The sequence below is a fragment of the Thalassobaculum fulvum genome (genome assembly GCF_014652915.1).
GTDB classification, from domain to species: Bacteria; Pseudomonadota; Alphaproteobacteria; order Thalassobaculales; family Thalassobaculaceae; genus Thalassobaculum_A; species Thalassobaculum_A fulvum.
This window is the reverse complement of sequence record NZ_BMZS01000001.1, coordinates 282514-338723: the sequence shown is the minus strand read 5'-3', so window position 1 is coordinate 338723 and position 56210 is coordinate 282514. Positions and strand designations below refer to the sequence as shown.

The window sequence follows — 56210 nt, the reverse complement described above, 5'->3', positions numbered from 1 at the left end:
CGGATGCCGAAGTCGAGCAGCGCCCAGGGCGCGTGCTCGCGGCTCGAGCCGCAGCCGAAATTGTCCTCGGCCACCAGGATCTGGGCGCCCCGGTACTGCGGCCTGTTGAGGACGAAGTCCGGCTTCTCGTTGCCGTCGTCGTCGTAGCGCATCTCGGCGAACAGGTTCTTGCCGAGGCCGGTGCGCTTGATGGTCTTCAGGTACTGCTTCGGGATGATCATGTCGGTGTCGACGTTGATCATGTCGAGCGGGGCGGCGGTGCCGCGCAGCTGGTTGAACTTGTCCATCGTTTCCTCCCGGTCCCCGGTCGTTCAGTTCGTCAGCTCGCGGACGTCCGACAGCCGGCCGGTGACCGCCGCCGCCGCCGCCATCGCCGGGCTGACCAGGTGGGTGCGGCCGCCACGGCCCTGCCGGCCCTCGAAGTTGCGGTTCGAGGTCGAGGCGCAGCGTTCGCCCGGCTCCAGCTTGTCGGCGTTCATCGCCAGGCACATCGAGCAGCCCGGCTCGCGCCAGTCGAAGCCGGCCGCCGTCAGGATGTCGGCCAGGCCCTCGGCCTCGGCCTGCTCCTTCACCAGGCCGGAGCCCGGCACCACCATGGCGTGGACGCCGTCGGCGACCTTGCGGCCCTTGGCGACCGCCGCGGCCGCCCGGATGTCCTCGATCCGGCCGTTGGTGCACGAGCCGATGAACACCTTGTCGACCTTGACCTCGGCGATCGGGGTGTTGGGCTCGAGGCCCATGTACTTCAGGGCCCGCTCGATCGCCGCCTTCTTGTTGGGGTCGCTCTCGGCCGCCGGGTCCGGGGTCTTGCCGGTGACCGGCACCACGTCCTGCGGGCTGGTGCCCCAGGTGACCTGCGGGACGATGTCGGCGGCCTTCAGCACCACCTCCTTGTCGTAGGTGGCGCCGGGGTCGGACGGCAGGGTCTTCCAGTACGCCACGGCGGCGTCCCAGGCGGCCCCCTTCGGCGCCATCGGCCGGCCCTTCAGGTACTCGAAGGTGGTCTCGTCGGGCGCGATCATGCCGGCGCGCGCACCCGCCTCGATGGTCATGTTGCAGACCGTCATGCGGGCTTCCATCGACATGGCGCGGATCGCCTCGCCGGCATACTCGACCACGTGGCCGGTGCCGCCGGCGGTGCCGATCGCGCCGATGATCGCCAGGATCACGTCCTTCGAGGTCACCCCGGCCGGCAGCTCGCCGTCGACGGTGATGCGCATGTTCTTGGCCGGCGCCTGCACCAGGGTCTGGGTCGCCAGCACGTGCTCGACCTCGGAGGTGCCGATGCCGAAGGCCAGCGAGCCGAAGGCGCCGTGGGTGGCGGTGTGGCTGTCGCCGCACACGATGGTCATGCCCGGCAGGGTGAAGCCCTGCTCCGGTCCGATGATGTGGACGATGCCCTGGCGGACGTCCATGACCGGGAAGTACGGAACGCCGAAATCCTTGACGTTGTGCTCGAGGGTCTCGACCTGGATCCGGCTCTCCTCGTCGTCGATGCCCTTGGAGCGGTCGGTGGTCGGCACGTTGTGGTCGGCGACCGCCAGCGTGTTCTCGGGCCGGCGGACCTTGCGGCCGGCCTGCCGAAGGCCCTCGAAGGCCTGCGGGCTGGTGACCTCGTGCACCAGGTGCCGGTCGATGTAGATCAGGCAGGTCCCGTCCTCCTGGACGTCGACCAGGTGGGATTCCCAGATCTTGTCGAACAGGGTGCGAGGCTTGGCCATGGCTGCGTGTTCCCTCCTGCGAACCGGTCCGGCACCCCGTGCGGGCGCCGCCGGCCTCGTGTTCTCCGGAGGCCGGACATTACAAAGTTGCGTCGCCGGCGCAAACCACGAAACGCGCAAGGGGGTTTTGCGGGGCCTGACGGGCGCTTCGCGGACCGTCCGGGCCGGCTGAAAACGCAAACACCCCCGGACGTCGCCGTCCGGGGGTGCGGATTCCCGTACCGGATGCGGAGGCTTACGCCTCGGTGCCGGCCTCGGCAGCCTGGGCCTCGGCGGCCTGAGCCTCGGCAGCCTGAGCCTCGGCCCGGGCGGCGCGCTGCTCGGCCTGCTCGGCCAGGCGGGCGGCCCGCTGCTCGGCGGCGGCGACCCGATCCTCGGCCGCGGCCTTGCCGGCGGCGCCGGTGGTCTTCTCGGCGATACGGGCCGACTTGCCGGTCCGGCCGCGCAGGTAGTACAGCTTCGCGCGCCGCACCTTGCCGCGCCGGATCAGCTCGATGCCGGCGATCCGCGGCGAGTACAGCGGGAACACGCGCTCCACGCCCTCGCCGTAGGAGATCTTGCGGACCGTGAACGAGGAGTTCACGCCGTCGTTGCTGCGGGCGATGCACACGCCCTCGAACGCCTGGATGCGCTCGCGCGTGCCCTCGACGACCTTCACGTCGACCCGCACCGTGTCGCCCGGGCCGAAGACCGGGATCTGCTTGTCGGCCGAGAGGGCCGCGACCTGCTCGCTCTCGAGCTGCTCGATGATGTTCATGGCGTGGTCTCCGTATCCTCACCGTCGGCCGCGCCGGCGGCCTGTCCACACTTGGCCCGGTAGAGCGCCCACAGGTCGGGGCGCCGTTCCCGGGTGATCCGTTCCGCCTCCCCGCGCCGCCACGCCCTGACGTTTGCGTGGTGTCCGCTGGTCAGCACCTCGGGGACGGCCATGCCGTTCCACTCCCGAGGCTGGGTATAGAGGGGATACTCCAGCAGCCCCTCCTCGAAACTCTCCTCCGCGAGCGTCTCCGCCGCGCCGAGCACTCCCGGCAGCAGGCGGACCACCGCGTCCATCACCGCGATCGCCGCCGGCTCCCCGCCGGAGAGCACGAAGTCCCCGAGGCTCAGCTCCTCGAGGCCGCGGGCGACGATCACCCGTTCGTCCAGGCCCTCGTAGCGCCCGCACAGCAGCACCGCCCCCGGTTCCGCCGCCAGCGCCCTGGCCCGCGCCTGATCGAACCGCCGGCCGCGCGGGCTGAGGTAGATCCGCGGTCCAGGCTGATCCTCGATCGAGGCGAGCGCCGCATCGACGACATCCGGCCGCATGACCATACCGGATCCGCCACCGAACGGGGTGTCGTCGACGGAGCGGTGCTTATCGCGCGCGAACTCCCGGATGTCCAGCGCTTTCAGCGACCAGATGCCGGCCGACAGCGCCTTTCCGGCCAGCGACAGCCCGAGCGGACCCGGAAACATGTCCGGGAACAGCGTCAGCACGGTCGCGCGCCAGGTCGTCGTCTCGGCGGCGGTCATTCGCCCTCACTCCAGCAGCCCTTCCGGCGGCTGCACCACGATGCGGCCGCCGGCGATGTCGACCTCCGGCACCGCCGCCTCGGTGAACGGCAGCATCCGCGACTTGCCGTCGGCCCCGGCGAACTCGACCAGGTCGCCGGCCCCGAAGTCGTAGAGCGCCGTGACCCGGCCCAGTTCCTCGCCGCCGACCGTGACCACCCGCAGGCCGATCAGGTCGGCGTGGTAGAACTCGCCGTCCTCCGGCTCCGGCAGCGCCGAGCGGTCGACGTACAGCCGGGTGCCGCGCAGCGCCTCGGCGGCGTCCCGGTCGGCGATGCCCTCGACCCGAACGATCACCGTTTCCTTGTGGTGACCGGCGACCGCCAGGGTGAACCGGCGGCTGCCGCGCTCGTCCTCGACCGGGCCGTAGGCCGCCACGTCGTCCGGGTTCTCGGTGAAGGGCTTGACCTTCACCAGACCGCGGACGCCGTGCGCACCGGTTACCGCCCCGAGGCAGACACGCTCGGCCACCGCCGACTCCCGTCAGGCGCCGCGTCGACCCGGATCAGCCCTCGGCCGGCGCCTCGGCCGCCTTGGCGGCGGCTTCGGCGGCCTTCGCCGCGGCCTCGGCCTCGCGCTCGGCGCGCTTCTTGCCCGGAGCGGACTTCTTCGGCTGCTCGTTGTACTTGAACGGCTCCATCAGGCCGGCCTGGCCGAGCATCTTGTGCAGCCGGTCGGTCGGCCGGGCGCCGACGCTCAGCCAGTGCTGGATGCGCTCGGTCTTCAGGACGATGCGGTCGGCATGGTCCTTCGGCAGCATCGGGTTGTAGGTGCCGACCTTCTCGACGAAGCGGCCGTCGCGCGGGCTGGTCGCCTCGGCGACGACGATCCGGTAGAACGGGCGCTTCTTGGCGCCGCCACGGGCGAGGCGGATGCGGAGCGACATGGGCTGGTCCTTTCGTGTTCTGCAGTCGTGTCGTTGATCAATTCGGTTCAGAGGCGTTCGCCGGCGCGCCTACTTGCGCTTGCCGGGAAATCCGGGGGGCAGGCCGCCGAGGCCGGGCAGGCGCGGTCCACCGCCGCCGCCCAGTCCGGGAAAACCGCCGGGCAGCCGCGGCACGGCCCCGCCACCCGCAGCGCCGGCATCGCCGCCGGCCGGGGGAGCCGGCATCGCGCCGCCGCCGCCGAACAGCCCGGCGAGCGCGCCCTTGCCGCCCATCTTGCCGACCTGCTTCATCATCCGGGCCATGTCCTGGTGCTGCTTGAGCACCTTGTTGACGTCCTGGACCTGGGTGCCGGAGCCGGCGGCGATGCGCTTGCGGCGCGAGGCGTTCAGGATCTTCGGGTTGCGGCGCTCGGCGCGGGTCATCGACGAGATGATCGCCTCCTGGCGCTTCAGCATGCCCTCGTCGATGTTGGCGCCGGCCATCTGCTTCTTCAGCTTGCCGATGCCGGGGAGCATTCCCATGATGCCGCCGAGCCCGCCGAGCTGGCGCACCTGCTTGAGCTGGGCCGCCATGTCGTCGAGGGTGAAGGTGCCGCGCATCATGCGCTCGGCGGTCTTCTGCGCCTCCTCGGCGTCGATCGTCTCGGCCGCCTTCTCGACCAGGCTGACCACGTCGCCCATGCCGAGGATGCGGCCGGCCAGCCGCTCGGGGTGGAAGTCCTCGAGGTCGTCGACCTTCTCGCCGACGCCCAGCATCTTGATCGGCATGCCGGTGACGCCGCGCATCGACAGCGCCGCGCCGCCGCGGCTGTCGCCGTCGACCCGGGTCAGCACGATGCCGGTGATCCCGACCCGCTCGTGGAAGTTGGTGGCCGTGGTGACCGCGTCCTGGCCGGTCAGCGCGTCGGCGACCAGCAGCACCTCGTGCGGGTTGACCGCGTCCCTGACCGCCCGCGCCTCGGCCATCAGCCCCTCGTCGATCGAGGTGCGGCCGGCGGTGTCGAGCATGACCACGTCGAAGCCCTGGAGCTTGCCGGCGGTCATGGCCCGCTTGGCGATCGCCACCGGGGTCTCGCCCTGGACGATCGGCAGGGTCGCGACCCCGACCTGCTCGCCGAGGATGCGAAGCTGCTCGCGCGCCGCCGGGCGGGTGACGTCGAGCGACGCCATCAGCACCTTCTTGCGCTCGCGGTCCTTCAGGCGCCTGGCGATCTTGGCGGTGGTCGTGGTCTTGCCGCCGCCCTGCAGGCCGACCATCAGGATCGGCACCGGCGCCGGGGCATTCAGGCTGATCGACTGGCTGTCGGAGCCGAGCATGTCCACGAGCTCGTCGTGGACGATCTTGACGACCATCTGGCCCGGCGTGACCGAGCGCAGCACCTCGCGCCCGACCGCCCGCTCGCGGACCTTGTCGACGAACTGCTTGACCACGGGCAGGGCGACGTCGGCCTCGAGCAGGGCGACCCGCACCTCGCGCATGGCGGTCGCGACGTCGGCCTCGCTAAGCGCCCCGCGCTTGCGCAGCCGGTCGAAGACCGATCCCAGCCGTTCGCTCAGTCCCTCGAACACACCGTCACTCCAGACAAACCATTTCCCCAAACGGAAGCGCGCCCGTGCTCGAACCCTCGAGGACGGACGGAACCCGTGAAGGTCTCAGCAGACAGGGTCTCGCCGAGAGACCGGGTATATACGCGCCGAGGCCGGGAGGGTCAAGGCGAGGGGATCCTCAGTCCCGGTCGGGCGCGCCGAGCGGGAACAGGTGCCGATAGGGGCGGGCCTCGTCGACGGCCCGGGCGAAGGACGGCCGGGCCAACAGCCGCGACCGATAGGCACGCAGGGCCGGGAACCGATCGGCGATCGGCTGCACCCAGTCGGCGTAGAACAGCGCCGGGCCCGCCGCGCAGTCGGCGAGGCCGAACCGACCAGCCGCCGCCCATTCGCGGTCGGCCATCCGGGCATCGAGCCAGCCATAGGCGGTCTCCAGCAGGTCGCGCGCCTGCCGGACCCCGTACGGGTCCCTGCTGTCCTCCGGCCGGATGCTGTCGAAGACGATCGCCTGGACCGGCGACGAGACGTAGTTGTCGAACACCCGGTCCAGCATCCGCGCCTCCAGGGCGGCCTCCGGGTCGGCCGGGACCAGCCGTTTCGGTCCGCCATGCCGAAGATCCACGTGCTCGATGATGACGCTGGACTCCAGGATCGTCCGCTCGCCGTCGACCAGGACCGGGAACCGCCTGATCGGCCAGAGCTCGGCCAGCTCGGCCGACGCCGTCGGATCGGCGTCGCCGAGGAACCGGTACGTGAATTCGGTACCGGTCTCATACAGGGCGATCAGCACCTTCTGGCAGTACAGCGAGAACGGGTGCGCGTAGAGCGAGACGGTCATGGGGGGGGCTCCTCGGCGGCAGCGATCGGGCAGGCCGCAACGGACTATACGGTAATAATATGTTGATATCAACTTTTCTGATTTGCCTGAACCGGTGCGGATCTGCGTAGCGCATCAGACCGCCGCGCCCGAGGAACCGTCGGCGGCCGACTGCGTCGGCGGGCGGGCCGCGAACTCGCGGTCGCGCGCCAGCGAGGTCAGGCCGAAATCGTCGAGGATGGCGTAGAACGCCGGCACCACGAACAGCACCAGCAGGGTGGTGACGGTCAGCCCGAAGGCGATGCTGGTCACCAGCGGGATCAGGATCTGGGCCTGCAGGCTGGTCTCGAACAGCAGCGGCAGCAGGCCGGCGACGGTGGTCAGCGAGGTCAGCAGGATCGCCCGGAACCGGGCCTTCGCCGCCTTCGGGCCGGCCTGCTCGACCGTGGTGTCCCCGGGCGCGTGCTCGTTCTTGATGAAGTGCACCAGCAGGATCGAGTCGTTGACCACGATGCCGGACAGCGAGATCAGCCCGAGCAGGCTGGGGAGCGAGAAGTCGATGCCGAGCGCCAGGTGCCCGAACACGGCGCCGATCAGCGTGAACGGGATCAGGCTCATCACCACGACGGGCTCGACGTAGCTGCGGAACTGGAAGCTCAGCACCAGGAAGATCCCGATCAGCCCGAGCACCAGCGCCTTGGCCATCGAGGCGCCCGTCGTGCGGCCGTTGGCGACCTGGCCCTCGATCGACACCGACAGCCCGGGATAGCGCTGCTGCAGAGCCGGCACGAAGCCCTGCATGGTCTCGTTGACGATCTCGGCGGCGTTGGCGACCCGGGTGTCGACGTCGCCCTGGACGGTCACCGTCGGCCGCCGGTCGATCCGGATGATGCGGGCGTAGCCGCGGTCCCAGCGGGCGTTCGCGACCTCGGACAGCGGCACCAGCTTGCCGTCGGCGGTCGCGATCACCGCCTCGTCCAGGTCGGCCAGGCTGCGGCGGTCGGCGCCGGCCAGCCGGACGTCGATCTCGTAGGCTTCGACGCCGACCTGGATCTCGTCGGCCGTGGTGCCGAAGAACGCCGCGCGCAGCTGCTGGGCGACCGTCCTGGCGTCGAGGCCGAGCTGCCCGGCGCCCTCCTTCAGGGTCAGCACGATCTCCGGCTTGCCGGGGTCGAGGTCGTCGAGCAGGTCGCGGGTGCCCCGGTAGCCGGCCAGCCACGCCTCCAGCTCGCCGGCCGCGGCGTCGAGGTCCGCCAGGTCGTCGCCGGCCAGCCGGAACTCGACGGCCTTGCCGGCCGGGCCGCGGGCCGGCTCGGCGTAGGTGACCCGGACAGTGTCGAGCAGCGGCCCGACCTCCCGGCGCCAGCGGTCGACGACGCCGTCGTTGTCGACGCTGCGGATCTCCGACGACAGCAGGTCGACCGACACGGTCGCCAGGTTGGCGCCGGTGTCGTTGGTGTCGGCGTTCTCGTTGTAGGTGACCAGCACGTGGCGGATCAGCGGCCGGCCGTCCGGCTGCTCCGGGGTCAGGGCCGCGTCGACCCGGCCGGCGGCGTCGACCAGCCGGGCGACCATCGCCTCGGTGTCGGCGAGCCGGCTGCCGCGCGGCAGGGTGATGCGGGCCTCCAGGGTGTCGCCGTCGAGGTCCGGGAAGGCCTGGAACTTCAGCACCCCGCCGGCCAGCATCGCGACCGCCACCAGGAACAGCGCGAAGGCGATGCCGACGGTCAGGTAGCGGTGCGCCACGGCGCGCTCGGCGGTCGGCCCGACGACCCGGTCGCGCACCCGCTCCAGCCAGCGCTCGGCCGCGCGGCGGACCCGGCCCGGGCGGTCGGGCCCGCGGTCGTGGCCGAGGTGGTTGGGCAGGATCAGGAACGCCTCGACCAGCGAGACCGCCAGCACCAGCAGCATCACCACCGGCACCACCGACAGCAGCTGGCCGAGGTCGCCGCTGAGGAACGCCAGGTAGCCGAACACCGCCGCGGTGGTGATGAACGACGACACCACGCCCGGCAGCACCTGCATCGTGCCCTCGACCGCCGCCTGCAGGGCCGGGCGGCCCGCGTGGCGCTTCGCCTCGACGTTCTCGGCGATCACGATGGCGTCGTCCATGATGATGCCGATGACGATCAGCAGCCCGACCATGGTCAGCATGTTGATCGAGTAGCCGAGCACCGCCATCGCCGCGAGCCCGCCGAGGAACGACACCGGCAGCCCCATCGAGATCCAGAACGCGGTGCGCACCCCGAAGAACAGCCAGATCGCGGCCGCCACCAGCACGATGCCCTGCGCGGCGTTCTCGTACAGCATGACCAGCCGGTCGCGCACGATCGACGACCGGTCGCTGGTCAGCGCCAGGGTGACGCCCGGCGGCGCCCGACTACGCTCGGCCTCCAGGAACGCCTGCAGGCGGGCGATCACGTCCAGGCTGTCCTCCGACCAGGTCTTGGTGATCTCCAGCAGGGCCGCCGGCCGGCCGTTGAACTCGATGCGGACCTCGTCGTCCTGGAACCGGTCGGTGACGGTGGCGATGTCGCCGAGCCGGACCTGCCCGCCGCGCCCGCCCTCGACCACCACCAGGTCCCGGAGATCGTCGACCGAGGCGCGCTGGTCGTCGAACCGCACCGCCACCAGCCGGTCCGCGCTCTCGATGTCGCCGGCCGGCAGCTCGACGTTGCGCCGGCCCACCAGGTCGGCGATGTCGGAGACGCTGAGGCCGAGCGCGCGGGCCACCGCGTCGCGCACCTCGATGCGGATCTGGTGGTCGGAGAACCCGGTGACCGCGACGTTGGGAATCCCGCCCCAGCGCAGCATCCGGGCCTTGACCGCCTCTGCATAGGCCTTCAGGTCGGGCAGCCGGTCGGGCCCGGTGATCGCGACCGCGGCGACGAAGTCGGTCAGGCCGAGTTGCTTGACCGCCGGGGTCTCGACCTCGTCCGGGAAGCTGTCGATCGCGTCGATCTCGGTCTTGATGTCGAGGAAGAAGCGGTCGAAGTTCGCGCCCTCGGTCATCTCGAGGGTGGCGATCGCCAGCCCCTCGCGCGCCTCGCAGCGGACCTCCGCCATGTTGTCGACGGCCTCGACCGCGTCCTCGACCCGCTGGCAGACCGCGTCCGACACCTCGGCCGGCGACGCGCCCGGATAGGCGATCCGGGCCTGCACCTCGTTCGGGTCGATGCGCGGGAAGGTCTCGCGCCGTAGCGTCGGGGCGATCACCACCCCGGCCACGATGAAGGCCAGCATCAGCAGGTTGGCGGCCGTCGGGTGGCCGGTGAAGTAGCGGATCATCGGGTACCGCCGGGAGCCCGGCCGGCCGCCCGGCCGCGCAGGCTTTCGGCCGCCGCGGCATCCGGCACCGGCGCCAGCAGCCGGCCGCCGACCGCCGGCGACAGGTCGTCGAGCACCACCAGGTCGCCGGGCGCGAGGCCCTGGCCCACCACCACCAGGTCGCCGAAGGTGCGAAGCGCCGAGACCGCCCGGTGCTCCAGCCGGGACTCCGCCCCGACCACCGGCACCCGGCCGTCGCGGATCGCCGAGCGCGGCACCACGATGGCGTCCGGCACCGGGTCGGTGCGCAGTTCGACCTCGACGAACATGTCCTTGATCAGCGGCGGCCGCTGGCCGGCGCGGGCGCTGGCATAGGGCTCGTCGACCACCACGATCAGGCCGACGGTCCGGGTCGACGGATCGACCGTGTCGCTGATCCGCGCCACCCGGCCCGGCCATTCGATGTCGCGGTCGTCGAAGCGCAGCCGCACGGTGGCGGTCAGCCCGACCCGCTCGGCCAGGGCGGCGAGCCCGCCGAACGGGTCCCCGGCGGCATCGGCCCGGCCGAAGCCGAGCTCGGCGAACGGCTTCATGCGGGCCTGCGGGACCTGCACGTCGATCTCGGCGGTGTCGATCCCGTCGATCGTCGCCAGCACCTCGCCGACCCCGACGTACTGGGTCGCCTCGACCCTGACCTCGGCGACCCGGCCGTCGAACGGCGCCTCGATCGAGGTGCGATCGAGGTTCAGCAGGGCGGTCGCCAGGTCGGCCTCGTCGACCGCCTTGGCCAGTTCCTGGGTGCGGCGCCTGGTCGGCATCAGCTTGAGCTGGTTCTCCAGGTCCTGGACGGAGGCGCGCTGGCGGACCACGTCGAGCTCGCTCTGGTCGACCGAGGCCTGCGAGGTATTGCCGCGCCTCGCCAGGTCGCGCTGGCGCTGCAGGTCGCGCTCGGCCAGCGCCAGCGCCCGCTTCTCGATTTCCAGGCTGGTCTCGAGGTTGGCCTTGTCCAGGTCGAGCTCGTCCAGCCCGGCCTGGGCGGCGCTGATCGCGGCGTCGGCCTTGCCGACCGACAGCTGGTAGTCCTCGTCGGCGATCTTGACGAGCTCGGTGCCGGCCTGCACCCGCCGGCCACGCTCCAGCTCGGGCGCGACCCTGGCGATCCGGCCGGACACCTGGGCGACTGCCGACCAGCTCCGGCCCGGCGCGACCGAGCCGTAGCCGGTGACCCGCGGCACGAACGGCGTCGCGGCGACGTCCAGCACCCGCACCCGGGCGGCGGCCTCGTCCGCGGCGCCCCGCTCCGGGCCGCTCTTCGTCGCCACCACGGCGGCCAGCACCGCCGCCCCCAGCACCACCGGGGGCAGGATCAGCAGCTTGCGGAGAACCGGCATGCCTCGACTCCGGGATGTTCGCAACCGAGGCTACAGGAACACCCCGGCTCCCGCAGCCGCAAGCGTCGGGTCGGGCCGGCGTCCCCGACGGCCGCGGTCAGCGCATGCCGCGCTCGATCTCGGCGATGATCTCGTTGTTGCTGGCCCGCGCCATGCCGGGGATCAGCAGGGCGTCGACCGCCCACCACAGCACCGGCACCACCAGGATGACGTAGCCGATCAGCACCACCGACAGGACCGTGCCGACCACCCAGAGCACCAGCATCAGCACGCCGCTGAGCATGTAGCCGAGATAGAACCGGTGCAGGCCGAGCCAGCCCAGGAAGAACCACAGCAGATAGGCCACCAGCACCGATTTCCTGGCGGCCTCGAAGCGCATGATCCGGCCGGCCTCGCCCGGTCCGCTCGGTGCGTCGCTCATTGCGGGCTCCGGTGCACTGGGGCCGCCGTCAGGCGCGCTCGATGGCGGCGATGATCTCGTTGTTCTTCGCGCTGGTCATGCCCGGGATCAGGAACAGGTCGACCAGCAGCCAGACCGCCGGGACGAGCAGGATCACCGCGCCGATCGCCACCACCGACAGGACGACGCCGACGACCGTGAGCCCGAGCAGCGCCAGCGCGCTGGTCGTGCGGCCGAGATAGAACCGGTGGACACCGAAATAGCCGAGGAAGAACCACAGCAGGTACGCCACCAGCACCGACTTCCGGTTCGCCTCGAACCGCATCAGGCGGCCGGCCTCGTCCAGCCCGCCGGCCTTCGCCTCCGTACCCTCGGCCATGCCAGGATCCCTCCGCTGATCGCCCCGGTCGAGTCTACACCTCGACCGGGGCGTCGACCAGCGGTTGCAGGAAGCACGGCGGCCCCGACTCAGCCGGCGAAGTCGGCCTCGCTCATGCCGACCTCGAGGCCGGCCCGACGCATCTCGCCCCAGGTGTTGTCGTCGATCCAGATGCCGTTGGCGGTGCGCTCGGCCGTGGTCTCGCGCTCCGGATCGCCCGGGAACCGGACCTTGTCGAAGCCCTGGGCCGGCTTCGAGGACGAGACGTGCTCGACCAGCCTGTCGATCTCGTCGCGGAACGGGATGTCGGCGCCGAAGCCCGCCGGATCGATGACGATCATCAGCATGTTGTTGCAGATCGTCTCCTGGTCCATCAGCTCGTCGCGGGCGGTGCCGCCGCCGGTGATGCCGGCCGCCAGGATCTCGCAGATCATCGCCAGGCCGTAGCCCTTGTGCTGGCCGAAGCTCAGCATCGCGCCGTACGGCTCCTCGAAGATCACCTTCGGGTCGTCGGTCGGCACGCCGTCCGGGCCGATCAGGGCGTCGGACGGGGTCTTCTTGCCGGCGTAGTAGGCGACCCGGACCTTGCCCTGGGCGACCCGCGAGGTCGCCATGTCGAGCACGATCATCGGGTTCTTGTCGGTCGCCGGGATCGCGGTGCAGTACGGGTTGGTCGAGTAGCGCGCCTCGTAGCCGCCCCACGGCGCCACGTACGGCCGGTGGCCGGTGGTGTTGACGTAGTGGATCGAGATCAGCCCGGCCCGGGCGCACATCTCGCCCCAGGCGCCGATCCGGCCCATGTGGTGGGTGCGGCGCAGGCCGACGATCGCGGCGCCCTTCTCCTTGGCCCGGGCGATCGCCATCTCGGTCGCCTCGCGGCACACCGTCTGGCCATAGCCCATGTTGCCGTCGAGCAGCAGGTAGACGCCGTTGTCGGACACCACGGTCGGCCGGGCGCCCAGGTTCATGGTGCCGGCACGGGCGTGCTTCATGTAGCGCGGCGCGAGCCCGACGCCGTGGCTGTCGTGGCCCATCAGGTTGGCCTGGACCAGGTTCACCGCGACCGCCTCGGCCTCGGCCCGGTCGCTGCCGGCGCCCTGGATCATGCGCGTGACGATGTCGGTCAGGCGCTCGTGCCCGATGATCATCGGTGCTCCTCTCCCTTGGATGTGATTGTTCGCGGAAAGCGATTCGGCGTGGTTGCGCGGAAGCCTACACCGTCTCTATATCTGCCGTCATGAGCGGTTTGCCCTTCACCAAGATGCACGGCCTCGGCAACGACTTCGTCGTGGTCGACGGCCGGACCCGGCCGGCGGCACTGACGCCGGCGCAGTACCGTGCGGTCGGCGACCGGCGGCGCGGGGTGGGCTACGACCAGTTCCTGACCATCCTGCCGCCGAGGAACGGCGGCGTCGCCTACATGGCGATCCACAACCCCGATGGCTCCGAGGCCCAGGCCTGCGGCAACGGCACCCGCTGCGTCGCGTCGCTGCTGATGCGCGAGACCGGCCGCCGCGAGATCGCCCTCGAGACGGTCGCCGGCCGGCTGATCTGCACCGATGCCGGCGACGGCCGGGTCACCGTCGACATGGGCCCGGCCCGGCTGAACTGGGACGAGATCCCGCTCGCTGCCGCCGTCGACACCCTCTCCTTCACCGTCCCCGGGGCCGAGGCGTTCGGCCCGGCGACCTCGGTCAACATGGGCAACCCGCACGCCGTGTTCTTCGTGCCGGACGCCGAGGCGGTGGACCTGACCGGCGTCGGCCCGGGCATCGAGCACAACCCGCTGTTCCCGGAACGCGCCAACATCGAGTTCGCGACCGTGCTGGCGCCCGACCGCCTGCGCATGCGGGTGTGGGAGCGCGGCGCCGGCATCACCCAGGCCTGCGGCTCCGGCGCCTGCGCGACCCTGGTGGCGGCGGCCCGGCGCGGCCTCACCGAGCGGCGCGCCACCGTGGTGCTGGACGGCGGGGCGCTGGAGATCTTCTGGCGCGAGGACGGGCATGTCGAGATGACCGGGCCGGTGGCGACCAGCTTCGCCGGCACGCTCGATCCCGACCTGCTGGCCGGCTGACATTCCCGGTGGCGGCATGAGCCTGGTGGTGGTGGGTCGTCCCCGGCTGAAACCCGCCGACGCCGCCTGGATCACCGCGCTCCGCGACCGCCACGGCACCGAGCTGGCGGCGCCCGGGCTCGGGCCGCACGTCACCCTGGTGTTCCCGACCGACGCCACCGACACGACGACCGCGACCGGCCACCTGGCGATGGTCGCCGGCGAGACCCCGCCGCTCGACCTGGCGTTCCGCTGTGCGCTGGCGGTACCCGACCCGGAGTCCGGCGACAGCTTCGTGTACCTGGTGCCGGACGAGGGCTTCTCGAGCCTGGTGCGGCTGCACGACCGGCTGTATTCGGGCCCGTTCGCCGAGGCCCTGCGGCTCGACCTGCCCTACATCCCGCACGTCACGCTCGCCCGGATCGCCGAGGCCAAGCTGGCGCGGGCCCTGGCCGACGACCTGAACGGCCAGGAGCCGGAAATCCACGCCCGGCTGGAAACCGTCGAGCTGTTCCGGCTCGACGGCCGGGACCCGGCACGCCGGCTCGCCGAGATCGCCCTGCGCGGCTGACGGCCCTTGCATTCCCGCCCCCGCGCGGGCATCTACCGGCCATGACCCCCGCCGCCGACCACGATTCGCCCGCGCAGGCGCCCGGCACCAACCGGGTCGAGACCTTCGGCTGTCGGCTGAACGCCTACGAGTCCGAGGTGATCCGCGGGCACCTGGACGCCGCCGGCAAGTCCGGCGCCATCGTGGTCAACACCTGTGCCGTCACCGCCGAGGCCGAGCGCCAGGCCCGCCAGGCGATCCGCCGGCTGGTCCGCGAGAACCCGGGTGCGGAGATCGTGGTGACCGGCTGCGCCGCCCAGATCGACCCGGCCCGCTACGCCGCCATCGAGGGCGTGGCCCGGGTGATCGGCAACGAGGAGAAGATGCGGGCCGAGACCTGGGCTCAGGTCGATGCTCCAGCCATCCACGTCACCGACATCATGCAGGTGCGCGAGACCGCGGCCCACCTGGTCTCGGAGTTCGACGGCCGGGCCCGCGCCTTCGTGCAGGTCCAGCAGGGCTGCGACCACCGCTGCACCTTCTGCATCATCCCGTTCGGCCGCGGCAACAGCCGCTCGGTGCCAATCGGCGCGATCGTCGAGCAGGTCCGCACCCTGGTGGCCGCCGGCTACCGCGAGGTGGTGCTGACCGGGGTCGACGTCACCTCGTTCGGCGGCGACCTGCCGGGCCGGCCTACGCTCGGCCAGATGATCCGCCGGCTGCTGGCGCTGGTGCCGGAGCTGGAGCGGCTGCGGCTGTCCTCGGTCGACCCGGTGGAGATCGACGACGATCTGTTCCGGCTGATCGCCGACGAGGAACGGCTGATGCCGCACCTGCACCTGTCGCTGCAAGCCGGCGACGACATGGTGCTGAAGCGCATGAAGCGCCGGCACCTGCGCGACGACGTCGTCCGGCTGGTCGAGAAGGTCTGCGCCCTGCGCCCCGACACCGCCTTCGGCGCCGACGTGATCGCCGGCTTCCCGACCGAGAGCGACGCGATGTTCGAGAACACCGCCGCCCTGCTGGCCGGGCTCGGCATCCAGCACCTGCACGTGTTCCCGTACTCGCCGCGCCCCGGCACCCCGGCGGCCCGCATGCCGCAGGTCCCGGCCGACATCCGCAAGGCCCGGGCCGCCCGGCTGCGGGCGATCGGTGCCGCCAACCTGGACGCCTGGCTGGCCGGCCGGGTCGGGCTGCGGGACCGGGTGCTGATCGAGGCCGACGACGCCGGCCGCGGCGAGAGCTTCGCGCCGATCGCCCTGGAACCGGGCCATTCCGCGGAGCCCGGCGCCGTGGTTCCCGTCACCATCCTCGGCGTCGAGGCCGGCCGCCTGATCGGCCGTCCGCTGCTGCGCGCCGCCGCCTGAATGCCCGTCACGCCGGAGATCCCCGCATGAGCGCCGAGCCGACCACCCCCGAGAAGAAGGGCTGGTTCGCCCGGCTGCGCGAGGGCCTGTCGAAGTCGTCGCGCCGGCTGGTCGACGGCATTTCCGGGCTGTTCGTCAAGCGCCGGCTCGACGCCGCCACGCTCGAGGAACTCGAGGATCTGCTGATCACCGCCGACCTCGGGGTCGAGACGGCGGCGAAGCTGACCGCCAACCTGGCGCGCGAGAAGTTCGACAAGGAGGTCACCGGCGACGAGGTGCGCGCCGCCTTCGCCGCCGACATCGCCGAGATCCTGGCCCCGGTGGCGGTGCCGCTGGAGCCGCGCGAGGTCCCGAACAAGCCGTTCGTGGTGCTGATGGTCGGGGTCAACGGCTCCGGCAAGACCACCACCATCGGCAAGCTGGCCCGGCAGTGGACCGGCGCCGGCAAGAAGGTCGTGCTGGCCGCCGGCGACACCTTCCGGGCCGCCGCCATCGAGCAGCTGCGGGTCTGGGGCGAGCGCACCGGCTGCCCGGTGATCGAGAAACCGCACGGCTCCGACGCCGCCGCCCTGGCCTACGACGCGCTGGTCGAGGCCCGGGCCCGCGGCGCCGACGTGCTGCTGGTCGACACCGCCGGCCGCCTGCAGAACAAGGCGGCGCTGATGGACGAGCTGGCCAAGGTGATCCGGGTGCTGAAGAAGCAGGAGCCGGACGCCCCGCACGCCACCGTTCTGGTGCTCGACGGCACGGTCGGCCAGAACGCCCACCAGCAGGTCAAGGCGTTCCGCGAGATGGTCGACGTCACCGGCCTGATCGTCACCAAGCTGGACGGCTCGGCCCGTGGCGGCATCGTGGTGGCGCTGGCCCAGAGCCAGGGCCTGCCGGTGCACGCGGTCGGCGTCGGCGAGGGCGCCGACGATCTACGCCCGTTCGAGCCCCGGGCCTTCGCCCGCTCGTTGATGGGCATCGAGGAGTAGGGCGCCCTACGACGCCTCGTCCGGCGCCCTCAGCTCGACCCAGCGGACGTCGTGGGTCTCGGCGCCGCTGATCACCGCGCCGCCGGCTTCGGAACGCGCCTCGAACACGGTCAGGCCGATGATGTGGTCGGCCGGGCCGCCGGCCGGGCCCAGCGGAAGCGCGACGCGCAGGCCGCGGATCCGCAGGCCGCTGCTGGTCGGGTGCTCGCTGTCGACGAAATACGCCGCCGGGGTCTCGATCACCCGCCGCCAGCGCCCGATCACCTCGGCCGCCGAGCCGGCTTCCAGCAGGTCGCTCACCCGCTTGCCGGCGATCGACCCCTGGTAGCGCAGGTTGATCGCTTCGCCGGCCAGCCGGTAGACGAAGTCGGCCCCGCCGTCGACCACCCTGACGACGTAGACCCGCGACAGCGACCACCGGATGTCGACCGGGTCGATATCGGCGAAGGCCGGCATCAGGCGGCCGGCCGCCCGGTCGATCCAGTAGGCGACGAACCGGCGGAGGTCGTCGGGCGCCCCGGGCGGCACGAGATCGTCGGGCGAGCGCAGCATGTCAGCCCCCCGGTCCGGCGAACAGCCCCGGCCCGGCGCCGGCGGTCGGTCGCAGCGGGACCCAGCGGACATCGACGACGCCGGGCTCGGCGATCGACGAACGCCCGGGCACCGGCGCCTCGAACGCCGCCATGCCGATCAGATGGTCGACCGGTCCATCGGCCGGCCCGAGCGGCATCACCACGCGCCGGCCGTGCAACAGCAGCCCGTTGGTGGTCGGGTGACGGCTCTCGGTGTAGCAGGCCGCAGGCTCGCCGACCACGCGCCGCCAGCGGTCCAGTATGCCGGCGACCGAGCCCGCCCGGAACAGCCCGGCGACGCTCCTGCCGGCCACCGAGCCGCCGTGACGCTCGTTGATGCGCTCGCCGGCCAGCCGGTAGACGAAGTCGGCGCCGCCGTCGACGACCTGCACGACGAACAGCCGGGACAGCGCCCACGGCACCGCGACCGGGTCGAATTCGGCGAACGCCGGCATCGCCCGGCCGGCCGCCAGCGCGATCCAGTAGCCGACGAGCCGCCGCAGGTCGGCCGGCGCGGTTTCCGGGAGCAGCTGCTCCGGACGGCGGAATGCCCCGCTCACGGCCCTGGCTCCACCACCTGGCGGCCCGCTCAGAACATGGTCTCGACGACGCGGTCCGGCGGGGTGTGCCCGTCGGCGAACGACCGGATGTTGACGATCACGCGCTCGCCCATGTCCCGCCGGCCCTCGATCGTGGCCGATCCCATGTGCGGCAGCAGCACCGCGTTGTCGAGGGCCAGCAGCTCCGGGTTCACCTGCGGCTCGTGCTCGTAGACGTCGAGCCCGGCGCCGGCGATCCGCTTCTCGCGCAGCACCTCGACCAGGGCCGACTCGTCGATCACCTCGCCGCGCGCGGTGTTGACGATATAGGCGTGCGGCTGCATCAGGCCGAGCCGGCGGCGGTTCATCAGGTGGTAGGTCGCCGGGGTGTGCGGACAGTTGATCGACAGGATGTCCATGCGCCCGACCATCTGGTCCAGGTTGTCCCAGTAGGTCGCCTCCAGCTCCTCCTCCAGTTCCGGGTGCACCCGCCGGCGGTTGTGGTAGTGCACCGACAGCCCGAAGCCGCGGGCCCGGCGGGCGACCGCGGTGCCGATCCGGCCCATGCCGACGATCCCCAGCCGCTTGCCGTGGATCCGGTGGCCGAGCATCCCGGTCGGCGACCAGCCGGTCCAGGTGCCGGTGCGGATCAGCGCGCTGCCCTCCACGATCCGGCGCGGCACCGCCAGGATCAGCGCCATGGTCATGTCGGCGGTGTCCTCGGTCAGGACCCCGGGCGTGTTGGTGATGGTGATGTGCCGGGCCTTGGCGGCGCGCAGGTCGATGTGGTCGACCCCGGTGCCGAACGAGGCGATCAGCTTCAGCCGCTCGCCGGCCTGCTCGATCAGCGCCGCGTCGATCCGGTCGGTGACCGTCGGCACCAGCACGTCGGCCTCGCGCATCGCCGCCGCCAGCTGGTCCTGGGACATCGGCGCGTCGCACAGGTTCAGCCGGGTCTGGAACAGCTCCATCATCCGGGTTTCGACCGGATCCGGGAGCTTGCGGGTGACGATGACCAGCGGCTTGCTATGCGGCATGGACTCCTCCCGGGCCCCCGGCATTCCGTCGTCAGCGCCGGGGCCACGCCGACGTTCGTCGGTTCCGGCATCGGTTAGCAGGGCCGCGACCGGCTGTCACGCACCCCGTGCAGTCGGCCGTATATCGTAGGCGCGCCGCTTAACGGGCGCTATGGATAGCGGTATAAGCCTTCTGACGACAGGGATGACCACCGCACCGATGCGACGCGCCGCGCTCCTCGCCCTCCTCGCCCTGGCGGCCGCCTCCGGCCCGTTCGCCGGCGCCGCCCCGCGGCCGGCCCGGGCGGCCACGGTCGGCACCGAGACCGGGCTGCCGATCCCGCGCTACGTGACCCTGCGGGCCAGGGAGGTCAACGTCCGCGCCGGCCCCGGCGTGCGGTATCCGATCGACTGGGTGTACCAGCGCCCGAACCTGCCGGTCGAGGTGATCGCCGAGTTCGACACCTGGCGGAAGATCCGCGACCCGGACGGCACCGAGGGCTGGGTGCACCAGTCGATGCTGTCCGGCCGGCGCACCGTGGTGGTGATCGGCGGCGAGCACCTGCTGCGCCGCACCCCGGACACCGCGGCGCCGGCGGTGGCCCGGCTGGAAGCCGGGGTGATCGGCTGGCTCGACGGCTGCCGGAAGGACTGGTGCGAGATCGAGGTCGCCGGGCTCGACGGCTGGATCCACCGCAGCCACGTCTGGGGCGTGCGCGCCGACGAGGCCGGGAAGTAGCGAAGGGCACCCGCCCAAACGCGCCTCATCCCGGGCGCCGCGCAGCGGTGACCCGGGACCCAGGACCCGCCACGTAGGTCCCGGCTCCGGTCCGCCGTCGGCGGCCCGGTCCGGGATGAGGACGGCTGGCGTCAGTCGAAGTCCTTCGACAGCGCTTCGCGGACCGCCTCCGGCAGGATCGTCATGTGGGCGTAGCCCGGGTGCTTGAGGCCGAGCACGACCTCGGTGCCGGGCGCCGCGAACGCCTTGGCCTGCTCGTCGCTGAAGTTGAAGTGCAGGAACTGCACCGACGAGGCCTTGCCGTCGGCCGTCGTGCGGTCGACGTCCTCTTCCGCCTTCGCAACGATCTCGTGGCCGGCGAACCGCATGAAGCCGGTCTCCTCGACGCCGCCGAGCTTGGACAGCACGTTCTTGCGCACCACCGGGTTGTCGATCTCGAACATCAGGGTGGCGACCAGCTCGCGTCCGTTCGGGATCAGCGGGTTGTAGGCCTCCAGCTCGTCGGGGATCTGCGCCTCGCCGCCGCGCTCGATGAACAGCATCTCGTGGATCTGCTGCCACATCGTCTCGTAGTTCTCGAAGTAGAACGTGGCGTGCGGGCCGAGCGGCACCCGGCGGTTGCGCTTGACGTCGACCAGGGCGCGCCGCTTCTCGGCCCGGACCTTGGCGTACTCGGCCATGTCCATGATGTCGGCGCGGGTGATCTCCTTCGCCATGACGGTCGTTCCTCTGCTCTGGTGGGCGCGGCCGGGAGGACCGGGCGCGTCGATCGTTCCGGTTCCGGTCAGAGCCCGTAGGCCTTGGCCAGCAGCTCGATCGGGTGATGGGTCTCGGCCGGGATCGCGGCCTCGCCGTCGATCCGCTCCATGCCCTGGCGGATGTGGTCGGCGGCCAGCGGGCAGCCCGACGCCAGATAGGCCTTGCCGGCCTGGCGGGCCTGCCGCGCGACCGGCTTGCCGACCTTCAGCGCGACCTCGAAGTTCTGCTTCATCACCCCCCAGGAACCGCCGTGGCCCGAGCAGCGCTCGATCACCTTGAGGTCGGCCTCGGGGATCAGCTTCAGCAGCTCGGTCGACTTCTGGCCGATGTTCTGGGCGCGGGCGTGGCAGGCGATGTGCAGGGTGACCCCGCCGTCGAGCGGCTTCAGCCCCGCGGCCATGCCCTCGTTGCGGGCGATGTCGATGACGTACTCGTCGATGTCGCGGGTCGCCGCCGACAGCGCCTTGACGTTGTCGTCGTCCGGGCACAGCAGCGGCCACTCGAACTTCAGCATCAGCACGCAGGACGGCACCAGGCCGATCACCGTCCAGCCCTCGTCGACCCTGGGCCGGAGCTCGGCCGCGACCTTGCGGGCGGTCTCGGCGACCCGGGCGACGTCGCCGTGCTCCATCTGCGGCATGCCGCAGCACGCCGGGTAGACCACCTCGGTGTCGACCCCGTTGTGGGCCAGCACCTTGCGGGCGGCGAGGCCGATGTCCGGGTCGTTGTAGTTCGAGAAGCAGGTGGCGTAGAGCAGCGCCTTGCGGCCGAACGCCGGGGCGGCGCGGTTGACCTCGGGCACCTCGCTCTTCGCCTGCAGGGTCAGCGGGCGGGCGTGGTACTTCGGCAGGTCAGCGTCGCGGTGCACGCCGAGGGCCTTCTCGATCAGCGGCCTGGTCAGGCGGTTCTTGTTGTCGGCGGCCCAGTTGCAGAGCCCGGCGACCGGGCGCGCCAGGCTGCCGTTGCGGTCGGTCTCGGTGAGCTGGCGCTCGCTCCAGGGGATCTCGCCCTTCTTCAGCTCGACCGCCCGGTAGCGCAGCATCAGGTGCGGGAAGTCGAGGTTGAACTCGTGCGGCGGCACGTACGGGCACTTGGTCAGGAAGCACATGTCGCAGAGCGTGCAGGCGTCCACGACCGGCTTGAAGTCGGTGCTGGAGACGGTGTCGAGCTCGCCGCTCTCGGATTCGTCGATCAGGTCGAACAGCCGCGGGAAGCTGTCGCACAGATTGAAGCACCGCCGGCAGCCGTGGCAGATGTCGAAGATCCGCCGAAGTTCCTCGTCCAGCTTGGCCTCGTCGTAGAAGTCGGGGTCCTGCCACGGGATCGGGTGGCGGATCGGGGCTTCCAGGCTGCCTTCGGCCATCGCGGCGGCTCCTCGCGGCGCAGGTCGTTACGGAGAAGGAACGACGGCCCCGGCAACGCGTGCCGGGGCCGTCGCACGGTCGTCAGGCGTCGAGCGCGTCCAGGGCCTTCTGGAACCGGCCGGCGTGGCTCTTCTCGGCCTTCGCAAGGGTCTCGAACCAGTCGGCGATCTCGTCGAAGCCCTCGTCGCGCGCGGTGCGCGCCATGCCCGGGTACATGTCGGTGTACTCGTGGGTCTCGCCGGCGATCGCCGCCTTCAGGTTCAGCGCGGTGTCGCCGATCGGCTCGCCGGTCGCCGGGTCGCCGACCTCCTCGAGGAACTCCAGGTGGCCGTGGGCGTGGCCGGTCTCGCCCTCGGCGGTCGACCGGAACACCGCGGCGACGTCGTTGTAGCCCTCCACGTCGGCCTTCTGGGCGAAATACAGGTAGCGGCGGTTGGCCTGCGACTCACCGGAGAACGCGGCCTTCAGGTTGTCCTCGGTCTTCGAGCCCTTGAGCTGGGTCATAGTCGTCTCCACTCGGCGATTGCGAAATCGGACCGGCCCGCGGACCGGCGGGGTCTGGAAAGCGGTATCCAGGCACCCGTCGACGAGCCTGCGCGCTTTATAGAAAGCACGTACAGGGACGGTCAACCTGTTTTGAATTGTTCTAAAACGTGGACCGGCTGAACGTCGGCGTACAACCCGCCGGGTATTGTTCGGCCCGCCTGGACGCAGGCATTCACCGGTTCCGCGCCAGAGCATGGTACGCGCCGACGGCCGGGAGCCCCATCCCGAAAATGCGCGCGAAATGACGCACCCGGCCGGCGGCTCGCGACCGGCGAAGGTCGCTCCGTCGATCGATCGGGCGGGGGAGGCAGCCGGTCCGTCCGGCCCGCCTCAACGCCGGGCCTGGACCGCTTCGCCGGCCAGCGTGACGAAGTACAGCAGGATCTCGCAGGCGGTCAGGGCCGTGATCTGCGCCGGCCCGTCGAGCGGCGGGCAGTAGCAGACCACGTCGGCGCCGCACAGGTCGATGCCCCGAAGCCGGTCGAGCAGGCCGAACAGCTCGCGCGAGGTCAGGCCGTTCACCTCCGGGTCGGCGACCGCCGGGGCATAGGCGATGTCGAGCACGTCGAGGTCCAGGCTGACGTATGTCGGGCCGGTCCCGACGATGCCGCGCACCTCCTCGGCCACCCGCTCGATCCCGCTGGCGAGCACCTCCTCCAGGGTGATCACCCGGAAGTGCTCGTGCGACCAGTCGTCCTGGTCCAGTGCCGCGACCGGACCGTGAAAGCCGATCTGCACGGTCCGCGCCGGATCGATCAACCCCTCCTCGACACCGATCCGGAACGCCGCACCGGCGTGGTTGGCGGTCCCGGACAGCGGCGGCGAACTGTCGCAGTGCGAGTCGAAGTGGATCATGCCGATCGGGCCGCCGTGGCGCGACCCCGGGCCGGCGATGCCGCGCAGCACCGGCGTGGTCACCGAATGGTCGCCGCCGACGGTGACCGGGACGATCCCCCGCTCGTCGACCCGCCGGTAGAACGCCTCGGCGTCGGCCGCCGTGATGTCGGGGTTCAGGATGCCGGACATCGGCACGTCGCCCAGGTCGCTGATCCGGGCGCCGGCGAACGGATCGGTTCGCATGCTGCGCAGGATCCGACGGTACGACATCGAGCGGTTGCGGATCGCGCGCGGCGCCAGGTACTGCATCCGCTCGACGGCGTTGCCGCCGCTGTAGGGAAAGCCGATCAGGCCGATGTCGGTGTCGGCCATGTCCGGCCGGTGCGGGCAGCGCAGCAGGGTGGCGACCCCGTGCCAGTGCCAGTAGGCCATGGTGGGATCGTCGGCGCCGAAGCCGGTTTCGGGTCCCGTGGTCATGGTGCAGCCTCCCTCACGCGCCCGTCGCCGCGGGCTTGAGCGGGATGGTAGTCCCGATCCGCGGGGGTGCATCGTGAAAAGTGCGGGTGGCCGTCAGGGCCGGGCGACCCGGCCGGGGGCCGCCTACCGGCTGCGGATTCGGATCACCAGGTCGACCCGCTCGATCTCGGTGCCCGGCGGCGGCGCCGGCAGGTCGCCGATCGCGATCTCGTCGCCGGGGATGTCGGTCAGCATGCCGGTGCCGGCGTCGAAGAAGTGGTGGTGGCCGCCGGTGTTGGTGTCGAAGTACGAACGGCCGGCCTCGACCACGACCTCGCGCAGCAGGCCGCCGTCGGTGAACTGGTGCAGGGTGTTGTAGACGGTCGCCAGCGACACCGACACGCCGGCGCCCTCGGCCTCCGAGTGCAGCTGCTCGGCGGTCACGTGCCGGTCGGCGCCGTCGAACAGCAGCCGGGCCAGCGCCAGCCGCTGGCGGGTCGGGCGCAGCCCGGCTTCGCGCAGGCGGTCGAGGGCGGCGGCGTACGGGCGTACAGGCATCGGCGGTTCCGTCGGACGCGGTCCGGCCCGCTGGCGGGCCGCAGGGGTTGCAGGATGAGAACGGCTATCACGAAGCGGCTGTTGTGGCAACGCACGGGCCGGCCTGCGGAATCCCGAAGCGCGCGGGACTTTGCAAGTCGGCGGCGCATATGATTTGCTTCGCCCTTGAAGTCGGCTGCCGGGTCGGTTACCTCGGAGCCAAGGGACCGTCGCTCCCGAGAGGGCGGGAGCGGTGAGGTGAATGTTGGCCAGAGGCGGCGCGCGACCGGGAGTGGCGCGGAACGCCGGGTACCAAGGGGGAAATCTGAGTTGGATTTTCGGAAGCGCAACAGCTTCTCCTACAAGGACCTGCTCGAATGCGCGCACGGGCGCCTGTTCGGGCCGGGCAACGCACGGCTGCCGCTGCCCCCGATGCTGATGTTCGACCGCATCACGCGCATCTCCGAGGAAGGCGGCGCCAACGGCAAGGGCGAGGTTGAGGCCGAGTTCGACATCAAGCCGGACCTCTGGTTCTTCCAGTGCCACTTCGAGGACGACCCGGTGATGCCGGGCTGCCTCGGGATGGACGCGCTCTGGCAGCTGCTCGGCTTCACCCTCGGCTGGCTCGGCGGCCCCGGCTCGGGGCGCGCCCTGTCGGTCGGCGAGGTGAAGTTCACCGGCCAGGTGCTGCCCACCGCCAAGCTTCTGAAGTTCCACCTCGACCTGAAACGGATCATCAGCCGCAAGCTGTTCCTCGGCATCGCCGACGGCTGGGTCGAGTGCGACGGCGAGCGGGTTTTCGAAGCCAAGGACATTCGCGTCGGCCTGTTCGCCAATCCGGCGACGGCCATGGCCTGACGGAGGACGCATTGCGCCGCGTCGTCATCACCGGGATCGGTATCGTCTCCAGCATCGGCAACAACAAGGAAGAGGTGACGGCCTCGCTCAAGGCCGGCCGCTCCGGGATCGTGTTCGCCGAGGAATACCGGGAGATGGGCTTCCGCAGCCACGTGCACGGCTCGCTGAAGCTCACGCTTGCCGACCATATCGACCGCAAGCTCCTGCGCTTCATGGGCGACGGGGCGGCCTACAACTACATCGCCATGCAGGAGGCGATCGCCGATTCCGGGCTCGAGGAGCGCGAGATCAGCCATCCGCGCACCGGCCTGGTCATGGGCTCCGGCGGGCCGTCGACCCAGAACATGATGCTGGCGTTCGACACCGCCCGCGAGAAGGGCCCGAAGCGGGTCGGGCCGTACATGGTGCCGCGGGTGATGTCGTCGACCAACTCGGCGAACCTGTCGACCATCTTCAAGATCAAGGGCCCGAGCTACTCGATCAGCTCGGCCTGCTCGACCAGCGCCCACTGCATCGGCAACGGCACCGAGCTGATCCAGCACGGCCGCCAGGACATCGTGTTCGCCGGCGGCGGCGAGGAGCTGCACTGGACCCTGTCGGTGCTGTTCGACGCCATGGGCGCGCTGTCCTCGAAGTACAACGACACCCCGGAAAAGGCCTCGCGGCCCTATGACGTCGGGCGCGACGGCTTCGTGATCGCCGGCGGCGGCGGCGTGGTGGTGCTCGAGGAACTCGAGCACGCCCGTGCGCGCGGCGCCAAGATCTATGCCGAGGTCGTCGGCTACGGCGCCACCTCGGACGGCGCCGACATGGTGGCCCCGTCCGGCGAGGGCGGCGTGCGGTGCATGCGGATGGCGCTCGAGAACGTCGACGAGCCGGTCGACTACATCAACACCCACGGCACCAGCACGCCGGTCGGCGACATGCCGGAGCTCGAGGGAATCGCGGAAGTGTTCCGGACCCGGAACAAGATCCCCTTCATCAGTTCGACCAAGTCGATGACCGGCCACAGCCAGGGCGCGGCCGGGGTCCACGAGGCGATCTACACGCTGCTGATGATGAACGGCAGTTTCATCGCCCCGTCGATCAACATCGAGACGATCGAACCGGAGGCGGAGAGCCTGCCGATCGTCCGCGAGACCATGCTCGACCAACCGATCAGGATGGCGCTGTCGAACAGCTTCGGCTTCGGCGGCACCAACGCGGTCCTGGCGATGCGCCGGTTCGACGCCTGAGGCGAGACATGCCCCGCTGCGGGCCGACTTCGAGAGGGCCCGCGACGGTGCTGGCCCGGCCGACCGACGAAGGAAGACCATGAGCGAGACCGCTGTTCCCCGCCCGATCATGGCCGGCAGGCGTGGCCTGATCCTCGGGGTCGCCAACGAGAAGTCGATCGCCTGGGGAATCGCGTCGGCGGTCGCCGCGCACGGCGCCGAGCTCGCCTTCACCTACCAGAACGACGCGATGCGCAAGCGGGTCGAGCCGCTGGCGGCGTCGGTCGGCTCCGACCTGGTCATGCCGTGCGACGTCGCCGACCCGGCCAGCCTGGACGCCGCGGTCGCCGCGGTCGCCGCGCGCTGGGAGCGCATCGACTTCGCCGTGCACGCGGTCGCCTATTCCGACAAGAACGAGCTCAAGGGCCGGTACTGCGACACCAGCCGGACCAACTTCCTGAACACCCTCGACATCTCCTGCTACTCGTTCACTGCGCTGGCGCAGCGCGTGGCGCCGCTGATGACCGCCGGCGGCAGCCTGATCACCCTCACCTATCTCGGCGCCGAGCGCACGACCCCGAACTACAACGTCATGGGCGTCGCCAAGGCGGCGCTGGAGGCCAGCGTCCGCTACCTGGCCGCCGACCTCGGCCCGGACGGCATCCGGGTCAACGCGATCTCGGCCGGGCCGATGCGCACGCTCGCCGGCTCGGCGATCGCCGATGCGCGCTACACCTTCCGGTACTCCGAGAGCGCGGCGCCGCTGAAGCGCAACGCCAGCCTGGAAGAGGTCGGGCGGACCGGCCTGTACCTGCTGTCGGACCTGTCGGCCGGCGTCACCGGCGAGGTCATGCACGTCGACGGCGGGTTCCACACCGTCGCGATCCCGCGCCCGCAGAACGGCGCGACCATGCCGTCGGAGCAGTGACCCGCCGGACCGTCACAGATCGATCCGGAATCGCAACGTCTCGCCGCCGCCATAGACCGCGTCCTTGACGAAGCGCTCGACCAGCCGCCCGCCGTTGGCGGTGACGACGCGCTGCGAGGCCGGATTGCCGGGATCGGCGGTCAGCTCGACATGGCTCAGGCCGCGCGACGGCATCCCGGCCTCCCGCAGGGCCGCCAGCAGCAGGCGCAGGGCGGCCGTCGCATAGCCGCGGTTGCGCTTCCACGGCACCACCGCATAGCCGATGTGGCCGAGCACGTGGGCCGGCAGCCGGGCGGTTCCGGGCTGCCAGCGAAAGCCGATCGATCCCGCGACCTCGCCGTCCCAGATCCAGCGCCGGAACCCCGGCAGCCGCGGCACCACCGAGCCGTCCGGCAGGGTGATCGGCCCGCCCCGGCCCTCCGGGTCGTCGAGGGCGGCGACGAACCCCGCGGGGTCGCGCTCGATCCGCGCCAGTTCCTCGGCGCCCGCCACCGACCGGGTGTTGTCCGGCGACCAGCCGCGACGAAGCGCCGCGCAGTAGGACGGCAGCGCCGCCAGCGACGGGATGATCAGGGTGCAGGGCGCCATGGGGCCAAACCTCCCGTCCCGGGGTCGCGCATCGCCGCCGGGACCGGCCGCCTTATCGCCCGCCCGGAGCGGTTGTGGCAATCTCCGCCACCCGCCCCCGCACAGGTCCGTGTCATGTCCGTCATCACCACCGTCGAACAACTCGAAGCGCTGTACGGCGTCCCCGGCGAAGCCTCGACCGCCAAGGAGATCGACCGCATCGTCCCGCAGTACCGGGCGTTCATCGAGGCCTCGCCGTTCGTGGCGCTGGCGACCGCCGGGCCCGAGGGCCTCGACTGCTCGCCGCGCGGCGACCTCGCCGGCTTCGTGCGGGTCCACGACGAGCGCACGCTGATGATGCCCGACCGGCGCGGCAACAACCGCGTGGATTCACTGCGCAACATCGTGCGCGACCCGCGGGTCGCCCTGCTGTTCCTGATCCCCGGCTCCGGCACCACCGTCCGGGTCAACGGCCGCGCCAACCTGGACACCGACCCGGCCCTGTGCGCCGCCTTCGAGATCGACGGCAGGCCACCCCGATCGGTGGTCGTGATCGCGGTCGAGACCGTCTATTTCCAATGTGCCCGGGCGATCATCCGTGCCGGTCTGTGGGACCCCGCGAGGCACGTCGACCCCACGTCCCTGCCGACCCCGGGGCAGATCCTGGCGACCCTCAGCGAGAACCGGGTCGGGGGCGACGGCTACGACCGCGAGTGGCCGGAGCGGGCGGCGAAGACGATGTGGTGACGACGACCGGGCCGGTGCGCCGGGCATGGCCTCGGAAAGCCGGGCGCCACCTGTCGTTATTGGCCGGCCCGGCCCGCACAACCAATGGAATTTTATTTCAAATCCCGGCTTCGCATATTGACCCAGATCAATTGATTCCGCGCCCCGGTCGTCGACTGTCCGGCGACCAGCCACTCTCCGAAATGACACGCGGCCGTGATCCCCTGCTCGCCCCGACGACCTCGCCGCACCGACCACCACCGGGAGCAGGCCGCCGCCCCGAGGGCAGGGGTGCGCCGGCGATCCCGGGCGGCGGGTGCGGCCCGGTCCTTCCGCACGCTGGCGGCAGCGTGTCTGCTGGCCGCCGCGGCTCTGTCGCTGTCCGGTGCGACGGTCGCCGCCGCCGGCCTGACGGTTCCGGTGATGCGGATCTCCACCGAGAACTCGGCCGGTCACATCCAGACCAGGGTCGTCGCCCGGTTCGCCGAGCGCCTGCGTGACCGGCTCGCCGGGCGGCTGACGGTCGAGCACCGGTTCGACGCTGCATTGTATCGCGACCGCGAAGTCATCCAGGCGGTGTCCCGCGGCAACGTCGAGATGGCGGTTCCGGGCACCTGGCAGTTCGACCGGTTCGAGCCGAGCGTCAGCGTGTTCCTGCTGCCGATGTTCTTTGGCCGGACGTCGGAGGTGAACTACCGGTTGCGTGACGGGCCGATCGGGCAGGAGATCAACCGACGGATCGGCTCGCGACTGGGGGTGACCGTGCCGGGACGCTGGATCGACCTCGGCTACGTGCACCTGTACGGCGTCGGCGCCCGGATCGCGGCGCACGACGACGTCGCCGGCGCACGCATCCGCGTTGCCGGCGGCCTCGCCAACGCCCTGCGCCTCGAGGCCTTCGGCGCGACCCCGATGACGATCCCGTGGCCGGACCTGCCGGAGGCCCTGCGGAAGCGCCGGGTCGACGGCATCCTGACGAGCAACGCCACCGTCGTGAGCGCCCGGCTGTGGGAGCACGGGGTCAACACGACCCTGCAGGACCAGGAATACTTCGCGCAGTACGTCCCGATCATCTCGAACGCGTTCTGGCGGCGGCTGCCCGAAGCCACCAGGGCGGCGATCGTCGAGACCTGGGAAAGCGTGGTCGGCGAAGCCCGCGAGATCGCGGCACACGCCCAGTCCGAGGCGCTGGCGACCCTGGCCGCGCACGGCGTGGCGATCACCGCGCCCGACCCGCAGACCCTGTCCGCGCAGCGCCGCAGGCTGATGGCCCGGCAGGACGCCATCGCCGCCCGCCTCGGCATCGATCCGGCGTTCGTCGCCCGTGTCTCCGCGGCGCTGGGGGACGGCTGACGTGGAACGGTCGCGCGCGTCCCCGCGCTGGGCCCTGCCGGGACGGTCCAGCGTCAGGCGGCCCTACCTGACGGCCGCCGTGCTTTCGCACATCCTGTTGGCGGTCGCGGCCGGGCTGCTGATGCTCAACCTCGCCCAGGAGCGGCAGGCCGACCTCCGATACGCCGGCCTCGACCTCGCCTCGCGGGCCCGTTCGATCGGCCAGACCCTGAACGTGCACTTCGACCAGATTCTCGCGAGCCTGGAGGCGATCGGCCACGAGATCGACCGGCGTGGCCTGGACCGCACCGACGACCGCGTCCTCGACGGGCTGCTGTGGTCGACCCGGACCAGCCGGGTCGGCACCGTCAGCGGCACGCTGTACGACGCGTCGGGAGCGCCGGTCGCCGCGACCGGAGGCGGCGACCCCGCGCTCGACGCCGCGAACCTGCCGTTCTTCGCGGCCCACCGGGACGCCTACCGGACCATCGTGATCGAGCGGCCCGACCCGGCGGCCACCGGCGGCCGTTCCGGGCTGGCCTTCAGCCGCTCCCTCACCGCCCCGGACGGCGAGTTCCTGGGCGTTGCCCGGGTACTCGTGGAGCCCACCGAGATCGTCGACCTGATCGTCGCCGACGATCTCGGCGGGTTCGACCGGGCGACGCTGTTCGACGGGTCCGGCGAGGTCCTGGTCAGGTGGCCGGCCGCGATCGACGACGGCGCGCCGGCGCACCGCGCTCCGCCGGGGTCCGAACTGGTGTCGGCATCGTTCCAGCTGCAGAGCTTCCCGTTCCGCCTGGAACTGTCGGCGAACCGGGACACCGTGCTGTCGACGTGGCGGGACTCGCGGGATCTCGTCGCCGCGGTGATTCTCGCGCTGGCGGTCCTGGTCCTGGCGTTCAACGTCTTCCTGTGGTTCCGCATGCGCGACGAGGTCGAGCGCGATCGCGCCGTCCGCCGCTTCTTCTCGGCCGTCGAACAGAGCCCGAGCAGCGTCGTGATCACCGATACCAAGGGCTCGATCGAGTACGTGAACCCCCAGTTCACGGAGCTGACCGGCTATCGTCGGGAGGAGATGCTCGGCCAGAACTCCCGCATGACGAAGTCGGGGCACACCTCGCCCGCGGAGTACGCCAACCTGTGGTCCACCATCCTCTCGGGCCGGCCCTGGCACGGCGAGTTCCTCAACAAGAAGAAGAACGGCGAGCTGTTCTGGGAAGACACGAAGATCTCGCCGATCTTCGACAGCGACGGCCGGATCATCAACTTCCTGGCGGTCAAGGAGGACATCACCAGGCTCAAGGACGCCCAGGCCGCCATGGAGCGGTCGATGATCGAGGCCAAGGCGGCCAACCTGGCGAAGTCCCGCTTTCTCGCGCTGATGAGCCACGAGCTGCGCACCCCGCTCAACGCGATCATCGGGTTCTCCGAGTTCATGGCGAAGGACCCCTACCAGGGCATCCGGGACGACCGGTACAAGGCGTACATCGCCGACATCAACGGGTCGGGGCAGCAGCTTCTGCGGATCATCAACGACGTCCTGGACCTGTCGAAGATCGAGTCCGAGCGGATGGTCCTGATCGAGCGCTCGATCAGCCTGTTCGCGGTCGCCGCCCAGTGCGTGCGCCAGAGCCGCCCGCTGCTGCGCCCGGACGGGCCGACGCTGCAGCTCCTCGAGCCGGATTCCTCGCCGATACTCCGGGCCGACGAGATCCGGGTGAAGGAGATCGTCTTCAACCTCCTGTCCAATGCGATCAAGTTCACGCCGAACGGGACGATAACGGTCGCTCTCGAGAGCCGGCCGGACGGCGGCGTCAGCCTGATCGTGAGCGACACCGGCTGCGGCATCGCCGAGCAGGACCTGCCTCGGGTGCTGCAGCCGTTCGAACAGGTGCACGTCGATCCGATGGTGCGATCGCAGCAGGGCACCGGACTCGGGCTGCCGATCGTCAAGCGGCTTGCCGAGCTGCACGGCGGCACCCTCGACATCGAGAGCGAGCCCGGCCGGGGAACAACCGTCCGGGTGACGTTCCCGGCGGAGCGGGTGATCGGAGACGTCGCCTCGCTCGAGGAGAAGCTCGCGGCGGAGGGGCAGAACGCACGGGTCCGGTCCGCGGGCACCCGGCCAGCCGCCGCCGGCTCGTCCTGATAGCGTCGCCGGTACGGGCCGGCTACAGCCCCGCGAGCGCCGGCGGGTCGTCGGTGACGACGCCGGCGACGCCCCAGCCGTACAGCTCGGCGGCGCGGTCCGCCTGGTTGACCGTGTAGGTCATCGGGATCCAGCCGCCGTCGGCGATCCGGGCCACGTCGGCGGCGGTCTTCAGCGATTGCTGGTCGGAAATCACCGCCACCGCGCCCAGGTCGCGGGCGGCGTCCCGCCAGCCGTCGGGGAACTTCCAGACCAGCAGGCCGCGGTGGAAGGTCGGGGCGTAGTCGCGCACCACCCGCAGCGAGGCGACCGCGAAGCTGGTCATGAAGATCGGGTCGGCGGCGGTCCAGCCGGCGTCGTCGAGGACGCCCAGCACGGCGGCGGCGGTGACCGCCTCGGCGCCCTTGTCGGGCTTGATCTCGAGGTCGAGACCGAGGCCGAGGCGGCGGCATTCGGCCAGGCACTGCGCCAGGGTCGGCACGGTCTCGCCGGCGAACCGCGGGTCGAACCAGGAGCCGGCGTCCAGCCGGCCGAGCTCGCCCGAGGTGCGGGCCGCCACCGGGCCCTGGCCGGCGGTGGTGCGGTCGAGCGTGTCGTCGTGCATCAGCACCGGCACGCCGTCCTTGGCCAGCTTGGCATCGACCTCGATCCAGGACACGCCGCTGTCGGCGGCCGCCCGGATCGAAGCCAGGGTGTTCTCGGGTGCCAGCGCGGCGGCGCCGCGATGGCCGATCAGGCGGGGGGCGACGAAGCCGGAAGGTGCGCTGCTCGATGACATGACGTTCCTCCGCCCCGTCGCCCGCCCGATCGTTACTCGGCGGCCTTCTTCTTCTCGAGGTCCTCGCCGGTCTCCTGGTCGACGACCTTCATCGACAGCTTGACCTTGCCGCGGTCGTCGAAGCCGATGACCTTGACCTTCACCGACTGGCCTTCCTTGACGACCTCGTCGACCTTCTCGGGCCGGCGGTCGGCGACCAGCTGGCTGATGTGCACCAGGCCGTCGCGCGGGCCGAGGAAGTTCACGAAGCAGCCGAACTCCAGGATCTTGACGACCTTGCCGGTGTAGATCTCGCCGATCTCCGGCTCCGCCACGATCGACTTGACCCAGTTGTAGGCGGCGTCGAGGGCGCTCTGCTCGACCGCCGCGATCTTGACCGAGCCGTCGTCGTCGATGTCGATCTTCGCACCGGTGGTGTCGCAGATCTCGCGGATGACCTTGCCGCCCGAGCCGATGACGTCGCGGATCTTGTCGACCGGGATCTTCATCATGGTCATCTTCGGCGCGGTCGCCGACACGCCCTCGCGGGCGTTGGTCAGGGCCTTGCCCATCTCGCCCAGGATGTGCATCCGGCCGTCCTTGGCCTGGCCGAGGGCGACCTCCATGATCTCCCTGGTGATCGAGGTGATCTTGATGTCCATCTGCAGCGCGGTGACGCCCTTGTCGGTGCCGGCCACCTTGAAGTCCATGTCGCCGAGATGGTCCTCGTCACCGAGGATGTCGGAGAGCACCGCGAACTTCTCGCCCTCCTTGATCAGGCCCATGGCGATGCCCGCCACCGGCCGCGGCAACGGCACGCCGGCGTCCATCATCGACAGCGAGGTGCCGCAGACCGTGGCCATCGAGGACGAGCCGTTCGACTCGGTGATCTCGGAGACCACGCGGACGGTGTACGGGAAGCTGTCCTTCGACGGCATCAGCGGCCGGGTGGCGCGCCACGCCAGCTTGCCGTGGCCGATCTCGCGACGGCCCGGCGAGCCCATGCGGCCGGCCTCGCCCACCGAGTACGGCGGGAAGTTGTAGTGCAGCATGAAGTGCTCGCGGTACTCGCCCTCGAGCGCGTCGATGATCTGCTCGTCCTGGCCAGTGCCCAGCGTGGTGACCACGATCGCCTGGGTCTCGCCGCGGGTGAACAGCGCCGAGCCGTGGGTGCGCGGCAGCACGCCGACCTCGGCCACGATCGGCCGGACGGTCTTGGTGTCGCGGCCGTCGATGCGCTGGCCGGTCTCCAGGATGCGGCCGCGGACGATGTCGCTCTCGAGGTCCTTCAGCACGCCCTTGGCGGCCTCGATCTCGGCGGCGTCCTCCAGGGTCGCGATCGCCTTCTCCTTGGCGGCGCCGACCTTGTTCTGCCGCTCGGTCTTGTTCGGCTCGTCGTAGGCTGCCTCGAGATCGGCCTTGCAGGCGGCCTCGAGCTTGGCGCGCAGGGCGTCGGTGTCGACCGCCGCCGCCGGCAGTTCCATCGGATCCTTGGCGCAGGCCTCGGCCAGCTCGATGATCGCCTGGATGATCGGCTGGAACGCGTCGTGGCCGAAGTTCACGGCCCCGAGCATGACTTCCTCGGACAGCTCGGAGGCCATCGACTCGACCATCAGCACGCCTTCCTGGGTGCCGGCGACGACCAGGTCGAGATCGGACTCCTTGACCTGATCCATGGACGGGTTCAGCAGGTACTCGCCGTCCTTGTAGCCGACCCGGCAGCCGCCGATCGGGCCGAGGAACGGCACGCCGGAGATGCACAGCGCGGCCGAGCTGCCGACCATGGCGACGATGTCGGGGTCGTTCTCCAGGTCGTGCGCCAGCACGGTGCAGATGACCTGGGTCTCGTTCTTGAAGCCCTTCACGAACAGCGGACGGATCGGACGGTCGATCAGGCGGGAGGTCAGGACCTCCTTCTCGGTCGGCCGGCCCTCGCGCTTGAAGAAGCCGCCCGGGATCTTGCCCGCGGCGAAGGTCTTCTCCTGGTAGTGCACGGACAGCGGAAAGAAGTCGATGCCGGGCCGCGGCGACTTCGCCGCGACGACGGTGCACAGCACCACGGTGTCGCCGTAGCGCGCCACCACCGCGCCGTCGGCCTGGCGCGCCATCTTGCCGGTCTCGAGGGTGAGCGTACGCCCGCCCCACTGGACTTCCTTGCGGTAAACTTCGAACATTTCACGTTCCTTCGCTTGGAACCGCGTGGTCCAAACGCAACCCCGTCCGGTCGGTCCGCTCAATCTCTCGGCGGCACAAGCACGTCGACCCGTCGGCAGCGCTGGGCCGACGGGTGAGCCTGCTTCTCCACGATGGAGGGGGAATAGACGCCCTGCTTCGTCATGGCGTCGCTGCGGTAGTCCCTCGGTTCATCTCTCTCTTGCGCAGCCGTCCCATGCCACGGAACGCCCCTGGGGTCAATCCTCGCGGCGCCGGATGCGCACAGCAGAAGGGCCGATCGCGAGGATCGGCCCTTCGGTCGTGTCCGAAACTGCGGAGCGCCGCGACCGGCGCGGCGCCGCGGTCAGCGGCGGATGCTGAGACGCTCGATCAGGGTCGAGTAGCGCTGCACGCTCTTGCCCTTGAGGTAGTCGAGCAGGCGGCGGCGCTGGCCGACCAGCATCAGCAGGCCGCGGCGCGAGTGGAAGTCCTGCTTGTGGGCCTTCATGTGCTCGGTCAGGTTGGCGATGCGCTCCGTCAGGATCGCGACCTGGACCTCCGGCGACCCGGTGTCGCCTTCCTTGGTGCCGTATTCCTTGACCAGCTCGGCCTTGCGCTCGGGCGTAATCGACATCGTCCTCTCTCCTTCGTTCAGAGGTTCAGCACCCGCACCGGGCGAATGGCGCCGCCTTCGATCCGCGCGATCGCGACCGGCATATCGCCCTCCAGGGCATATACGAGGTCGCCTTCACGAAGATGGCCAAAACGATCCCGATCCATCGCTCGGAACACGGGAACGCCCTGGCCGTTGCGGAGCGTCTTCGCCTCGGGGCCGCTCAGGGCCAGCGCCGGGATGCCGTCCAGCGCGGTCGCGACCGGCCTGAGGTGCTCGAAAGCCGCGGGGTTATGCATCAGCTCGGCCAGCGAATCCAGCGAAATCGCCTCGGCCTCGGCGAACGGACCGACCCGCAGCCGCCGCAGCGCCACGATATGGCCGACGGTGCCGAGGCTCTCGGCCAGGTCGCGGGCCAGCGCCCGCATGTAGGCGCCCTTGCCCGACGACACCCGGAACCGGGCGCGGTCGGCGTCGATCACCTCGGCCAGGTCGAACGCCAGGATCTCGATCTGGCGCGGCTCCAGGTCGACCTCCTCGCCGGAGCGCGCCAGGTCGTAGGCCCGCTCGCCGTCGACCTTGACCGCGGAATAGATCGGCGGGACCTGCTCGATCTCGCCCAGGAACCGGCGGGTCGCCTCGCGGATCGCCGGCTCGTCGGGACGCACGTCCGAAGTCGCGGTCACCGCGCCCTCGCGGTCGTCGGTCGACCGGGCCTCGCCCCACTGGATCGTGAAGTCGTAGTCCTTGGTGGCGTCCATCACATAGGGGACGGTCTTGGTCGCCTCGCCGAGCGCCACCGGCAACACCCCGGTCGCCAGCGGGTCCAGGGTCCCGGCATGCCCGGCCTTGGCGGCGTCGAACACCCGCCGGACGGTCGCCACCGCCTGCGCCGAGCTGACGCCCGACGGCTTGTCGACGATCACCCAGCCGTGGACCGGCCGGCCGCGCTTACGCCGGGCCATCCCGATCCTCCGGCTCCCCGCCATCGTGCCCGTCGACGTCGTGCCCGTCCTCGCCGTCGTCCGCCGCCTCGACGTCGCGGCGGACCGCCGGGTCGCGCAGCAGCGCGTCGATCCGGGTCGAGGTGTCGAACGCGGTGTCGCGCTCGAACCGGAGCTTCGGGGCGTATTTCAGCTTGATGTCGCGGGCCAGCAGGCCGCCGAGCCGGCCGGCGTTGCGCTTGAGCGCCGCCAGCAGGTCGGAGGCGTCGCCGCCGCCGAGCGGGGTGATCCAGACCGTGGCGTTGCGCAGGTCCGGCGACACCGTGACCTCGGAGATCGTCACCCGCGCGTCGTACAGCGCCGGGTCGTGCAGGACGCCGCGCTCCAGCACCCGCGCCAGCACGCGGCGGATTTCCTCGCCCACGCGCAACTGCCGCTGGCTCGGCTCGCCAGGAGCCGTCTCCCGTCCCGTCATGACTTCAGTTCCCCGGCGTTGGTCCCGGCGATGGAGGACGGCCTCAGCCGGCCGCCTCCTCCTGCCGCACCGATTCGAGGGTCCGAGCCACTTCCTTGAGCTCGAAGCACTCGATCCGGTCGCCGACGCGGATGTCGTCGTAGTTCTCGAAGGCCATGCCGCATTCGTAGCCCTCGCGCACCTCGCGGACCTCGTCCTTGAAGCGCTTCAGGGTCTTCAGCGTGCCCTCGTGGATGACCACGTCGTCCCGCAGCAGGCGAACCTTGCAGCCGCGCTTGATGATCCCGTCGGTCACCATGCAGCCGGCGACCTTGCCGACCTTGGTGATGTTGAACACCTCGCGGATCTCGGCGTAGCCGATGAACTCTTCCTTGATCTCCGGCGCCAGCATGCCCGTGAGCAGGGCTTTGATGTCGTCGATCAGGTCGTAGATGATCGAGTAGTAGCGGATCTCGAGCCCCTCGCGGCGCGCCATCTCGCGGGCCTGCGGGTTGGCGCGGACGTTGAAGCCGATGATCAGGCCGTTCGACGCCTTGGCCAGGCTGATGTCCGACTCGCTGATCGCGCCGACCGCACCGTGCAGGATGCGCGGCTTGACCACCGTGGTCTCGAGCTTCTCGACGGTCGCCTTGATCGCCTCGTAGGAGCCGTGCACGTCGGTCTTGATGACCAGCGGCAGCTCCGAGGCCGATCCGGCCTGGATCGCCGACAGCATCTGCTCGACGGTGCCGCGGGCGCCGGCCGTAGCCTGCTTCTCGCGGATCACGCGCTGGCGGTAGTCGGCGATCTCGCGGGCCCGGCCCTCGTTCTCGACCACCACGAACTCGTCGCCGGCGGTCGGCGTGCCCTGCAGACCGAGCACCTCGACCGGAACCGTCGGACCGGCACTGTCGACCTGGGCGCCGCGGTCGTCGACCAGGGCGCGCACCCGGCCCCACTCGGCGCCGGCCACGAACACGTCGCCGACCTTCACGGTGCCGCGCTGGACCAGCACGGTGGCGACGCTGCCGCGGCCGCGCTCGACCTTGGCCTCGATCACCACGCCTTCGGCCGACCGGTTCGGGTTGGCCTTCAGCTCCAGCACCTCGGCCTGCAGCATGATGGCCTCGAGCAGGGTGTCGATGCCCTGCTTGGTCTTGGCCGACACGTCGACGACCTGGACGTCGCCGCCCATCTCCTCGACCACGATGTCGTGCTGCAGCAGCTCCTGGCGGACCCGGGCCGGGTCGGCGTCCGGCTTGTCGATCTTGTTGCAGGCCACGATGACCGGGACGTTGGCCGCCTTGGCGTGGCGGATCGCTTCCACGGTCTGCGCCATGATGCCGTCGTCGGCCGCCACCACCAGGATGACGATGTCCGTGACGTTGGCGCCGCGCGCCCGCATCTCGGTGAACGCCTCGTGGCCCGGGGTGTCGATGAAGGTGATCTTGTCGCCCGACGGGATCTGGATCTGGTAGGCGCCGATGTGCTGGGTGATGCCACCGGCCTCACCAGCCGCCACGTCGGCGTTGCGGATCGCGTCCAACAGCGAGGTCTTGCCGTGGTCGACGTGACCCATGACGGTGACCACCGGCGACCGCGGCAGCAGGTCGGCCGTGTCGTCGGCCTCGCCACGCATTCCAAGTTCCACATCGGACTCCGCTACTCGCCGGACCCGATGCCCGAACTCCTGAACCACCAACTCCGCAGTGTCGGCGTCGATGGTCTGATTGATGGTGGCCATCATGCCCATCTTCATGAGCGACTTGACCACGTCGCCGGCCCGCTCGGCCATTCGGTTGGCCAGTTCCTGGACGGTGATCGTCTCCGGCACCACCACGTCGCGGGAGAACTTGACGGCATCCTCGTCGTCGTGCTGGCGCTGACGCTCGCGCTCGCGGGCACGCCGGACCGACGCCAGGGACCGCGTCCGCTCGCTGTCGTCGAGCGCGGCAGAGATGGTCAGCTTGCCGCCACGACGGCGCTGGTCGCCGGCGCCCGCCCGGCCACGGGCCGGCCGCTTCGGCGCATCGCCGCGGCCGCGCCGGCGGCGATCGTCGTCCTCGGCCTCGACCACCGGGGCGCGCGGCGCCGGGGTGGCGGCGGCCGGGGCCGACGGCTGGCGCTCGAGCCGGGCGGTCGCCCGCTCGGCAGCTGCCTTGGCCTGACGCGCGGCCTCTTCCTCGGCCAGGCGCGCCGCCTCGGCGGCCTTCCGCTCCTCTTCGGCGTCGGCGATCTTGCGGAGCTCGTCGAGCTCGGCCTGACGGCGATCGACCGGCTCCGGCGGCGTCTCCTCGGCGACCGGCTCGATGGCGGCCGGCTCCGGCTCCGCGGCAGCGGTCTCGGCGGCCGGTGCCGCCGCAGCCTCGGCGGCGGCCGTCGCCTCGCTGTGCTTCAGGCCCTCCTGCAGAGCACGCGTACGGGCCGCGCGCTCCTCGGCGGTCAGCTCGCGACCGGCGCCGGACCCGCCCTTGCCGCCGGCAGGGCCGGGGGCCGGCGTACGCCGGCGGCGCACCTCGACCTGCACGGTCTTCGAGCGCCCGTGCGAGAAGCTCTGCTTGACCTGGCTCGTCTCGACGGACTTGCCGAGGGACAGCTTGTTGCGGCCCCCGGAGAGGCTCAGCTTCTTGCGGTCCTGGTCACTGGTGCTCGACATCTGGTCTTCGCCCAAATCATCCATCCATCAACGGGCCGGCGCCTTCAATACACGCACCGGCCGGGTTTTCCAAGCGCTGCCCCGGGGTCATCACGCGGAATCCCCCGAGTCGGTCGGCTTCCCGCCGCAGACGGTCGGCCAGACCGCCCCCCGGGCCACCGCTGTCCACGAAGCCGTGGACGGTATGCTCGCGCCCGAAGGCGCCGGCCAGTTCGGCCGCCGTCAGTACCGCGACCACCGGGCGGTCGCCCGCCAGCGCCCGCAGCCGGGCCCGGCCGTCCTCGGCCCCGTCCGAGGCCTCCAGCAGCACGCCGGGCCGCCCCGCCTCCAGCGCCTGGCGCACCTTGGCCAGGCCGGCAACCGCCGCACCCGACCGGCGCGCCAGCGCCAGCAGTTCCACGCAGCGCCGCGCCAGCAGCGCCTCGACCCGCTCGACCAGGCCGTCGTCGGCGGTCACCGGCCGTTTCGCGCCGCGGCCGAACAGCCGCCTGGCGACCGCCGTCCGCAGCACCGCCCGGTCGGCGGTCACCCAGAAGCCGCGTCCCGGCAGCCGTTCGTCGACGTCCGGGACAACGCTGCCGTCCGGGCCGGCGACGAACCGCACGAGGCCCGACCGCGGCGCGCTCTCGCGGGTGACGAGGCAGCGCCGCTCGGACTCCGCGGCTTCCGCCGCCGCTGCCTCACGCCGTCGGCTCAGGCTCCGCCTCCTCGCCGGTCGCCGCCGGCGCCTCCTCGTCGTCGAACCAGTGGGCGCGGGCCGCCATGATCATGGCGCTGGCCTGCTCCTCGTCGAGCGAGTCGGCCGGCACGATCTCCAGCAGCTCGTCGCTCGCCAGGTCGGCGAAGTCGTCGAGCGTCTTCACGCCCTTCTCGCCGAGCGCCACCAGCATCGCCGGCGTCATGCCCTCGATCTCGGCGACCTCGTCGGTCACGCCGAGCTCCCGGCGGCGCTCCTCCAGGCGGGCCCGCTCGGCCTCGACGTGGTTGAGCGCCCGGTTCTGCAGCTCGGCGGCGATGTCGGCGTCGAAGCCCTCGATGTCGGCGAGGTCCTCGAGGTCGACATAGGCGATCTCCTCGACCGACGTGAAGCCCTCCGCGACCAGCAGGCCGGCGATGACGTCGTCGATGTCGAGCGCGGTGATGAAGGTATCGGAGCGCACCCGGAACTCTTCCTTGCGGCGGTCCGACTCCTCCTGCTCGGTCAGGATGTCGATGTCCCAGCCGGTCAGCATCGAGGCCAGGCGGACGTTCTGGCCGCGCCGGCCGATCGCCAGCGACAGCTGCTCGTCCGGCACCACCACCTCGATGCGGCCGGCGTCCTCGTCGAGCACGACCTTGGACACCTCGGCCGGCGCCAGCGCGTTGACCACGAAGGTCGCCGGGTCCTCGGACCACGGGATGATGTCGATCTTCTCGCCCTGCAGCTCGCCGACCACGGCCTGCACGCGCGAACCGCGCATGCCGACGCAGGCGCCGACCGGATCGATCGAGCTGTCGTAGGAGATCACCGCGATCTTGGCGCGCGAGCCCGGGTCGCGGGCCACCGCCTTGATCTCGATGATGCCGTCGTAGACCTCCGGCACCTCCTGGCGGAACAGCTGGCGCATGAATTCCGGGTGAGTGCGCGACAGGAAGATCTGCGGGCCGCGCGGCTCGGAGCGCACGTCCTCGATGTAGGCGCGGATCCGGTCGCCCTGGCGGAAGGTCTCGCGCGGCAGCAGCCGGTCGCGCCGCAGGATCGCCTCGGCGCGCTGGATCTCGACGGTGACGTTGCCGTACTCGACCCGCTTGACGACGCCGTTGATGATCTCGCCGGCGCGATCCTTGTACTCCTCGAACTGGCGCTGGCGCTCGAACTCGCGGACCTTCTGGACGATCACCTGCTTGGCGGTCTGGGCGGCGATGCGGCCGAAGTCGATCGGCGGCAGCGGCTCCTCGATCACGCTGCCGAGCTCAAGGGCCGGGTCGATCCTCTTGGCCTGGTCGAGGGTGATCTGCGAGACCTCGTCCTCGATCTCCTCGACGACGGTGGTGCAGCGCTTGAGCGAGATCTCGCCGGTGCGCCGGTCGATGGTCGCCCGGATGTCGTGGTCGGGGCCGTACTTCGAGCGCCCGGCCTTCTGGATCGCCTGCTCCATGGCGATCAGGACCTCCTCGCGGTCGATGCCCTTGTCGCGGGCGACCACGTCGGCGACCTGGATCAGCTCCAGCTTCGGTTGCGTCGCGATATCCATCGTCCTCGTCGTCCTCCTAAGGAGCCGCCGTCATTCGCCGTCCGCGCCGCCGGCCGGGGCGCTCGCCGCCACCAGCTCGTCGGTCAGGACCAGCTTGGCGCGCGCGATGCCCTCGAACGGAAGGGCCTCCTGCACGCCGGGCTCGGTCTCCACCAACACCCGGTCCGCGTCGTCGACGCCGCGCAGCCGGCCGCTGAACCGCTTGCGGCCGTCGATCGGCGCCGCCATGTCGACGCGGGCCTCGAATCCGGCGTAGCGCCGGAAGTCCTTGAGCCGGGTCAGCGGCCGGTCGATGCCCGGCGAGCTGACTTCCAGCGTGTATTCGCCGGCGATCGGGTCCTCGACGTCGAGCACGGCGGAGATCGTTCGGCTGATCTCGGCGCAGTCGTCGACGCCCATTCCCGAGCCGTCGGCCCGTTCGGCCATGATCTGAAGGGTCGGGCGCCGGCCGCCGGTCATCATCACGCGCACCAGTTCGTAGCCCATGGCCTCGACCGTGGGCGCGACGATGCCCGCGATCCGCCTGGTCGCCATATCGCTGATGTGCGCTTCCGACACGCCGCCCTCGATCCCCTCCGGGGGCGGTCACCGCCAACAAAAAAGTGGGCCGCTGGCCCACCCCCGATCACGACATTCGATTAAGGAGACTGGGATATAGCGGAGACCGCCGGGAATCGCAAGGGGCGGGAGTCGCCGGCGGCGCCGGCTACACCTTCACGAACCGCATGTAGGCCGGCGGGCGGCCCTCGGCCCGGCCCTTGCTCTCGTAGCGGGTCTCCGGCCAGTCGGCCGGGCGGGTGCGCCAGTCGGCGAGCCGGGTGCCGGTCCAGCGCAGCCCCGGATGCGCGGTCACCCGGCCCAGGATCCAGGTCAGGTAGCCGGGATCGTCGGTGGCGATCCGCAGCTCGCCGCCCGGCGCCAGCAGCTCGTGGAAGCGGGCGACCGAGGCGTGCTGGATCAGCCGGCGGAAGTGGTGCCGGCGCTTCGGCCAGGGGTCCGGGTGCAGGACGAAGATCCGCTCCAGCGAGCCGGCCGGCAGCGCCGCCACCAGCGGGCGGGCGTCGTCGGCGTGGATCCGGACGTTGTCGAGGCCGTCGTTGTCGACGTGGCGCAGCAGCGAGGCGACGCCGTTGACGAACGGCTCGCAGCCGACGATCCCGACGTCGGGATGATTCTTCGCCTGCCACGCCAGGTGCTCGCCGCCGCCGAAGCCGATCTCCAGCCACACCGCCCTGACAGGGCGGCCGAACCAGCCGCGCGGGTCGCCGGCGAAGTCCGCCGGCACCGCCAGCTGCGGCAACCGCTCGTCGACCAGCACCTGCATGCCGGCCCGCAGCGGCCGGCCCTTGCGACGGCCGAAGAACAGCTGGTCGCCCGGAATCCGGCCGGGAATGCGCGGCTGGGGCATGCGGCTACCGGGCGACCCTCGGCCTGCGGGCTCAGGCGAGCGCCGACTTCAGGTCGTCGACCAGGTCCAGCTTCTCCCAGGTGAACCCGCCGGTGTCGTCCGGCTGCCGGCCGAAGTGGCCGTAGGCCGCGGTGCGGGCGTAGATCGGGTTGCTGAGCGCCAGCCGGGTGCGGATGCCGCGCGGCGACAGGTCGATGTTCTCCGAGATCACCTTGGAGAGCTTGGCCTCGTCGACCCGGCCGGTACCGTAGGTCTCGACGAAGATCGACAGCGGGTGCGACACGCCGATCGCGTAGGACACCTGGATGGTGCACTTGTCGGCCAGGCCGGCGGCCACGACGTTCTTGGCGACCCAGCGCGCGGCGTAGGCGGCCGAGCGGTCGACCTTGGTCGGGTCCTTGCCGGAGAACGCGCCGCCGCCGTGCGGTGCCGCACCGCCGTAGGTGTCGACGATGATCTTGCGCCCGGTCAGGCCGCAATCGCCGTCCGGACCGCCGATCACGAACCGGCCGGTCGGGTTGATGTAGTAGACGGTGTCGTCGTCGACCCAGCCCGCCGGCAGGGTCTCGCGGATGAACGGCAGAACGAGCGCGTGGACCTGGTCCTGGGACAGGTCGGCGTCGTGCTGGGTCGAGACCACCACCGAGGTCGCCTTGACCGGTTTGCCGTTCTCGTAGCGCAGGGTCACCTGGCTCTTGGAGTCGGGGCCGAGGCCCTTGACCGTGCCGGCGTGCCGGGCCTCGGCCATGCGGCGCAGGATCTCGTGGCTGTAGTGGATCGGCGCCGGCATCAGCGCGTCGGTCTCGGTGCAGGCGTAGCCGAACATGATGCCCTGGTCGCCGGCACCCTCGTCCTTGTTGCCCGAGGCGTCGACGCCCATGGCGATGTCGGTCGACTGCTCGTGCAGCAGGATGTCGACGCCGGCGGTCTGCCAGTGGAAGCCGTCCTGCTCGTAGCCGATGTCCTTGACCGCCTGGCGGACCTTCTCCTCCATCAGCTCGTGGGTCACGCTGGACGGACCGCGGACCTCGCCGGCGAGGATGATCTTGTTGGTGGTGGCCAGGGTTTCGCACGCCACGCGGCTGGCCGGATCGGCGGCCAGGAACAGATCGACGATCGTGTCGGAGATGCGGTCGCAGACCTTGTCGGGATGGCCTTCCGACACCGATTCGCTGGTAAACAGGTAACTCGTCTGGCTCAAAGGATCCTCCGCGCGGCAGACCTGATGTCCCCGGCAGCCCCCAGCGCCCCGGGAATCGACGAGGGCCGGCGACGGGCCGGCCCAGGCGTGGAACGCGGCGTTTTTGCGCGAATGCCGTTCGGGGTCAAGTCCGAAGCCGGGACACGCCCCTGCCAGCGCCCCGGCTCACCGTTCGCCGCCGTCGATGGCGTCGGCGATCGAGCGGGTCAGCTCGTACAGCCGGCGGCGCGCGCCCGGGTCCTGGATCCGGTAGAACGCGCGCACCAGTTCGATCGTCTCGCGCCGCTGCATCGGATCGTCGCCCTGGGCCGGCACCGCCGGCGGTTCGCCTTCGGCGACCCCCTCCGGCAGGTCGTCGAAGAAGAACCCGACCGGCACCTGGAGCGCACGGGCCAGATCGAACAGGCGGCTGGCTCCGATCCGGTTGGCGCCGCGCTCGTATTTCTGGACTTGCTGGAACGTCAGCCCGAGCGCTTCGCCCAGGCGCTCCTGGCTCATGCCCAGCAACGTGCGCCGGAGCCGGACACGGGCGCCGACATGCACATCGACGGGATTTGGATTGCCAGCTGTGGGCGGACGACCGACCCGCCTGCGACCCGGCCGTTCGCTCGCCATGCCGCCCTCGTGTTTTGTTAACCAAACCGAGCCGGCATTATTCCATACTCTTGTATGCAGTCAACGCCAGTGAGCGATTAATTTTCATACAAATCAAACAATTCCGCGCTGTTATTCACCGCCTCCTACACGCCCGATCCGGGCGAGGGCGATCAGCAGACCGACCGCCAGGAGGAACCCGAGGTCGCCGATCCGCGAATACAGGGTCGGCGGCAGGGCCCGCGGCAGCGGCGCGTCCAGGCTGCCGGCCTCGCCCAGGCCGAGCATCGCCAGGCTGCGGCCGTACGGGTCGGCGACGAACGAGATCCCGGTGTTGGCGGCGCGCACGATCGGCAATCCCTCCTCGATCGCCCGCAGCCGGGTGATGGCCAGATGCTGGTAGGGCCCGCTCGACCGCCCGTACCAGGCGTCGTTGGTCAGGTTGAGCAGCCAACCGGGGCGGCCGGCGGCGGCGACCGCGCCCGGGAAGATCGCCTCGTAGCAGACCAGCGGCGACACCGGCGGCGCCGCCGGCAGCGCCAGCGTCTGCGGCCCCGGCCCGGGGGTGAAATCGCGCGAGCCCTGGACGATCGGCTCGAGCGGCAGCACCGAGCGCAGCGGCACGTACTCGCCGAACGGCACCAGATGCGCCTTGTCGTACGACCAGCGGGTCGAGCCGTCGGCCGCCATCGCCAGCACGCTGTTGTACACCCGGCCCTCGGCGTCCTCGCGCGGCGCCCCGAACAGCAGGGTGCCGCCCGGCGGAACCGCGCCGGCCAGCCCGGTCAGCGGGGTGTCCGGGCCGATCAGGTAGGCCACCGCGGTCTCCGGCCACACCACCAGGGTCGGGGCCGCCCCCGGCGCGATCCCGTCGGCCCGCACCGTCGGCGGCGCGCCGGCGGCGCTCAGCGACAGGTAGCGCAGCACGTGGCGCGGCTTCAGGGTCGGGTTCCACTTGTCGCGCTGCGCGACGTTGCCCTGCACGACACGCACGACGGCGCCGTCGACCACCGGCGCCGGCCCGGCCGGGATCCGCGCCCAGCCCCAGCTGCCCAGCCCGGCCAGCAGGGCCGCGCAGGCGGCCGCCGCCGACCACCGGGCGCGCCGGCCGGCCGCCGGGTCGAGCCACAGCGCCGGCACCGCGGCGACCAGCAGGGTGACCAGCGACACGCCGTAGGCGCCGACCAGCGCCGCCGGCTGCAGCAGCGCCGGCAGCGGTTCCCAGACGTGGACCGGCAGGTTCCAGGGAAAACCGGTGAACAGGTGGCCGCGCAGCCACTCCGCCAGCGCCAGGGCGGCGGCCAGCGCCAGCCACCCGGCGACGCCGTCGCGGGCCAGCCGGCGGGCCGCCCAGGCCGCCACCGCCGTGAACAGCGCCAACACCGCCGGCAGCCCGGCGACCGCGAACGGGATCAGCCAGCCGTAGCGGGCGCCGTCGACCAGCAGCGCGTTGGCGATCCAGTACAGCCCGGCGACATGGAACCCGAAACCCCACAGCCAGCCGGCGAGTGCGGCACCGCGGCCGGTCTCCGCGACCCGCACCGCCCAGGCCAGCACCGCCACGCCGAAGAACGCCGGGATCGCTCCGACCGGCGGAAACGCCGCCACCGCCACCGCACCGGCACCGGCGACGGCAAGAGCCCGCAGCCATGGCCGGGCCAGGGCGGCACCCAGCCCGGAGCGCCGCCGGCCCGAGGCGACGTCACTCGGCGGCACGGTCCACCGCGTTCGGCCGCCGCCGCACCCGCAGCGTCCGCAGCCGCCGCGGATCGGCGGCGACCACCTCGAAGTCGAGGCCGGCCGGATGCCGGATCACCTCGCCGCGGGTCGCGACCCGGCCGGCCAGGCTGAACACCAGCCCGCCCAGGGTATCGATCTCCTCGCGCTCGTCCTCGGTCAGAACCGGCCCGACCAGGGCCTCGAACTCCTCCACCGTGGCGCGGGCGTCGGCCAGGATCGTGCCGTCCGGCTTCTCCTCGAGCTTCGGCGCCTCGTCGACGTCGTGCTCGTCGCTGATCTCGCCGACGATCTCCTCGACCAGGTCCTCGATGGTGATCAGCCCGTCGATGCCGCCGTACTCGTCGACCACCAGCGCGAGGTGCCGGCGGGTCATCCGCATTTCCTGCAGCAGGTCGAGGGCGCGCGACGACGGCGCCACGAAGGTCACCTCGCGCGCCAGCTCGGAGACCGGCACGTCCTCGCCGCGGTTGAGGTGCCGCACCACGTCCTTCAGGTGGATCATGCCGATCACGTCGTCGAGCGTGCCGCGGTAGATCGGCATCCGCGAATGCGCGGCGTCGCCCATCACCTTGGCCGCCTCCGACAGCATCAGCGACTGCTCGACCGCCACGATGTCGGCCCGCGGCACCATCACGTCGTAGGCCGTGATGTCGCGCAGCCCGAGCACGTTGCGGATGATCGCGCCCTCGTGCGGGTCGATCGGCGAGTCGTCCTCGTTCTCCTCGATCAGCTCCTCGAGCGAGGCGCGCACCGCCGAGGTGCCGTTGCGCCCCAGCCCGACCGCGCGCAGCAGGGTGCGCCAGGCGTCCGACAGGGCGCCGCGGTCCTGACCGACGGCACTGCTGGAACTGCCGGAACTGCCGTTGTCGCTCATGCCGCCCTCGCGTCGTCGGGGTCGGCATACGGGTCCGGAACCCCGAGGCCGGCCAGCACCGCGCGCTCGAGGTCTTCCATCTCCTCGGCCTCGGCCTCGGTTTCGTGGTCGTAGCCCGACAGGTGCAGCACCCCGTGCACCACCAGGTGCCGGAGATGGTCGATCGCCGGCTTGCCCTGCTCCTCGGCCTCGCGCAGGACGGTGCCCAACGCGAGAATGACGTCGCCGAGCGGCCGCGGCGCGCCCTGCTCGACGAACACCGGCGGCACGAAGGCCGGCGGGAACGACAGCACGTTGGTCGCGTAGTCCTTGCCGCGGTGGTCGCGGTTCAGGCCGCGGACGGTGGCGTCGTCGGACAGCACCACCGACAGTTCCACGGCCTCCGGCTCGAAGGCCGCCAGGGTCGCCGCCACCGCGGTTTCGACCGCCGCCTCGGGGTCGTCCGCCCCGTCGGGACCGTTCGCCAGGGCCAGCCAGCCCGGGTCGTCCACCCGGACCGTCAGGTCGACCGGCGCGGCCGCGGAGCTAGATCGAGGTCGGTCGTCGTCGTTCGGATCGTCGTCGTTCATCGGGATTCTTTGGTGGGCAGGAGAGTCCCCTCCCGCCGGTTGTAGGCGTGCACGATGCGCGTCACCAGCGGGTGCCGCACAACGTCCGCCGCAGTGAATTCGATAAAGGCGACGCCCTCGACGGAATCAAGGGCCTCGACCGCATCGCGCAGCCCGGACTTGTTGCCGAGCGGCAGGTCGACCTGGGACAGGTCCCCGGTCACCGCCATCCGCGAGTTCTCGCCGAGGCGGGTCAGGAACATCTTCATCTGGGTCGGGGTGGTGTTCTGGGCCTCGTCCAGGATCACGAAGGCGTTCGCCAAGGTCCGGCCGCGCATGAAGGCGAGCGGCGCCACCTCGATCTCGCCGGAGGCCAGCCGGCGCTCGACCTGCTCGCCCGGCATCATGTCGTACAGCGCGTCGTACAGCGGCCGCAGATACGGGTCGACCTTCTCCTTCATGTCGCCCGGCAGGAAGCCCAGGCGCTCGCCGGCCTCGACCGCCGGCCGCGACAGGATGATGCGATCGACCCGCTTGGCCTTCAGCATGGCCGCCGCGACCGCCACCGCCAGGTAGGTCTTGCCGGTGCCGGCCGGGCCGAGCCCGAATACCAGTTCGTGCTCGAGCAGCGCCCGCACGTAGAGCTGCTGGTTCAGCGAGCGCGGGTTGATCGGCCGCTTCCAGGTCTCCAGCACCGCCTCGCCGGCGGCGAAGCCCTTGACGTCGCCGCCGCCGTCGCCGGCCGCCACCCAGGCCATCGCCGCGTCGACGTCGCCGAGTTCGAGCGCCCACGGCTCCCTGCCCTTGTTGCGGGTTTTCTCGAGCCGGCGGTACAGCGCCTCAAGGGTCTTCTGGGCGGCCGGCGCCGAGGCCTCGTCGCCGGAGATCCTGAGCGTGTTGCCGAACGGCGCCAGCGAGACGTTCAGCTTCTGCTCGATGCGTGTCAGGTTGCGGTCGTGCTCGCCGAACAGCAGCGGCAGCAGGGAATGGTCGTGGAATTCGAGCTGGATCGAGGCGGGTTCCGCGCTCAAGCGATGGCCCTTTCCGTTGCGGCCGGCGCCGGCGCGCGGTCCGCGGGGTTGCCCGGCTCGTCCGTGGTCACCACGGCGCCGGACAGGCTGTTGGCATGGCCGTCCAGGATTCGGACCGGCACGATCCGGCCGAGCAGCCGGTCCGGGGCCTCGGCATGCACCGCCTGCATCCACGGGCCGCGGCCGACCAGCTGGCCGGCCCGCGCGCCGCGACGCTCGAACAGCACCGGCTGGACGCTGCCGGCGGCACTGCGGTTGAACGCCGTCTGCTGGGCGCCGATGAGCTGCTGCAGGGCGGCCAGCCGCTCGGCCTTGACCGCTTCCGGCACCGCGTCCTCCATGTCGGCGGCGGGCGTGCCGGGCCGGGCGCTGTACTTGAACGTGTAGGCCTGGGCGTAGCCGATCTCGCGGACCAGCCGCAGGGTGTCGGCGAAGTCGAGATCGGTCTCGCCCGGGAACCCGACGATGAAGTCGGAGCTCAGCGCCAGGTCGGGGCGGGCCGCGCGCAGCCGGTCGACGGTGCGACGATAGGTCTCACCCGTGTGCTTGCGGTTCATCGCCGCCAGCACCCGGTCCGAGCCCGACTGCACCGGCAGGTGCAGGTACGGCATCAGCGCCGGCACGTCGCGATGGGCTGCGACCAGCTCGTCGTCGACGTCGCGCGGGTGCGAGGTGGTGTAGCGCAGCCGCTCCAGCCCCTCGATCTCCGCCAGCCCGCGGATCAGCCGGCCGAGGCCCCAGACCCCGCCCGCCGGCGCCTCGCCGTGGTAGGCATTGACGTTCTGGCCGAGCAGGGTGATCTCGACCGCGCCCGCCGCCACCAGCCGGCGCGCCTCGGCCAGCACGTCGGCGGCCGGCCGCGAGAACTCGGCGCCGCGGGTATAGGGCACCACGCAGAACGTGCAGAACTTGTCGCAGCCCTCCTGCACCGACAGGAAGGCAGCGGCACCCTGGCCGCGGCTCTCCTCCGGCAGGTGGTCGAACTTGGCCTCGGCCGGGAAGTCGGTGTCGACCACCCGTGCCCCGCCCGGCCCGTCCCGGTCCAGGGCGCGGGTCAGCAGCTCCGGCAGCCGGTGGTAGGTCTGCGGCCCGAACACCAGGTCGACGACCGGCGCGCGCCGGGCGATCTCCTCGCCCTCGGCCTGGGCGACGCACCCGGCCACCCCGATCAGCACGCGCCGGCCCTGGCGGGCGGCCTCGTCCTTCAGGGCGCGCAGCCGGCCGAGCTCGGAGTACACCTTCTCGGTCGCCTTCTCGCGGATATGGCAGGTGTTGAGGATGATCAGGTCGGCCCCGTCGGGGGTCTCGCCCGGCTCATAGCCATGCGGCGCCAGGACGTCCGCCATGCGCGCGGAGTCGTAGACGTTCATCTGGCAGCCGTAGGTCTTGACGAAGAGCTTCTTGGCCAAAGTCGCCGCCTAACGCCCTTCGGCAGTCACGGCGGCCGATCTACCGTATGCGAGCGACTTCAAGTCGGTCTCGATCCCTCGTGGCACGATCGCCGTCGATCCGTTGCGGTGCGCCGCACGCACCGATCCCTGGGTCGAACCTACGACTCGGACGCCGGCTGTCAAGCGACACTCGCATGACGGCGGCAATCAGCGGCCGGCATTGGCCCGCGCGACCCCGTCGGCGACCCGGTCGCGGCAGGTCCGCGCCAGGTCCTTGCGCGAGCCGGCTTCCGCCAGCGAGGTCGCGGCATGGAACTCGACGACCACCGTGACCCGGCCGAGCGCCACCACCTCCCACAGGTGCGGCGCCAGCTCCATGTCGCCGTACCAGGCCAGGAACGGGCGCAGGCTCCGGCCGAGCGGCATGCCGTTCAGCCGGGTGTAGGCGATCGACAGCGGCTGGACCTTCAGGGGCCGGCCGTCGACCTCGTGGTCGGCCGCCGCCAGCAGCCCGCTCTTGAACGGCAGCACCCTTGTGCCGTCGCTGCTGGTCCCCTCGGCGAACAGGATCAGGTTGTCGCCGCTCTTCAGCCGCTCGGCGATGGCGTCGCCGTGGTGGCGGACCGCGGTTCGGCGGCGCGCGACGAACACCGTGCGCTGCAGCTTGGCGAGCAGGCCGAAACCGGGCCAGCCGGCGACCTCGGACTTGGCGACGAAGCACCCGGGGACGATCGAGCCGAGCACCATGATGTCGAGGTAGGAGACGTGGTTACACACGTACAGCACCGGCCGCTCCTCGAGCCGGCGGCCGCGCACCACCACGCGGAAGCCGAGCAGCCGGGTGCACAGGCGGTGATAGAACACCGGCAGCTGCTCGCGCAGCCGCAGGCCGAGCGCGACCGCCACCATCTGGACCGGCAGCAGCGTCAGGGTCAGCAGCAGGTAGCCGGTCAGCCGCAGCACCCCGCGCGGCCGCGATCGGATCAGCCCGCCGTCCAGGTCCAGCAGGCGCCGCTCCTCGGCCTCGTCGACCACCACCGGCCGGGGCGGCCGCCGGACTCCGTCGCCCGGGCCGAGCCCTCTCGAGCCGAACCCTCTCGAGCCGAGCCCGCCGAGCCGACCGGCCATCGACCGGGCGCTCACGGCTCCGCCGCCTCGGCGCCGCGCCCGCGGCCGTCCCGGGCCTCGCGCTCGTAGTGGCGGTAGTACTTGTCGGTCACCGCGTCGGTCTGGACGATCACGCAGACGTCGGTGGTGTTGAACTGCGGGTCGATCACCGCCCCGTCGCCGACGAAGCCGCCGAGCCGGAGATAGCCCTTGATCAGCGGCGGCAGCGCCGCCAGCGCCGCCTTGGCGTCGACCTGGCCCGCCGGCTTGCGGTTCATCTCGACGTGCAGGTCCGGCAGTGCCCGCACCCGCAGCCGCTCCGGCGCCAGGTGGTGGTGGTAGAGGTAGGAGAGCTGGTCGGCCAGCGCGTCGACGTCGTTTCCGGGCAGCGAGGCGCAGCCGAACATCAGGGTGATGTCGTAGCGGAACACGAACGCGGCGATGCCCTTCCACAACAGCTGCATGGTCGAGCGGTTGCGGTAGCGCTGGTCGACGCAGGACCGCCCGAGCTCCAGGATCTCGCCGGGGAACGCCACGATCTTCGAGATGTCGTACTCGCCGGCGGTGTAGAAGCCGCCATGCGCGTCGGCCCGGCTGCGCCGGATCAGACGGTAGGTGCCGACCACCGCCTGCGGCCCGGTCCCGAGGTCGTGGTCGAGCACCAGCAGGTGGTCGGCGATCGCGTCGTAGTCGTCGAAGTCGCGCCGGCGATCGGCCATGTCGCCGATCGGCTTGGCCGCCCGCTCCTCGTAGAACACGCGGTAGCGCAGCGCCTGGGCGGCATCGACCTCGGCCTCGCGGGCCGCGAGACGGACCTCCATGGAACCGGATATGGCGAGTCCCAGGTCGCCGTCGGAAGGGGAGCCGATCTCTCGGGTCAGGATCCTGGCGCTCTCGTCGCTCATCGGTCGCGGTAAGTCGACGCTGTCGGGGCCGGCCGGACTCTCGCCCCGACGGAGCCCGGACCGTACAACCGTGAGCCGTCCCGGACAACCCGATAGCGGCCGCCAGCGGCCGGATCGACGGTCATCGAAGCGACCGCCGCCGGACCTCGGCGTCGACCGGCCGGGCACGACCGATCCGGTAGTAGCCCGGGCGACGGGCGATCACCGCGTAGCCGGCGGATTCGTACAGCCCGGTCGCGGCCGGATCGTCGGCCGCCACCTCCAGCACCACCGAGACCGCCCCGAGGGCCGCCGCCATGGTCTCGAAGGCCGCGAGCAGCCGGCGACCGATGCCCTGCCGGCGCGCCGCCTCGGCGACCGCCAGCGAGTGCACCTCGGCCTCGTCGGTCACCACCTGTCCGAGCAGATAGCCGAGCGGCGCGGCGTCGGCCGCGCGCTCGGCCAGCAATGCGACCGCGCCGTGCAGGGCGGCGATGCGGCGGACCGCGTCGACCGACCAGCGGTCGGCGAAGGCAGCCGCCTGCAGCCCGGCGATCGCCGGGTGGTCGTCGACGGTGGCCGTCCGGATGCGAACGGCGCCCGGGCCGGAGGGGCCCGTCATCGCGCGGCCGTCGGCGGCGTGACGTCCGGCGCCCGCAGGTACAGCGGGGTCAGCGGCGCCGCTCCGCCCGACGCCAGCCGCCGCAGCGCCACGGCGGCGACGGCACGCGCGTCGGGTCCGAAACCGGCCACCAGCCGCGGGTCGAGACCGGCGTCGCCGGCAGCCTTCAGGAGGCCGGGCGCGGCGTCGCCGGCCAGCCGACAACCCTCGGCGCCGGCCGGGCGCGCCGCCAGCAGCGCCGCGGCCGTGGCGACCCGCGGTCCGTCGAGCGCGTCGCCGCCGGCCCCGAACCACTGGCCGTACAGGTCGCTGCGCTTGGTGTCGAGCACGACCAGCAGGGGAGCCGTCCCGGCTCCGGCCGCCTCGGCGACCGCCTCGAGCGTGGTCACCGGGACGGTCGGCAGGGCAGCCGCGAGCGCGATGCCGCGGGCCGCCGCCAGCCCGATTCGCACGCCGGTGAAGCTGCCGGGACCGACGGTCGCCGCCACCGCGTCGAGCCGGTCCCAGCCGAGCCCGGCCTCGGCCATGACCCGTTCGACCATCGGCATCAGCGCCTCCGCGTGACCCCGGTTCATGGCGGTTCCGGCCGCCGCCAGCACGCCGCCGGCGTCGCTGACCGCGACCGAGCAGGCGCCGGCACTGCAGTCGAGGGCGAGCAGACGGGTCACCGGCCGGGTCGCCGGATACCGCGGCGCCTTCGCTTCACTCCGGCCATCGGGTACTCTCCAAAGCCATGAACCGCTCGTCCCTCCGCCTGCGCCTCGCCGCCGCCGCAGCCGTGCTCGGCGCCAGCGCCCTAGCCGTCCCGGCGGCCGACGCGGCCGACTGGGCGGTGGTGTTCATGTACCATCGATTCGGCGAATCGGAGTGGCCGTCGACGAACATCCGGCTCGACCAGTTCGAGGCCCACCTCGAGGAGATCCGCGCCGGCGGCTTCACCGTCCTGCCGCTGCCCGAGGTGCTGGAGCGGATGCGCGGCGCCACCGAGCTGCCCGACCGCACGATCGCCATCACCATCGACGACGCCTACGCCTCGGTCTATGCCGAAGCCTGGCCGCGCCTGAAGAAGGCCGGCCTGCCGTTCACCCTGTTCGTCTCGACCGACTCGGTCGACCGCGGGGTTCCCGGCTACATGAGCTGGGACCAGATCCGCGAGCTCAAGGCCGGCGGCGTGACCATCGGCAGCCAGACCGCGTCGCACCCGCACCTGCCCGACATCGAGCTCGAGCAGGTGAAGATCGAGCTCGACCGCGCCGCCCAGCGGATCGCCGACGAGACCGGCGAGCGCCCGGCCCTGTTCGCCTACCCCTACGGCGAGTACGGCTCGGCGATCCAGCGGATCGTCGCCGGCCGCGGCTACGTCGCCGCCTTCGGCCAGCAATCGGGGGTCGCCCACGCCGGCAGCGACCGCTACGGCCTGCCGCGCTTCGCGCTCAACGAGACCTACGGCGGCGTCGACCGCTTCCGGCTGACCGCCAACGCCCTGCCGCTGCCGGTCCGGGACCGGGTGCCGGCCGACCTGATCCTGCAGCAGAACCCGCCGGCCTTCGGCTTCACGGTGGATCCGACGATCCCGGACGTCGACCGCATCGACTGCTACGCCTCCGGGCAGGGCCGCACCAAGGTCGAGGCGCTCGGCAGCCGGGTCGAGGTCCGGCTGGCCGAGCCGTTCCCGGCCGGGCGGGCCCGCATCAACTGTACCATGCCGGGCCCCGACGGCCGCTGGCGCTGGTACGGCGTGCAGTTCTACATCCCGCGCTGAGTCAGCCTTCGATCGTCGCGTCGGCCGCAGCCGTAGCATAGCGCCGGGCGTCGGCCAGGGTCGCTTCGTCGAGCCGCGCCAGGCGGTTCTGCCGGATCAGCGCGACGATGTCGGCGACATAGGCGTCGCCGCGTTCGCTGTAGCGGGTCAGGGCGCGGGCCAGGTCCTCGCCGGCCGGCAGGGTGCCGTGGTCGCGCCGGGCCGCCGCCCGGGCCTCGCGGAGCGCGGCATAGGCCGGATGGGTGTTCAGGTTCAGCAGATAAGCGCGGGCGGAATCGCCGAGGGTCCGGAAGGCGCGGACCCGGTGCGTCGCGCCCGCCGGCCGCGCGGCGGGAACCATCCCGGCGGCCGCGTCCCAGGTCCACTGGCCGAACAGCGCATTGCCGGCCAGCGCGAACCGGGAACTGCCCCAGCCACTCTCGCTGATCGCCTGCGCCAGGGCCAGCGACACCGGCACCGCGTCGACCCGGCGCAGCAGCCGGCGGATGCCGGCGGGCTCCGCCTCCAGGTCCGCGAGGCCGTAGCGTTCGGCAGTGCGCCGGAACCGATGCCGCAGCTCCCGCGGGATCCGCCGCCCGGCCTCGACCCGGGCGAGCAGCGACCGGAGCCCGGCCCGCTCCTCCAGGACCGCCGCGTTGGCGGCCATCACGATCGGCAGTGCCGCCCGGATGAACAGCGCCTTGCGCCGATCCACCGGCGTCGCCTCCGCGAGATCGGGCGGCAGCGACGCCAGGACCACCGGCGGCACCGGCGCGGATCCCTCGGCGACCGCGTCCAGGTCGTAGCCGAGCCGCTCGAACAGGGCGTCGAGCCGGTCCGCCGACTCGACGTGCACCGGGTGGTGCGGCACGGCGGAGCGCGCGCGGGACGCCCGGGCCGCCTCGACGATGCCGCCGATGTCCGATCCCGGCGGCAGCATCGCCAGCCCGAGCAGCGGCAGGAGCAGCAACCCGACCGCCATCACGACGGCATGACCCCGCCGCGCCGAGGCGCGCGGAGGGGCCTCGGTCGGGACGGGGAGGATATCTGGTTCTGAGTGGTTCATCGGCATAGCGGTAGGCAACCACCGTGGTGACACGGTGGTTCCCGCCGCCTTCGAGTTGCCTCAGTCGGCCGCGCCGGGGGCCGGTTCCTCAGGAAAACCCGATGCCGGGGCGTTCAGTATGGGGCCGCTCAGTACATGCCGGCGG

General features: G+C 71.5%; 56 protein-coding genes and 1 pseudogene (2 of these 57 only partly in view). 12 read left to right on the top strand and 45 right to left on the bottom strand.

The window, feature by feature from the left end; translation table 11 throughout:
- From leuD to IE246_RS01525, 13 genes and pseudogenes are all read right to left on the bottom strand, one after another.
- Positions 1-287: the 5' portion of a 3-isopropylmalate dehydratase small subunit gene (leuD, locus tag IE246_RS01585; RefSeq protein ID WP_189987156.1), read on the bottom strand. 319 nt of this gene lie to the left of the window's left edge; the window shows 287 of its 606 coding nt (coding positions 1-287); its start codon is at positions 285-287; the stop codon falls past the left edge of the window.
- Between the two features lie 24 nt (positions 288-311).
- Positions 312-1721 (bottom strand): 3-isopropylmalate dehydratase large subunit, encoded by a 1410-nt coding sequence (gene leuC / locus IE246_RS01580; protein WP_189987155.1) that lies wholly within the window; start codon positions 1719-1721, stop codon positions 312-314.
- Positions 1722-1952: 231 nt separating this feature from the next.
- Positions 1953-2478: pseudogene (rplS, locus tag IE246_RS01575) on the bottom strand (50S ribosomal protein L19); the annotation flags it as partial.
- On the bottom strand, positions 2475-3233 hold the full coding sequence (trmD, locus tag IE246_RS01570; protein ID WP_189987153.1) for a tRNA (guanosine(37)-N1)-methyltransferase TrmD: 759 nt from the start codon (positions 3231-3233) through the stop codon (positions 2475-2477). The pseudogene rplS and the gene trmD, both read right to left, overlap by 4 nt.
- A 6-nt stretch (positions 3234-3239) precedes the next feature.
- Positions 3240-3743: a ribosome maturation factor RimM gene (gene rimM, locus IE246_RS01565; protein ID WP_189987152.1), complete on the bottom strand. Its 504-nt coding sequence runs from the start codon at positions 3741-3743 to the stop codon at positions 3240-3242.
- Between the two features lie 34 nt (positions 3744-3777).
- Positions 3778-4158 (bottom strand): 30S ribosomal protein S16, encoded by a 381-nt coding sequence (rpsP, locus tag IE246_RS01560; RefSeq protein WP_189987151.1) that lies wholly within the window; start codon positions 4156-4158, stop codon positions 3778-3780.
- Between the two features lie 69 nt (positions 4159-4227).
- Positions 4228-5727, bottom strand: a complete 1500-nt coding sequence (gene ffh / locus IE246_RS01555; RefSeq protein WP_189987150.1) for a signal recognition particle protein — start codon at positions 5725-5727, stop codon at positions 4228-4230.
- 157 nt (positions 5728-5884) lie between these two features.
- Positions 5885-6544, bottom strand: coding sequence for a glutathione S-transferase family protein (locus tag IE246_RS01550; RefSeq protein ID WP_189987149.1), 660 nt, complete (start codon positions 6542-6544; stop codon positions 5885-5887).
- 114 nt (positions 6545-6658) lie between these two features.
- Positions 6659-9811, bottom strand: coding sequence for an efflux RND transporter permease subunit (locus tag IE246_RS01545; RefSeq protein ID WP_189987148.1), 3153 nt, complete (start codon positions 9809-9811; stop codon positions 6659-6661).
- Positions 9808-11181 (bottom strand): efflux RND transporter periplasmic adaptor subunit, encoded by a 1374-nt coding sequence (locus tag IE246_RS01540; protein ID WP_189987147.1) that lies wholly within the window; start codon positions 11179-11181, stop codon positions 9808-9810. The genes IE246_RS01545 and IE246_RS01540 overlap by 4 nt, the downstream gene beginning before the upstream one ends.
- Before the next feature lie 97 nt (positions 11182-11278).
- Positions 11279-11602: a TM2 domain-containing protein gene (locus tag IE246_RS01535; protein ID WP_189987146.1), complete on the bottom strand. Its 324-nt coding sequence runs from the start codon at positions 11600-11602 to the stop codon at positions 11279-11281.
- A 28-nt stretch (positions 11603-11630) separates the two neighbouring features.
- Positions 11631-11960: a TM2 domain-containing protein gene (locus IE246_RS01530; protein ID WP_229836212.1), complete on the bottom strand. Its 330-nt coding sequence runs from the start codon at positions 11958-11960 to the stop codon at positions 11631-11633.
- An 89-nt stretch (positions 11961-12049) separates the two neighbouring features.
- Positions 12050-13108, bottom strand: a complete 1059-nt coding sequence (locus tag IE246_RS01525) for a malate/lactate/ureidoglycolate dehydrogenase (RefSeq protein ID WP_189987145.1) — start codon at positions 13106-13108, stop codon at positions 12050-12052.
- A gap of 89 nt (positions 13109-13197) precedes the next feature.
- Between IE246_RS01525 and dapF the strand changes: the two genes are divergently transcribed.
- The 4 genes from dapF to ftsY are packed head-to-tail and all read left to right on the top strand — an operon-like array spanning position 13198 to position 16907.
- Entirely contained in the window at positions 13198-14034 is an 837-nt protein-coding gene (gene dapF / locus IE246_RS01520) for a diaminopimelate epimerase (RefSeq protein ID WP_189987144.1), read from the top strand.
- Between the two features lie 16 nt (positions 14035-14050).
- Positions 14051-14584 (top strand): 2'-5' RNA ligase family protein, encoded by a 534-nt coding sequence (locus tag IE246_RS01515; protein ID WP_189987143.1) that lies wholly within the window; start codon positions 14051-14053, stop codon positions 14582-14584.
- Between the two features lie 41 nt (positions 14585-14625).
- Positions 14626-15930, top strand: a complete 1305-nt coding sequence (gene mtaB / locus IE246_RS01510) for a tRNA (N(6)-L-threonylcarbamoyladenosine(37)-C(2))-methylthiotransferase MtaB (RefSeq protein WP_189987142.1) — start codon at positions 14626-14628, stop codon at positions 15928-15930.
- A gap of 26 nt (positions 15931-15956) precedes the next feature.
- The gene (gene ftsY, locus IE246_RS01505) at positions 15957-16907 is read left to right on the top strand and encodes a signal recognition particle-docking protein FtsY (RefSeq protein ID WP_189987141.1); all 951 of its coding nucleotides are present in this window, start codon (positions 15957-15959) and stop codon (positions 16905-16907) included.
- A gap of 6 nt (positions 16908-16913) precedes the next feature.
- Here the strand turns inward: ftsY and IE246_RS01500 are convergent, their stop codons facing one another.
- From IE246_RS01500 to IE246_RS01490, 3 genes are read right to left on the bottom strand one after another with little or no spacing between them, the layout of a single operon-like run.
- Positions 16914-17459: a PAS domain-containing protein gene (locus tag IE246_RS01500; protein ID WP_189987140.1), complete on the bottom strand. Its 546-nt coding sequence runs from the start codon at positions 17457-17459 to the stop codon at positions 16914-16916.
- Between the two features lies 1 nt (position 17460).
- On the bottom strand, positions 17461-18039 hold the full coding sequence (locus IE246_RS01495; protein WP_189987139.1) for a PAS domain-containing protein: 579 nt from the start codon (positions 18037-18039) through the stop codon (positions 17461-17463).
- A 29-nt stretch (positions 18040-18068) separates the two neighbouring features.
- Complete coding sequence (locus IE246_RS01490; RefSeq protein ID WP_189987138.1) at positions 18069-19055, bottom strand: 2-hydroxyacid dehydrogenase; 987 nt, start codon at positions 19053-19055, stop codon at positions 18069-18071.
- A gap of 184 nt (positions 19056-19239) precedes the next feature.
- Here IE246_RS01490 and IE246_RS01485 point away from each other — a divergent pair, with 184 nt between their 5' ends.
- Positions 19240-19773, top strand: a complete 534-nt coding sequence (locus IE246_RS01485; RefSeq protein ID WP_229836210.1) for an SH3 domain-containing protein — start codon at positions 19240-19242, stop codon at positions 19771-19773.
- Between the two features lie 131 nt (positions 19774-19904).
- On the opposite strand, the gene IE246_RS01480 is transcribed toward IE246_RS01485, so the two are convergent.
- From IE246_RS01480 to irrA, 5 genes are all read right to left on the bottom strand, one after another.
- A complete protein-coding gene (locus IE246_RS01480; protein WP_189987137.1) occupies positions 19905-20489 on the bottom strand; it encodes a DUF3501 family protein in 585 nt (194 codons plus the stop codon).
- Between the two features lie 68 nt (positions 20490-20557).
- Entirely contained in the window at positions 20558-21895 is a 1338-nt protein-coding gene (locus tag IE246_RS01475) for a (Fe-S)-binding protein (protein WP_189987136.1), read from the bottom strand.
- Positions 21896-21977: 82 nt separating this feature from the next.
- Complete coding sequence (locus tag IE246_RS01470) at positions 21978-22400, bottom strand: rubrerythrin family protein (RefSeq protein ID WP_189987135.1); 423 nt, start codon at positions 22398-22400, stop codon at positions 21978-21980.
- A gap of 372 nt (positions 22401-22772) precedes the next feature.
- Positions 22773-23756 (bottom strand): arginase family protein, encoded by a 984-nt coding sequence (locus tag IE246_RS01465; protein ID WP_189987134.1) that lies wholly within the window; start codon positions 23754-23756, stop codon positions 22773-22775.
- A 123-nt stretch (positions 23757-23879) separates the two neighbouring features.
- Positions 23880-24293 carry an iron response transcriptional regulator IrrA gene (gene irrA / locus IE246_RS01460; RefSeq protein WP_189987133.1) on the bottom strand — a complete coding sequence of 138 codons (414 nt, stop codon included), beginning with the start codon at positions 24291-24293 and terminating at the stop codon, positions 23880-23882.
- A 309-nt stretch (positions 24294-24602) separates the two neighbouring features.
- On the opposite strand from irrA, the gene fabA reads away from it, so the two are divergent.
- The 3 genes from fabA (at position 24603) to IE246_RS01445 (ending at position 27272) form a co-directional block, all read left to right on the top strand.
- Positions 24603-25130 (top strand): bifunctional 3-hydroxydecanoyl-ACP dehydratase/trans-2-decenoyl-ACP isomerase, encoded by a 528-nt coding sequence (gene fabA, locus IE246_RS01455; RefSeq protein WP_189987132.1) that lies wholly within the window; start codon positions 24603-24605, stop codon positions 25128-25130.
- Positions 25131-25141: 11 nt separating this feature from the next.
- The gene (gene fabB / locus IE246_RS01450) at positions 25142-26365 is read left to right on the top strand and encodes a beta-ketoacyl-ACP synthase I (RefSeq protein ID WP_189987131.1); all 1224 of its coding nucleotides are present in this window, start codon (positions 25142-25144) and stop codon (positions 26363-26365) included.
- A 79-nt stretch (positions 26366-26444) separates the two neighbouring features.
- Positions 26445-27272, top strand: coding sequence for an enoyl-ACP reductase FabI (locus IE246_RS01445; RefSeq protein WP_308434471.1), 828 nt, complete (start codon positions 26445-26447; stop codon positions 27270-27272).
- A 12-nt stretch (positions 27273-27284) separates the two neighbouring features.
- Here the strand turns inward: IE246_RS01445 and IE246_RS01440 are convergent, their stop codons facing one another.
- Positions 27285-27860 carry a GNAT family N-acetyltransferase gene (locus IE246_RS01440; RefSeq protein ID WP_189987130.1) on the bottom strand — a complete coding sequence of 192 codons (576 nt, stop codon included), beginning with the start codon at positions 27858-27860 and terminating at the stop codon, positions 27285-27287.
- Between the two features lie 114 nt (positions 27861-27974).
- Here IE246_RS01440 and IE246_RS01435 point away from each other — a divergent pair, with 114 nt between their 5' ends.
- The 3 genes from IE246_RS01435 to IE246_RS01425 all read left to right on the top strand — a co-directional run bounded on the left by IE246_RS01435 (position 27975) and on the right by IE246_RS01425 (position 32046).
- A complete protein-coding gene (locus IE246_RS01435) occupies positions 27975-28586 on the top strand; it encodes a pyridoxamine 5'-phosphate oxidase family protein (RefSeq protein ID WP_189987129.1) in 612 nt (203 codons plus the stop codon).
- Positions 28587-28856: 270 nt separating this feature from the next.
- Positions 28857-29918, top strand: a complete 1062-nt coding sequence (dctP, locus tag IE246_RS01430; RefSeq protein ID WP_189987128.1) for a TRAP transporter substrate-binding protein DctP — start codon at positions 28857-28859, stop codon at positions 29916-29918.
- Position 29919: 1 nt separating this feature from the next.
- The gene (locus IE246_RS01425; protein ID WP_189987127.1) at positions 29920-32046 is read left to right on the top strand and encodes an ATP-binding protein; all 2127 of its coding nucleotides are present in this window, start codon (positions 29920-29922) and stop codon (positions 32044-32046) included.
- Positions 32047-32068: 22 nt separating this feature from the next.
- Here IE246_RS01425 and IE246_RS01420 read toward each other — a convergent pair whose 3' ends face one another.
- The 21 genes from IE246_RS01420 to tsaB all read right to left on the bottom strand — a co-directional run bounded on the left by IE246_RS01420 (position 32069) and on the right by tsaB (position 53926).
- Positions 32069-32824: a glycerophosphoryl diester phosphodiesterase gene (locus IE246_RS01420; RefSeq protein ID WP_189987126.1), complete on the bottom strand. Its 756-nt coding sequence runs from the start codon at positions 32822-32824 to the stop codon at positions 32069-32071.
- A 32-nt stretch (positions 32825-32856) separates the two neighbouring features.
- On the bottom strand, positions 32857-34977 hold the full coding sequence (gene pnp, locus IE246_RS01415; RefSeq protein ID WP_189987125.1) for a polyribonucleotide nucleotidyltransferase: 2121 nt from the start codon (positions 34975-34977) through the stop codon (positions 32857-32859).
- 344 nt (positions 34978-35321) lie between these two features.
- On the bottom strand, positions 35322-35591 hold the full coding sequence (rpsO, locus tag IE246_RS01410) for a 30S ribosomal protein S15 (RefSeq protein WP_189987124.1): 270 nt from the start codon (positions 35589-35591) through the stop codon (positions 35322-35324).
- A 17-nt stretch (positions 35592-35608) separates the two neighbouring features.
- On the bottom strand, positions 35609-36535 hold the full coding sequence (gene truB, locus IE246_RS01405; protein ID WP_189987123.1) for a tRNA pseudouridine(55) synthase TruB: 927 nt from the start codon (positions 36533-36535) through the stop codon (positions 35609-35611).
- Positions 36522-36989, bottom strand: coding sequence for a 30S ribosome-binding factor RbfA (rbfA, locus tag IE246_RS01400; RefSeq protein WP_189987122.1), 468 nt, complete (start codon positions 36987-36989; stop codon positions 36522-36524). The genes truB and rbfA overlap by 14 nt, the downstream gene beginning before the upstream one ends.
- A gap of 43 nt (positions 36990-37032) precedes the next feature.
- Entirely contained in the window at positions 37033-39624 is a 2592-nt protein-coding gene (infB, locus tag IE246_RS01395) for a translation initiation factor IF-2 (RefSeq protein WP_189987121.1), read from the bottom strand.
- 16 nt (positions 39625-39640) lie between these two features.
- Entirely contained in the window at positions 39641-40321 is a 681-nt protein-coding gene (locus IE246_RS01390; RefSeq protein ID WP_189987452.1) for an RNA-binding protein, read from the bottom strand.
- Positions 40305-41858: a transcription termination factor NusA gene (nusA, locus tag IE246_RS01385; RefSeq protein ID WP_189987120.1), complete on the bottom strand. Its 1554-nt coding sequence runs from the start codon at positions 41856-41858 to the stop codon at positions 40305-40307. Before nusA ends, IE246_RS01390 begins: the two co-directional genes overlap by 17 nt.
- 30 nt (positions 41859-41888) lie before the next feature.
- Positions 41889-42392: a ribosome maturation factor RimP gene (gene rimP / locus IE246_RS01380; protein ID WP_189987451.1), complete on the bottom strand. Its 504-nt coding sequence runs from the start codon at positions 42390-42392 to the stop codon at positions 41889-41891.
- A 172-nt stretch (positions 42393-42564) separates the two neighbouring features.
- Positions 42565-43266: a tRNA (guanine(46)-N(7))-methyltransferase TrmB gene (trmB, locus tag IE246_RS01375; protein WP_189987119.1), complete on the bottom strand. Its 702-nt coding sequence runs from the start codon at positions 43264-43266 to the stop codon at positions 42565-42567.
- Positions 43267-43297: 31 nt separating this feature from the next.
- The gene (gene metK, locus IE246_RS01370) at positions 43298-44467 is read right to left on the bottom strand and encodes a methionine adenosyltransferase (RefSeq protein WP_189987118.1); all 1170 of its coding nucleotides are present in this window, start codon (positions 44465-44467) and stop codon (positions 43298-43300) included.
- Positions 44468-44632: 165 nt separating this feature from the next.
- Entirely contained in the window at positions 44633-45082 is a 450-nt protein-coding gene (locus IE246_RS01365; protein ID WP_189987117.1) for a helix-turn-helix domain-containing protein, read from the bottom strand.
- Positions 45083-45193: 111 nt separating this feature from the next.
- Positions 45194-46777, bottom strand: coding sequence for an apolipoprotein N-acyltransferase (lnt, locus tag IE246_RS01360; RefSeq protein ID WP_229836208.1), 1584 nt, complete (start codon positions 46775-46777; stop codon positions 45194-45196).
- Positions 46764-47675 carry a hemolysin family protein gene (locus IE246_RS01355; RefSeq protein ID WP_229836206.1) on the bottom strand — a complete coding sequence of 304 codons (912 nt, stop codon included), beginning with the start codon at positions 47673-47675 and terminating at the stop codon, positions 46764-46766. The genes lnt and IE246_RS01355 overlap by 14 nt, the downstream gene beginning before the upstream one ends.
- A complete protein-coding gene (gene ybeY, locus IE246_RS01350) occupies positions 47672-48244 on the bottom strand; it encodes an rRNA maturation RNase YbeY (protein ID WP_189987116.1) in 573 nt (190 codons plus the stop codon). The genes IE246_RS01355 and ybeY overlap by 4 nt, the downstream gene beginning before the upstream one ends.
- Complete coding sequence (locus IE246_RS01345) at positions 48241-49254, bottom strand: PhoH family protein (protein WP_189987115.1); 1014 nt, start codon at positions 49252-49254, stop codon at positions 48241-48243. The genes ybeY and IE246_RS01345 overlap by 4 nt, the downstream gene beginning before the upstream one ends.
- Positions 49251-50663, bottom strand: a complete 1413-nt coding sequence (gene miaB, locus IE246_RS01340) for a tRNA (N6-isopentenyl adenosine(37)-C2)-methylthiotransferase MiaB (RefSeq protein ID WP_189987114.1) — start codon at positions 50661-50663, stop codon at positions 49251-49253. Before miaB ends, IE246_RS01345 begins: the two co-directional genes overlap by 4 nt.
- A gap of 189 nt (positions 50664-50852) precedes the next feature.
- Positions 50853-51788 (bottom strand): lysophospholipid acyltransferase family protein, encoded by a 936-nt coding sequence (locus IE246_RS01335; protein WP_229836200.1) that lies wholly within the window; start codon positions 51786-51788, stop codon positions 50853-50855.
- A complete protein-coding gene (locus IE246_RS01330; RefSeq protein ID WP_189987113.1) occupies positions 51785-52657 on the bottom strand; it encodes a GNAT family N-acetyltransferase in 873 nt (290 codons plus the stop codon). Before IE246_RS01330 ends, IE246_RS01335 begins: the two co-directional genes overlap by 4 nt.
- Positions 52658-52778: 121 nt before the next feature.
- A complete protein-coding gene (locus IE246_RS01325; protein ID WP_189987112.1) occupies positions 52779-53258 on the bottom strand; it encodes a GNAT family N-acetyltransferase in 480 nt (159 codons plus the stop codon).
- The gene (gene tsaB / locus IE246_RS01320; protein WP_189987111.1) at positions 53255-53926 is read right to left on the bottom strand and encodes a tRNA (adenosine(37)-N6)-threonylcarbamoyltransferase complex dimerization subunit type 1 TsaB; all 672 of its coding nucleotides are present in this window, start codon (positions 53924-53926) and stop codon (positions 53255-53257) included. The genes IE246_RS01325 and tsaB overlap by 4 nt, the downstream gene beginning before the upstream one ends.
- A gap of 65 nt (positions 53927-53991) precedes the next feature.
- Between tsaB and IE246_RS01315 the strand changes: the two genes are divergently transcribed.
- Entirely contained in the window at positions 53992-55020 is a 1029-nt protein-coding gene (locus IE246_RS01315; RefSeq protein ID WP_189987110.1) for a polysaccharide deacetylase family protein, read from the top strand.
- A gap of 1 nt (position 55021) precedes the next feature.
- Here IE246_RS01315 and IE246_RS01310 read toward each other — a convergent pair whose 3' ends face one another.
- Both IE246_RS01310 and IE246_RS01305 read right to left on the bottom strand, forming a co-directional pair.
- Positions 55022-55981, bottom strand: coding sequence for a glucosaminidase domain-containing protein (locus IE246_RS01310; protein WP_189987109.1), 960 nt, complete (start codon positions 55979-55981; stop codon positions 55022-55024).
- Between the two features lie 212 nt (positions 55982-56193).
- Positions 56194-56210, bottom strand: partial view of a NifU family protein gene (locus IE246_RS01305; RefSeq protein ID WP_189987108.1) — the final stretch only. The gene runs 547 nt beyond the window's last position; the window shows 17 of its 564 coding nt (coding positions 548-564); its start codon lies off the right edge, out of view; it ends in the stop codon at positions 56194-56196.

Coding starts and splice junctions, on each gene's coding strand:
- leuC (WP_189987155.1), bottom strand. CDS start 1,721: ATGGCCAAGCCTCGCACCCTGTTCGACAAGATCTGGGAATCCCACCTG.
- trmD (WP_189987153.1), bottom strand. CDS start 3,233: ATGACCGCCGCCGAGACGACGACCTGGCGCGCGACCGTGCTGACGCTG.
- rpsP (WP_189987151.1), bottom strand. CDS start 4,158: ATGTCGCTCCGCATCCGCCTCGCCCGTGGCGGCGCCAAGAAGCGCCCG.
- IE246_RS01550 (WP_189987149.1), bottom strand. CDS start 6,544: ATGACCGTCTCGCTCTACGCGCACCCGTTCTCGCTGTACTGCCAGAAG.
- IE246_RS01545 (WP_189987148.1), bottom strand. CDS start 9,811: ATGATCCGCTACTTCACCGGCCACCCGACGGCCGCCAACCTGCTGATG.
- IE246_RS01540 (WP_189987147.1), bottom strand. CDS start 11,181: ATGCCGGTTCTCCGCAAGCTGCTGATCCTGCCCCCGGTGGTGCTGGGG.
- IE246_RS01535 (WP_189987146.1), bottom strand. CDS start 11,602: ATGAGCGACGCACCGAGCGGACCGGGCGAGGCCGGCCGGATCATGCGC.
- IE246_RS01530 (WP_229836212.1), bottom strand. CDS start 11,960: ATGGCCGAGGGTACGGAGGCGAAGGCCGGCGGGCTGGACGAGGCCGGC.
- IE246_RS01525 (WP_189987145.1), bottom strand. CDS start 13,108: ATGATCATCGGGCACGAGCGCCTGACCGACATCGTCACGCGCATGATC.
- dapF (WP_189987144.1), top strand. CDS start 13,198: ATGAGCGGTTTGCCCTTCACCAAGATGCACGGCCTCGGCAACGACTTC.
- IE246_RS01515 (WP_189987143.1), top strand. CDS start 14,051: ATGAGCCTGGTGGTGGTGGGTCGTCCCCGGCTGAAACCCGCCGACGCC.
- mtaB (WP_189987142.1), top strand. CDS start 14,626: ATGACCCCCGCCGCCGACCACGATTCGCCCGCGCAGGCGCCCGGCACC.
- ftsY (WP_189987141.1), top strand. CDS start 15,957: ATGAGCGCCGAGCCGACCACCCCCGAGAAGAAGGGCTGGTTCGCCCGG.
- IE246_RS01500 (WP_189987140.1), bottom strand. CDS start 17,459: ATGCTGCGCTCGCCCGACGATCTCGTGCCGCCCGGGGCGCCCGACGAC.
- IE246_RS01490 (WP_189987138.1), bottom strand. CDS start 19,055: ATGCCGCATAGCAAGCCGCTGGTCATCGTCACCCGCAAGCTCCCGGAT.
- IE246_RS01485 (WP_229836210.1), top strand. CDS start 19,240: ATGACCACCGCACCGATGCGACGCGCCGCGCTCCTCGCCCTCCTCGCC.
- IE246_RS01480 (WP_189987137.1), bottom strand. CDS start 20,489: ATGGCGAAGGAGATCACCCGCGCCGACATCATGGACATGGCCGAGTAC.
- IE246_RS01475 (WP_189987136.1), bottom strand. CDS start 21,895: ATGGCCGAAGGCAGCCTGGAAGCCCCGATCCGCCACCCGATCCCGTGG.
- IE246_RS01470 (WP_189987135.1), bottom strand. CDS start 22,400: ATGACCCAGCTCAAGGGCTCGAAGACCGAGGACAACCTGAAGGCCGCG.
- IE246_RS01465 (WP_189987134.1), bottom strand. CDS start 23,756: ATGACCACGGGACCCGAAACCGGCTTCGGCGCCGACGATCCCACCATG.
- irrA (WP_189987133.1), bottom strand. CDS start 24,293: ATGCCTGTACGCCCGTACGCCGCCGCCCTCGACCGCCTGCGCGAAGCC.
- IE246_RS01445 (WP_308434471.1), top strand. CDS start 26,445: ATGAGCGAGACCGCTGTTCCCCGCCCGATCATGGCCGGCAGGCGTGGC.
- IE246_RS01440 (WP_189987130.1), bottom strand. CDS start 27,860: ATGGCGCCCTGCACCCTGATCATCCCGTCGCTGGCGGCGCTGCCGTCC.
- IE246_RS01435 (WP_189987129.1), top strand. CDS start 27,975: ATGTCCGTCATCACCACCGTCGAACAACTCGAAGCGCTGTACGGCGTC.
- IE246_RS01420 (WP_189987126.1), bottom strand. CDS start 32,824: ATGTCATCGAGCAGCGCACCTTCCGGCTTCGTCGCCCCCCGCCTGATC.
- pnp (WP_189987125.1), bottom strand. CDS start 34,977: ATGTTCGAAGTTTACCGCAAGGAAGTCCAGTGGGGCGGGCGTACGCTC.
- rpsO (WP_189987124.1), bottom strand. CDS start 35,591: ATGTCGATTACGCCCGAGCGCAAGGCCGAGCTGGTCAAGGAATACGGC.
- truB (WP_189987123.1), bottom strand. CDS start 36,535: ATGGCCCGGCGTAAGCGCGGCCGGCCGGTCCACGGCTGGGTGATCGTC.
- rbfA (WP_189987122.1), bottom strand. CDS start 36,989: ATGACGGGACGGGAGACGGCTCCTGGCGAGCCGAGCCAGCGGCAGTTG.
- infB (WP_189987121.1), bottom strand. CDS start 39,624: ATGTCGAGCACCAGTGACCAGGACCGCAAGAAGCTGAGCCTCTCCGGG.
- nusA (WP_189987120.1), bottom strand. CDS start 41,858: ATGGATATCGCGACGCAACCGAAGCTGGAGCTGATCCAGGTCGCCGAC.
- rimP (WP_189987451.1), bottom strand. CDS start 42,392: ATGGCGACCAGGCGGATCGCGGGCATCGTCGCGCCCACGGTCGAGGCC.
- trmB (WP_189987119.1), bottom strand. CDS start 43,266: ATGCCCCAGCCGCGCATTCCCGGCCGGATTCCGGGCGACCAGCTGTTC.
- IE246_RS01365 (WP_189987117.1), bottom strand. CDS start 45,082: ATGGCGAGCGAACGGCCGGGTCGCAGGCGGGTCGGTCGTCCGCCCACA.
- IE246_RS01355 (WP_229836206.1), bottom strand. CDS start 47,675: ATGAGCGACAACGGCAGTTCCGGCAGTTCCAGCAGTGCCGTCGGTCAG.
- ybeY (WP_189987116.1), bottom strand. CDS start 48,244: ATGAACGACGACGATCCGAACGACGACGACCGACCTCGATCTAGCTCC.
- IE246_RS01330 (WP_189987113.1), bottom strand. CDS start 52,657: ATGAGCGACGAGAGCGCCAGGATCCTGACCCGAGAGATCGGCTCCCCT.
- IE246_RS01325 (WP_189987112.1), bottom strand. CDS start 53,258: ATGACGGGCCCCTCCGGCCCGGGCGCCGTTCGCATCCGGACGGCCACC.
- IE246_RS01315 (WP_189987110.1), top strand. CDS start 53,992: ATGAACCGCTCGTCCCTCCGCCTGCGCCTCGCCGCCGCCGCAGCCGTG.
- IE246_RS01310 (WP_189987109.1), bottom strand. CDS start 55,981: ATGGCGGTCGGGTTGCTGCTCCTGCCGCTGCTCGGGCTGGCGATGCTG.